Below are 55193 nucleotides of genomic sequence, written 5' to 3'. Positions count from 1 at the left end.
ACGCGATGTCTCGGACGAACCGGCATTGACAGCGAAATCCCGCGCATTTTTCAGATTGGGGATCTTCTTGCGCGCCGCCAGCGACTGCGCCGGGTCGATCTCGGCGACGATCACCGCCGGCTCATTGTGCGCCGCCTCCGCGATGACGCGGCCCCACGGATCGACGATCAGCGAATGGCCATAGGTTTCGCGGCCGTCCTCGTGAAGGCCGCCTTGCGCAGCGGCCACGACATAGGCGCCGTTCTCGATGGCGCGGGCCCTGAGCAGCACGTGCCAATGCGCCTCGCCGGTTTGGCGGGTGAAGGCGGCGGGCACGGAAAGCAGGTCGGCGCCGGCTAGCGCCTCGGCGCGGAACAGTTGCGGAAACCGCAGGTCATAACAGACGGCAAAGCCCAGCTTGGCGCCTTCGATGGTCGTGACGACCGCCTCCGTGCCGGGCTCGTAGGTCGCGGATTCGCGCCAGCTCTCGCCATTGTCGAGATCGACGTCGAACATATGGATCTTGTCATAGGAGGCGAGCGTGGCGCCGTCCGGACCGAACAGCAGCGCCCGGTTGGCGAGCTTGCCGTCGGCGCGCAGGATGGCGGTCGAGCCGATATGCAGGTGGACGCCAAGTTCGCGGGCCAGTCGGCGGGCGGTCCCGACGATGATGTCCTTGTCCTCTGAGGTGAAAGACGCGGCCTTCTTGTCACGCACCAGCGCTCCGGTCATTTCCGGTGTCTGGATGTAGGTGGCCCCCTGGCCGGCTGCTTCGCGCACCAGCCGCTCGAGATCAATTGCGTTGCGCTCTGGCCTCTCGCCCGAACGCATCTGGATCGCGGCCGCCTTGAAAACACCCATCATCATATCCTCAATTCGTCGAACCATTGGCGAGCAACTTGTCCAGCCGGCCTTGCGCCTCCAGCTCGTGGAGGTCGTCGCAGCCGCCGACATGCGTGTCGCCGACGAAAATCTGCGGAAAGGTCGTGCGGCCATGGGCGCGGGAAATCATCTCCTGGCGCAGTTCCGGCGAAAACGACGCGTCATGCTCCGTATAGGCGACGCCCTTGCGCTCGAGCAGCCGCTTGGCGGCCGTGCAGTAGCCGCACATCATGCGTGTATAGATGGTGACGTCGACCATGACGAATTTCCACTGTTTGTTGCCGACTTATATAGTCGTGGACTCGTCGGCCCGAAAGTCCCCCGGCAGCACGCGTGCGAAGGTCAGCACATCGACGGCGCCGGCCCCTGCTTTTTTCAGCGCCTTGCTGGCGGCGCGAACCGTGGCACCCGTGGTGTAGACGTCGTCGATCAAAAGCACGCGGCGGCCGGCGATCTCGATTTCCGCTTCGGCAGGCACGCGAAAGGCGGCCCGCACGTTGTCCTCGCGGTCCTTGCGCTCCAGCCCGACCTGCTGGCGCGTGAGCTTGACACGCCGCATGGCCGAGGGTGCGAAAGACAGGCCGCTGAGCTCGCAGACCGCCCTCGCCAATTCCGCTGACTGGTTGAACCGCCGCCTGAAGAAGCGACGCCAGTGCAGCGGGACCGGCACCACCACATCCGCCTCGGCAATGAGGTCGGCGCCGGCGCGCAGCATCCAACGCGCCATCCACGGCGCCAGGTCGGTGCGATCCTGGTATTTCAGCCCCTGCACCATCTGGCGGGCGACGCCGGAATAGGCGACGGCCGCCCGCGCCCGCTCGAAGGGCGGCGGATCGGCGATCGCCTCGGCCGACAGAAAGCCCTCACCCATATGGTGGGTGAACGGCGTGCCCATCACCGGGCACCAGGGCCGCTCCAGGAGGCGCAGTTTCGGCCAGCAGGCGCCGCACAGAACGCCGGGCTGCGAGACATGCCTGCGGCAGCCGGCGCAGACAGGCGGGAACAGGATGCGCGCCGGCCAGTTCGCCGCCGACCGTGCAAGGTTCCTGATGTCCAGAGGCTTGATCTTGGGCATGGGATCGGCCACGTGGTGGGTGCTGTGCGCCACTATATCAACTCCATCGGGGAATGGACAAACAAAGGATCTGCCCGTTTGCTGCCGATAATGGACACCTCACTGTGGCTGGCGCACAAGCAGCGCGCGCTCGATCATCCGGTCGGCGGCGCGGACTTCCTGATGCGGCGCAGTGCCGACGATCTTGCCGACCGGCTGGGTGCCGTGGAGCGCAGGTTTAGCAAGGCAGCGGTGCTGTTTTGCCAGACGTCGGCCGCAGCCGACATCCTCGCCGCGAGCGGCAAGGTGGCGGACATCGTCCGTGTCGAGGCGGATACGGCTTTCCTGGGCAATTCCGCCGGCATGGTAGCGCCGCTGGAAACCGTGCCCTTCGAGCCGCAAAGCCTCGACCTGGCGGTGTCGCTTCTTTCGTTGCAGGCCATGAACGACATTCCCGGCATGCTGGTGCAGATCCGCCGTGCGCTGCGTCCGGACGGGCTTTTCCTCGGCGCCTTCGCCGGCGCCGGCACGCTCGGCGAATTGCGTGAAAGCCTGCTGGCGGCCGAGACCGAGCTTCACGGCGGCGCCAGCCCGCGCGTCATTCCGTTCACCGACGTTCGCGACGCGGGAGCGCTGCTGCAGCGCGCCGGCCTCGCTCTGCCGGTCGCCGATGTCGAGACGGTGACGGTGCGCTATGACAGTCTTTTCAACCTGATGGCCGATTTGCGCGCCATGGGCGAAACCAGCGCGCTTGCCGATCGCAGCCGGCGGCCGGGCACACGCCAGCTGTTCGCCCGCGCCGCGCAAATCTACGCCGAGCGGTTTTCGGATCCCGACGGCCGCATCCGCGCAAGCTTTTCGATGGTCTGGATGTCCGGCTGGGCGCCCGATGCATCGCAGCAAAAGCCGCTCAAGCCGGGTTCGGCCAAGATCTCGCTGAAGACTGTGTTGGAGCAGCCCAAGGGGCAATGACAGTGTCCGCGGACGCGGACAGCCAGATCAGGGTGCGAAAGCGTTGGCAAGCCTGCTGCCATTGTCGCTGAACAGCCAGGTGATCGCGTTGAAGACCTGGCTGATGCCGCCGACGATCGTCAGCGACAGTACGGCGACGATCAAGCCGTATTCGACGGCCGTGGCGCCCTTTTCATCGTTCAGGAAACGCAGCAGCACTGTTTTCATCACGTCGATCCCTCTTGCCGGAACCATACCGCCGACCTGTTAAGAAAGGTTAACGGCACAGGCTTAATAGGCGATGAAACCGCCGCCTCTGAAAATGTCTTGGACCCGGTCAGCAGTCGCCGCTGGTCCGGCCGTCGGATCGGATGATGCAGACCGAATCGGGCTGCGGCTGAAGCACGCTGCGGCGCACCGTATAGGTATCGCGACGAGTGATCGAACCAGTGGCAGTCATGTCGAGACCGCTGGCAAAATTCCGAGCCGATTGCGAGCGCGTCTGGCTCTCGAGGAAGGGCGTTGCGATCAGGGCCAGCGCCACCGCGGCCGACCCGAACAGCAGCGTGACGCGCAGCACGCCCATGCCCGCATCCGCGGCGCGAAAACTGCGGTCGGGCCGGATCGAATCCCAATCCCTGTCTAGGCTCATGCTGTCGCTCCCCAGAAAATCGCCGGCACGGCCGCGACGAGGCAGCCTTGCATCAATTTTTCATGATGAGATAAATCTTCCATTAATGCTGGCTTATGCGCCCCGCAGCTCCGCTCAGCCACAGGCCGCTAGCGGTTCTGTTCGCCTACAGGAGGTCGATCAGGAACGGGATCAGCGGAGCGTCGGCCGGCGGCATCGGGTAGTCGCGCATCTGCCTGGGCCGCACCCATTTCAGCGCCTGCCCCTCCTTCGGCTGGGCGATGCCGCGAAAGCGGCGGCAGATGAAAAGCGGCATCAAAAGATGGAAATCGTCGTAGCTATGGCTGGCGAAGGTGAGCGGTGCCAGGCACGGGATGTCGGTCTCGATCCCGATCTCCTCATAGAGTTCGCGAATAAGGCATTGCTCCGGCGTCTCGCCGGGCTCGACCTTGCCGCCGGGAAACTCCCAGAGCCCGGCAAGCTGCTTGCCCTCGGGCCGCTGCGCCAGGAGCACGCGCCCGTCGGCGTCGACCAGGGCGCAGGCGGCGACCAGGAGCAGGCGCTTGCCGGCGATCGTCACATCATTCATGCCCGATTTCACCCATGAACAGGCGGCCGGCGGTAGTGGTAGCGATAGACCTCGTCGAAGCCGAGCGAATGATAGAGCGCCAGCGCCGGCACATTGCCGGCCTCGACCTGCAGCCAGGCTTCCCGCGCGCCGCGCAGCCGCGCCCATTTCAGCGCCGACAGGATCAGGTTGCGGCCGTGGCCCTTGTTGCGTGCCGACTTGTCGGTGGCGACCTCGAACAGGCCGGCGAGATCGCCGTCATGGACGCAGATCAGCGTCGCCAGTGGTTCCGCTCCAGCCTCGAGCGCGAACAGCCCGGCCTCGGGCTGGATGGCGCCGATGATCTCCGACAGGCCTGGCCGCAGCGACGCGTCCGAGCCGCTGACCTTGAGCGACGCGCCGATGAAGCGGCTGATGTCCTTCAACGGGATCTGGTCCATGGCGGCATCCAGCTGGGCATCGGCCAGCGGCAGCCGCATCACCAGCGATTCGTCGAACCGGCTCCAACCCTCGCGGTCGAGATGGCTGGCGAGATCCGGACCCGATAGCGGCGACATGCGGAAGGTCAGCGGCCTGCCATAGGCATCGAAACGGCGGCTGGCGCGGCCGATGCGGTCAGCGATGTGCTGGGTGTCGCCGGGATCGAGCGGATTGACCGAATTCAGCCGCTTGGCCGGATGTCCGGCCGTCAGCCGCACCACCCAGGTGCCGTCATAATGGACTGCCGCCGCGGGCCAGGCGCGGAACCCGGCCGCCTCATAGCGGCGCACTGTCGCCAGCATGCTGGCCGGATGTTTGGAAACCAAGTCCGTCAGCTCCGGTAGTCGCCATTGATGGCGACGTATTCCTTGGTGAGGTCACAGGTCCACACCGTCGCCTTGCCGCGGCCGATGCCGATATCGGCGCGGATGCGGATGTCGTCGCGCTTCATATACGCCGAGGTCGCTTCCTCCGAATAGGCCGGATCGCGCTCGCCCTCATGCGCCAGCCTGTTGTCGCCGAACCAGATCGACAGGCGGTCGCGGTCAGCCGGCTCGCCGGCCTTGCCGACGGCCATGACGACGCGGCCCCAATTGGCGTCCTCGCCGGCGACCGCCGTCTTGACCAGCGGCGAATTGGCGATCGAGAGCGCGATGCGCTTGGCCGAGCGCGCCGATTTCGCGCCGGTAACGGTGACTTCGACCTGCTTGCGGGCGCCCTCACCATCGCGCACCACTTGCAGCGCCAGCGACTTCAGCACTTTGCCGAGCGCACGGCGGAACGCCCCCAGACGGGCATCCTTGGGATCGGTTACCTCCGGCGCGCCGCGTTTGGCGGCCTTTCCGGTGGCGAAGAGCAGCAGCGTGTCGCTGGTGGAGGTGTCGCTGTCGACGGTCACCGCGTTGAAGGTCTTGGCCGTGCCGCGCGACAGCAGATCCTGCAGCACGGGGGCGGCGATCGGCGCATCGGTGGCGACGAAGGACAGCATCGTGGCCATGTCGGGTGCGATCATGCCGGCGCCCTTGGAAATGCCGTTGATGGTGACATCGGTCTCGCCGAGCTTGACGGTCTGCGTCGCCACCTTCGGATAAGTGTCCGTGGTCATGATGGCCTTGGCCGCCTCGGTCCACAGGTCGGGCTTGCCGTTGCTGACCAGACCAGCCAGCAGATGGCTGAACTTGGTTGTGTCAAGCGGCTCGCCGATGACGCCGGTCGAGGCCAGGAACACCTCGCCTGGCGTGCAGCCGGCAGCCTTGGCTGCCGCTTCGCCCGTCAGCGCGGTGGAGTCCCGGCCCTTCTTGCCGGTGAAGGCATTGGCGTTGCCGGAATTGACGACGAGCACCCGGGCCTTGCCCGCGGCGAGGTTCTGCCGGCAGAAATCGACTGGCGCCGAGGGGCATTTCGACTTTGTGAACACGCCGGCGACCGCCGTGCCGGGCTCGAAGACCATGGCCAGGAGATCGGTGCGGTTCTTGTATTTTATCCCCGCTTCGGCGGTGGCGATGCGCACCCCCTCGATCTCAGGCATCTTGGGGTATTTCTTCGGCGCGAGCGGCGAAATCGTCGTGGACATGGAACCTCGGACGGGAAAAATCGGCGGAGAAACGCCGGTTTGCCCGATACGGCGCGCCCGCGCAAGGCGTTTTGGTGGCGGCGTGAGAACCGGAATTGGCCTTGACCGGTTCGCAGCCGGCTCCGTTGCAGTTCGCTGGCACCGCCCTGCCCAGGTTGCGATCTCTCCCAAGGCAGCTTGTGACACTGACCTTGGTATTTCTGGACGCCGTTGTGACTCGGCGCCGGCGCGCGGGTGGAGTTGGTCAGCACCGATGACCGCCTGGGCATCGTGCGGGAGACATGGCAGGCAAATGTCTCCTGCTTCAGCCGCCAAGAACGGGCCGTTTCGTTCCATCGTCGGATCACTTATATTGCCGGCCTAACCGACGCGAGGGCGACAGGATGGCCGAAGAGGCGGATACGGCGCGTAAATCCATTGGTGCGCGGCGCAATCCCGACAGCGCGGAAGCCATTCTCGATGCCGCCGAGGCGGTGTTGGTCGAGGCCGGCTATGCCGGCTTCTCGATCGAGGCCGTGGCGCGGCGGGCGCGTGCCGGCAAGCCGACCATCTATCGCTGGTGGCCGAGCAAGGCCTCGCTGCTGCTGGAGGTCTACCAGCGCCAGAAACGCGTCGATGTTCCCGATACGGGAAGACTGGAAGAGGATCTCGTCGGCTTCCTCAAGAACCTGTTCGCGCACTGGCGCGAGACGTCGTCGGGCAGCGTGTTCAGGTCGCTGATCGCCGAGGCACAGTCGGACGAAACGGCGGCCACGGCCCTTGCTGGCTATACAGGCGGGCGCCGGGCCCACACCGGCCAGATCATCGAGCGCGCCAGGGCAAGGGGCGAGGTCGCGGCCGATGTCGATCCGGCTGTGGCGGCTGACCTGGTGGCTTCCTATGCGTGGCGGCAGCTCCTGACCAACCGGCTCGACGAAGACGAGGCGACGATACGCAAGGTGGTCCGCTATCTCCTGCGAGGCATAGAGGGGCCCGACGGCTGAACTGACGCAAAAAGGGCGCGGCGCCCTTTGGCCACCGCGCCCCTTTTTCGAAACCGTTCTGGTTTACTTGGCGCTTTCCAGCGTATCGACGGCCTTCTTCAAATTGGCGTCGGGAATTTCGACCTTGGCATCGGCGCGCAGCGACTTGACCAGCGCGAAATACTTGTCGCGGATGACCGCCTGCTTGGCCTGGTCCTTGACGTCGTCGAAGGCCGGCGGCTGCTTGGTGCGCTTGTCCTCGAGCTTGATCACATGCCAGCCGAACTGCGACTGCACCGGCTGCTCGGTGTATTTGCCGACCTCGAGCGCGAAAGCGGCCTTGTCGAATTCCGGCACCATCTGGCCAGGTCCGAACCAGCCGAGATCGCCTCCACTGGTCTTGCCGCTCGGATCCGAGGTGTGCTCGTTGGCGAGCTTCTGGAAATCGGCGCCGCCGTCGAGTTGCTTGATAATCGCCTCGGCCTCTTCCTTCGTCTTCACGAGGATGTGACGGGCATGCACCTCGTTGACCGGCGGCGTGTTGGCGATCTCCTGGTCGTAGCGGGCGCGGATCTCGGCGTCGGTGACCTTGTCAACGACGCCCTTCTCGACCATCTCGCCATGCAGCGCGCGCTGCTGCAGGAAGGCCATGCGGCGCTGGAAATCGGGATCCTTGTCGAGACCGGTCGAGACGGCCTGGGCGGCCATGACGCGGATCTCGATTGCGGCCGAAAGCGCCGCGGCGCGGCGTTGCTCGGCCGGGAGTTGCGCGAACTGCTGCGACAGCTCGCCTTCGGCAAGCACGAGATCTGCTTCGGTGAGGGGTTGGCCGTTGACGGTGGCAACCACTGTATTCGGATCGACCGGTGCCGCCGGTGCGGCCGGTGCCGGCTGGGCTGGTGCGGTTTCCTGCGCCATCAGCGGCGACAGGCAAAGAGCCGACAGGCCGACGGCCAGGCCGAGGCTGGCGAGCGACGCACGGCGGAACAACAAGGACATTAAGATGACTCCGATGAGGATGTGAAGGACGGGAGGCTTCCAGATCAGCCAGATTGTGGCCGAATTTGGCGCGACCGGCAGGGCCAGCGCGGCGTTGACATCAGTTGAGCCCCCTCTTATCTGTCCAACGACTTTGCGTCCAGAACCGTTTTCCGGGCGCTTTTTGCGTTGCCCGCATACAGGCGGCGCATTCACGTGGATTTGATGGGGCCGGCCGGCGCTCGTCTCAGTTTGAGAATTCTATCGAAAGGACCATTGGATGGTCAGTCTCGGCGGTCTCGCCCGTAAGGTTTTCGGCTCCTCCAACGACCGCAGGGTCAAGTCGACCCGGCCCCGTGTCGAGGCGATCAACGCCATGGAAAACGAGATGCGGGCGCTCTCCGATGCAGAGCTCGCCGGCCGCACGGAAAAGTTCCGCCAAGACATCGCCAACGGCGCCAGCCTCGAGGACCTGCTGATCCCGGCCTTCGCCACCGCCCGCGAGGCGGCGCGCCGCGTGCTCGGCATGCGCCCCTTCGACGTCCAGCTGATCGGCGGCATGGTGCTGCACAATGGCGGCATCGCCGAGATGCGCACCGGTGAGGGCAAGACGCTGGTCGCGACCTTGCCCGTTTATCTCAATGCACTGGCCGGCAATGGCGTCCACGTCGTCACCGTCAACGATTATCTTGCCACCCGCGACTCCGAATGGATGGGCCGTGTCTACAAGTTCCTCGGCCTCTCGGTCGGCGTCATCGTCCATGGCCTGTCCGACGAGGAGCGCCGCGTCGCCTACGCCGCCGACGTCACCTATGCTACCAACAACGAACTCGGCTTCGACTATCTGCGCGACAACATGAAGTACGAGCGCGCCCAGATGGTGCAGCGCGGTCACAACTACGCGATCGTCGACGAAGTCGATTCCATCCTGGTCGACGAGGCGCGCACCCCGCTGATCATTTCCGGTCCCCTCGAGGACCGTTCGGAAATGTACAACACCATCGACACTTTCATCATCCAGCTGCAGCCGCAGGATTATGAGATCGACGAGAAGCAGAAGACCTCCATCTTCACCGAGGAAGGCACCGAGAAGCTCGAGAACCTGCTGCGCGACGCCGGCCTCTTGAAGGGCGAGTCGCTCTATGACGTCGAGAACGTCGCCATCGTCCATCACGTCAACAATGCGCTGAAGGCGCACCGCCTGTTCCAGCGCGACAAGGACTATATCGTGCGCAATGGCGAGATCGTCATTATCGACGAGTTCACCGGCCGCATGATGCCCGGCCGCCGCTATTCGGAAGGCCTGCACCAGGCGCTTGAAGCCAAGGAGCATGTGGCGATCCAGCCGGAGAACCAGACGCTCGCCTCCGTTACCTTCCAGAACTATTTCCGCCTCTACAAGAAGCTTTCCGGCATGACCGGCACGGCGCTGACCGAGGCCGAGGAGTTCGGCAACATCTACGGCCTCGAAGTCACCGAGATCCCGACCAACCTGCCGGTCATCCGCAAGGACGAGGACGACGAGGTCTACCGGACGGTCGAGGAAAAATACAAGGCGATCGTCAAGGAGATCCGCGAAGCCAGCGCCAAGGGCCAGCCCACGCTGGTCGGCACCACCTCGATCGAGAAGTCCGAGCAACTGGCCGAGCGGCTGCGCAAGGAAGGTTTTAAGGATTTCGAGGTGCTGAACGCCCGCCATCACGAGCGCGAGGCTGCGATCGTCGCCCAGGCGGGCAAGCCCGGCGCCATCACCATCGCCACCAACATGGCCGGCCGCGGCACCGACATCAAGCTCGGCGGCAATGCCGAGATGCGCATCGCCGAGGAACTGGGCGACATGCCTGAAGGGCCCGAGCGCGAGGCGCGGGAAAAGGAAATCTATGCCGACGTCGAGCGCCTGAAGGAAAAGGCGCTGGCCGCCGGCGGCCTCTACGTGCTCGCCACCGAGCGCCATGAATCACGCCGCATCGACAACCAGCTTCGTGGCCGCTCCGGCCGCCAGGGCGACCCCGGCCGCTCGAAATTCTTCCTGTCGCTGCAGGACGATCTGATGCGCATCTTCGGCTCCGAGCGCATGGACGGCATGTTGCAGAAGCTCGGCCTCAAGGAAGACGAGGCCATCATCCATCCCTGGATCAACAAGGCGCTGGAAAAGGCGCAGAAGAAGGTCGAGGCGCGCAACTTCGACATCCGCAAGAATCTTCTGAAATATGACGATGTTTCCAACGACCAGCGCAAGGTCGTGTTCGAACAGCGCATCGAGCTGATGGACGGCGAAGGCCTGTCGGAGACCATTGCCGAGATGCGCGAAGGCGTTATCGACGAGATCGTCGCCAAGGCCATTCCCGAGAACGCCTATGCCGAGCAGTGGGATGTCGCCGGGTTGAAGGCCGAGGTCGCCGAGTTCCTCAATCTCGACCTGCCGATCGAGGAATGGGCCAAGGAAGAAGGCATCGCCGAGGACGACATTCGCGAGCGCATCACGCAAGCCGCCGACGCCGCCGCCAAGGAGCGCGCCGAGCGCTTCGGGCCCGAGGTGATGACCTATGTCGAGCGCTCCGTGGTGCTGCAGACGCTCGACCATCTGTGGCGCGAGCACATCGTCAACCTCGACCATCTGCGTTCGGTCGTCGGCTTCCGCGGCTACGCCCAGCGCGATCCTTTGCAGGAATACAAGAGCGAGGCATTCGAGCTGTTCCAGGCGATGCTGGGCAATCTGCGCCAGGCCGTCACCGCGCAGCTGATGCGCGTCGAACTGGTCCGCCAGGCTGCCGAGGCCCCGCCGCCGGAAGCCCCCGACATGTTCGGCACGCATATTGACGGTACCACCGGCGAGAACGATTTCGAAGGCGGCGAAACCGCCCTTCTGGTGCGCCAGGAAAGCAACGCCATCGTCGCCCCCGAAGACCGCGACCCCAACAACCCCGCTACCTGGGGCAAGGTAGGTCGCAACGAAGCTTGCCCCTGCGGCTCCGGCAAGAAATACAAGCACTGCCACGGCGCTTTCGCGTAAGGAAACCTGCAGGCTCGCGTTCCCGGATTTCTGATCCGGGGCGTTTCCTACGTGCTCAGATCAGCCCGGAATCGCGCGCGGCGGCGGTCGCCTCGCCACGCGAAATGGCGTCCAGCTTGCCCAGCACCGCCGAGACATGATGATCGACGGTTTTCGGTGAGATGGTCAGGTGCTCGGCTATTCTCTTGTTGGAAAAACCGCGTTCGATCAGTTGCAGGACCTGCATCTGGCGCAGCGTCAGGCCAGCTTGATTGGCGCGCGTGCTCTGCCGCGGTCCCCTTGCAATGTTATTGACGCCATTCTGCCGCATGACGGCGCGGACGTGCTGGGCGACCGGCCGGGCACCGAGACCCTCGAATATGTCCAGGGCCAGGCGCAGGGCCGGCTCGTCGCCGTGCAGCAGGGCGAGCGCCTGCTCGAACGGAGCGCCGAGCCGGGCCCACAGCGTCGCGGCACCATGCCAATCGCCGGCGAGCAGCAGGCGATAGGGCTCCGCCATGCCGGTCGTATCGCCAGGGTCGCTTTCAGGCGACAAGAGCAGCCGCCAGACGGCCAGTTCGGCGAACATCGCCCTCGTCGGCGACAGGCTTTCTGCCAGCTCGATCAGGCGAAGCGCCTCATTGGCGTCGCCTTGCCCAAGCCATGCCAGTTCGGCCATCGACGCCGTGTAAGGCACCAGCCGCTGCAGCTCCATTCCCCTGTCCAGGAACCGCTTCATTTCCTCCAGCACAGGCCCAGCCGGATCGCCTCGCCTTATGCGCAGTTTCGCCAGTGCGACCAAGGATGGGTAACGCACCAGGGCCGTCGTTGCAGCATCGTCGATGACGTCGAGAGCCATGGCGGCCGCATCGTCCCAAAGGCCGCGTCGCAAAAGCAGCTGCGCCTGCACGCCCCGCATATAGTCGCGCCAGGTCGCGAGGTCGTTCTCAACGCAATAGGCAATGCCGCGGTCGAGAAAGGATTGCGCGCGCATAAGATCGAGCTGGTTCATTTCGGCGCAGGCGCAATTGGTGAAGCCGCGTGCCGCGTGCTCCTGGAAATTCTGCACGAGCGCGATTTCAAGGCTGCGGGCGAGGTGCAGCCGGCCCTTGGCCAGGTCAAGCCACTGCTCGGCCGAACCAAGATTGTTGAGCGCGTGGCAGATTATCTCCGGCTTGTTCAACCGTTCGGCCAGAGCGACTGCCTTGCCGCCAAGCAGCAGCGTCTCATCGAGCTTCTCGGCCAGCATCGCCAGCTGCGAGAGATTGGAATAGGCCATGGCAAGCTCCGGACTGGCAGGCGCCTGTTCCAGCAGTTCCACTGCCTGGGCCCCGAACAGGTCCGCCTGTTCGCGGTCACCCACCAGATAGGCGAAGCGCGACAGGCATCTGAGGCTGTCGCCCTCCCTGAGCGTGTCGCCCAGCGCCTGCTGTAGCCGGCGCGCCTGGCTCTGCGCCTCGATGGCCGCATCGATGCGGCCGATCAGATGGCATTCAAACGCATATCCTTCGTAAAGCCTCGCCCGGTCGCTCATCGGCAGGCTGTCGGCATGCCGCAAGGCGACCTCGTAGTAGCCGGCGGCATCGCGATGCGCGCCGACGCGGGAAGCCTCGCGCGCTGCGAGCGGGGCAAGCTCGCGCACCGCCTCAAGATTCTGGGCCTCCACCGCATGGTGCACAAGCCTTGCGGTAGTCACCTCGGCGTTTTCCTGCAGTGCGGAAAGCGCGCGTTGGTTGAATTCGCGCCGACGGCTCGAGGTCAGCGCCATCTCGATGGCGCGACGGGCGATCTCGTGCCGGAAGGCGTAGCCATCGCCGAGATCGTCGAGCAAGCCATTCGAGACACATTCCGCCAGCTGGCCGGCGCTGGCGACGCCACAGAGGCCGCGCAGCGCCCAGGCATCGGCGCGGCGTGGAAACACAGACACCGCGTCGAGCATCGAGCGCGCTCCCGGCGACAGGCGCTCGGCACGCGCCAGCACGGCGTCGCGGACGCTGGCCGGCGGGATCATCTCGCTTTCGGCAGCCAGCAATTCGGTGACGAAGAAGGCGTTGCCCGCGGTGGCGCGATAGATTGCGCTGCCGTCGCGGTTGGCTGCTTCGGCAAGCGACAACACCGCCGCCTCGCTGAGCAGTGGCACTTCGATGCGCTGGACGTTGCCGGCTGGAATTTCGCCGAGCACCCGGCGCGCACGCATCTGCCCTTCGCTGCGGTCGGTGCGTGCCGTGAACAGCACCAGCATATGTGTGTTGGTGATGCGCCGGCCCAGGAAACGGACGAAATCCAGGGTCGCGTCGTCGGCCCAGTGCATATCCTCGATGACCAGCAAACCCGGCCGAGACCTCGCCTCGAAAACCTCGAGAGCGTCTGAAAACAGGGGCAGCCGCTGACCTTGGCGGTCGTCGATTGCCCGGGGCAGTGCCCACTGCGCGTCCCGGGCCAGATCATAGAGCGGTCCCAGCGGATCGGGAATCGACAGGTCTTCGCAAGCGCTGCGGAATATGGAAACGTGCTGCCCGGCACGGGTTACGAACGCCTCGACGAGTGCCGTCTTGCCGGCGCCGGCCTCGCCCAGCAATGCCGCCACGCGGCCGCGACCGCGCGCGGCCTCCGCGAGCAGTTCCTCCAACTGATCGAGTTGTGCCTGCCGTTCCAGAAGCATCGTCACTGGCCCATAAGTATCGTCGTCCCTCGACCCTTCTCCAAAATACCCCCGCTTCGGTATCCGCAGTGTGGCTCCCAGACCAAACGTCGAAAACATAGGGAATCGTCCCGCGCAATATGGGGAAAGGCTCCGATGTGCGCTTTCGACGATCGTGATTTTTCTCCAACCGCGCTCATTTCGAGCGTGAATCAGTCACAAAAGGAAGCCACTCCATGCCTCGCTATCTGATCGAACGGACATTCCCCGACGGGCTCAACGTGCCGACGAACGACGTCGGCGCGACGGCGCTCGGCGGCATCATCATGCGCAACGCCGAGAAGGGGGTCACCTGGCTGCACTCCTTCGTGTCGCCCGACAGGAACAAGAGTTTCTGCATCTACGACGCCCCCTCGCCGGAGGCGATCCGCAGCACGGCGCAGAAGAATTCGCTACCGGTGGACAAGATCACGGAGGTGAGGGTCCTGGACCCTTACTTTTATCGCTGACCCTATGGACCAAGGATGGAACAATGAGCGTGAGATCGTCCTGGGCAGCGATGGGTGTCGGCTTTCCGTGCTGTTTCCTCCCGAAACGGCAGCCGCCGTCGTGGCGTTCGACCATGCACCCTCCCGGCGTGGTCTCGCATCGCGGATTGTCTCCGCGCTGCTCGCGCCATTGCGAAGCCGGCGCAGGCGCCTGCCACCGCAAGACGATTATTTAAGGCGGGACGTCGGCCTGCCGGAGCACGAGATGCGGCGGGACTACTGGGAATACTGGGGGTGGCATCAATGAGACCGCCGCCCGGCTAGAGAGGAACGGATCGGACCCGTCCCGCAACTGACGATCCAACGCGCAGGCAGGGCAGCAGGGCCTTACAGGCCGGTCCTGCCGCCTGCGCGTCACCAACAACCAATGGAGAATAAAATGAACGTCAATTTCTGGCGCCTTGCCGCGCTGTCCATCATGGCGATCACCGCCACTGCCGCATCTGCGGAGAGTGGCAATCGGCTGGCCGCCGAGGTGCGGGCGGCCAACGGCCGCTTCGTGAATGTCGCGGCGGCCACCGCCGAGGGCTATGCGCCGATTCCCTGCGCCAGCGGCATCACCGGCGGCGCGATGGGCATTCACTACGTCAACGGCGCCTATCTTAAGGATGATGCCGTCGACCTCGCCAAGCCGGAGGCCGTGATGTACGAGCCGATGGCCGATGGCAAGCTGAAGCTGGTGGCCGTCGAATATATCACCGCGAAGGGTCCCGCGTCGCTCGAAGGCCAGCTGTTCAACTTCGACAGCGCTCCCAACCGCTACGGCCTCGGCCCCTTCTACGAACTTCATGTCTGGGCCTGGAAGCCGAACCCGACCGGCGCCTTCGCCGACATGAACCCGAATGTCTCATGCGACGCCATGAAAAAGGCCGACTGACGGCACCGCCTGCCGGAACAGTGCCGGCAGGCCTTTTACGCGTCGCGAGGAGAAACCATGCCCGAGATAGCTATCTTCCTGGCAAGGCTGCGCGCCCCACCATGGCGGCTGATGGCCATCCTCGCTTGGCTGGCGCGCGGACAGCGCCTCCGACATGAGCGGCGTCACCTGGAGGCGATGCCCGATTTCATGCTGAAAGACATCGGCATCAGCCGTTCCGAGATCGACTATGTCGCAACTCACGGCGAAGCGCGCCGCTCTTAGGCTTGGCTGGGAGTTGGAACGACAGAGCGCCTGTCTCCCACTTGCGGCATGGAACCCACACCGGTCGTCCTCGCTCGCCCCTCTGCCATTGTGCATGCCTCTCCCACCCACCCTTTCTTAAGGTGTCTCCGCTACACCAAAGCCTGAAAAGAAGCGGAAAACGGAGAACAATCGGGGTGCGCTTTTCCGCGGCCACGACAGCCGGGCGGTTCTTGCCGCAGCGTTTGGCGCTGCGCGTGGAGCCGTTGCTTGGCCGCGTCGACGCCGTGCTGTTCACCGCCGACGAGCGCGGCGAGGCCGGCCGCATGTCGGTCATTGCCTTTTCCATCCGCATCGTCAGCGCCGTCATCGCCTTCGTCAGCCAGGTGTTGATGGCACGCTGGATGGGCTCGTTCGAATACGGCATCTTCGTCCTTGTCTGGGTGACCATGGTCATCGTCGGCAATCTCGCCTGCCTCGGCTTCCACACCTCGGTTATCCGCTTCATTCCCGAATACCGCGAGCGCGGCCTCATCGACGAGTTGCGCGGTATCGTCGTGGCCAGCCGCCTGTTCGTCCTGATCGCTTCGACGGTCATCGCCGGGCTCGGCGCACTCGGCGTGTGGCTCGCTTCGTCATGGACTGAAAACTACTATGTCCTGCCGTTCATCCTCGGCGTCATCTGCCTGCCGATGATAGCGCTGTCGGACCTGCTGCAAGGCCAGGCCAGGGCGAACAGCTGGGCGCTGTTCGCCCTGGCGCCGACCTATCTGATACGGCCCGTGCTGATCCTGCTGTTCATGGCGCTGATGCTTTTCGCCGGCTACGCGCCCGACGCGAAGACCGCGATCTTCGCCTCGATCGCCGCCACTTACGTCACCACGCTCGCCCAGCTTATCGGCGTCACCCGGCGCATGGAAAAGCAGATTCCGGCCGGGCCGCTGAAGGTGCATTTCGCACAATGGTTCATTGTCTCGCTGCCGATCTTCCTGGTCGAAAGCTTCTTTTTCCTGCTCACCAATGCCGACGTGCTGATGGTCGGCGCCTATATGGACCCCAACGACGTCGCCGTCTATTTCGCCACGGTCAAGACACTGGCGCTGGTGCATTTCGTCTACTTCGCCGTCAAGGCAGGCGTCGCTCAGCGCTATGCCCAGTTCACCCATGGCGAGCCGGAAAAGCTCGCCGCCTTCGCCCGCGAGACGGTGTCGTGGACCTTCTGGCCATCGCTCGCCATGGCGCTGCTGGTGCTGGCGCTTGGCAAACCGATGCTGATGCTGTTCGGTCCCGAATTCACATCGGGTTATCCGCTTCTGTTCCTGCTCGTCTTCGGCGTCGTGGCGCGCGCCGCCGTGGGCCCGTGCGAAAGCCTGCTCACCATGAGCGGCAACCAGAATATCTGCGCCGCCGTCTATGCCATGACGCTGGCCTTCAACATTGGCCTGAACGTGGTGCTGATCCCGCTCTTCGGCCTGTGGGGCGCCGCAATGGCCACCGCCTTCGCCATGATCTTCGAGGCCGGCGCGCTGTCCTTCACGGTCTGGCGCAAGCTCGGCATCGTCATGGCGATCTTCGTGCCAGCCAAAGGAGCCGCGTGATGGCCGCCATCCCCTTGCTCGAGGAAACCAGCGGCGGCCCCGCCGGCGCCATGGTGTCCGGCCTTGCCGGACTGGGGCGCGACACCGACCCGGCCCATATCGAGATCCTCGCCAACAACCGGCCCGAGCGGAAACTGGCCATCTATACGGCGTCGGCCGGGTTCGACCTCGTCGAGGAGCTGGATTATCTGTGCGCCCGCACCATCGAGCCCAACGTCTTCTTCAACCCGCGTTTCCTCGCGCCCGCAATGCCCCGGCTGGAAGACCGCGAGGTGCGTCTGGCCGTCATCCGTGACGGCGATGAATACCGCAACCGGCTACGCCTTCTGGTGCCGTTCTCGGTGGAGCGGCCGGTGGTGCCGCTCGGGGTTCCGGTCATGCGCACATGGTCGAGCCCGTTCGGCCCGCTCGGCACCCCGCTGGTCGACCGCGACGATCCGGTCGGTGTCCTCGAGGATTTCTTCTCGATGCTGTCGCGCCCGCATCTGAAGCTGCCGAAAGTGTTCGTCCTGCCCGACATCAGGCTCGACGGCGCGGTGGCGAGCCTGGTTGCCACTGTGGCCGAAACGCGTGGCCTGATGTTGGTCACCACCGGTCACGCCCAGCGTCCGCTGCTCGAGAGCGAACGCGACGCCGAGGACTATCTGAAGGCTTCGCTGCGCGCGCACCATTACCGCGAGTTCCGCCGCCTCAAGCGGCGGCTGGGCGACCTCGGCAAGCTTGAACATGTCGTGGCGCGCGGCCCCGACGAGATCCGTCACGCCATCGAGAGCTTCCTGACGCTGGAGGCGGCCGGCTGGAAGGGCCGCGAGCGCACGGCCATGGCGATCGACCGCTACCGCGCCGCCTTCGCCCGCGAGGCCGTGCACAGGCTGGCCGAGCAGGACCTGTGCCGCATCCATTCGCTGACGCTCGACGGCCGCACCATTGCGTGCCTGATCGTCTTCGTCGAAGCCGGCGTTGCCTACACCTGGAAGACGGCCTACGACGAAACTCTGGCCGGCTATTCGCCAGGCACGCTGCTGATGATCGAGGTGACCAGGCAGCATCTCGACGACCCCAACATCATGATGACCGATTCCTGTGCCGTGCCCGACCATCCAGTGATGAGCAGGCTGTGGACCGAGCGCAAGCCGATGGGCACGCTGGTGATCGGCCTGACGCCGGACGCCGACCGTCTCGCCCGCCAGGCGGCCTCGCAACTGCATCTCTACCGGGAGACCCGCAACATGGCCCGCCTGCTGCGCAACCGGATGAAGAGCCTGCTCAAGAGACGATAGACGCGCTCGCATCTTCTGGATCGCGTGGATGCTTGCTTCAAGCCTGAGCATTTGGTTGCTTCATGGGATAAACAGTCACTGTATTGATAGCGTTTATTCGCCAGCGCCTGCTTGAGCAACAGTCACAATCTTTCAACAAAGCGCGACAAAGGTGATGCGATTTTGGGTATAATTCATGTCGCTTGCCGGCGGCGCATCCGTTTTTCTTCAGCGCTTTTCCTCGTGGCGGACATCAGAATTAGCTAATTCGTTCGAACATATAAAGGACATTCACGGAACTTAAGTGGTAACATAAGACCTTTGGGACCAGACCCTGGGACTTTGGTCCGCCTTCACGAAATCCGGCAGCGAGCATGAGGCTAATCTTCATTGCTCTTCAGGAACTTGAAACGGCCGACCAGATCTAACTTGAGCCACTCGTCCTCATTCTTCCCCGTCGCTTTCGGCGGTGGCGCGCGGATTGCGAGGAACAGGCGCTGAACGCGAGAAATCCACCTGCCGGAACCAGCGGGGGAGCCGCCAATGGGAAAGCTGCGGGCGCCAGAATCCTGGACGCGAAAAAGCCCGCCACGGAGCCCTACGGGGACGGTCTTGGGCGAGCGAGCGCCATGTCGAAAGTGTCCGGCAGATGAGGATGCGCGCCGGTCCGTCTCACCGAAGCCGTGGTCATCGCGTCGACCGGGAGAATAATCGACATGCGAGCATAGTGGTCCGGCCACAGCGGCTTTCCAAACAGGAAGAACACGATCGCGAGAAAACAAATCAGCAGCAGGACGGCGAAGGTGTTCGCGATGATCTCGCCAAGCTGCATGTCTTTCTCCCCGAAGTCGGACACCCGCCGCTCGCAGCAACGGCGGGCGTCCAGGGACCGTCGATGAAGGGACTTTACTCGACGGCTTCCACGCCAATGAGGAACGGCGGCTTATGTTCAGGGTTTAGGACCAATGCGTCGATGCTTCGGACTTCAGTCCCAATTGCGGGTCCGAGGAGAAGGAGACAGTCTGCCTTTCGCACCGGCTAAGCCCTCCACCAAGGTACCTGACAGCCGGGAGCACAGCCCGGCCTGCTCGCCAAGTGCCGAACCTACCGCCAAAAGCAGGCCGGGCTCCTTCTGTCGATAGTCAAGATCGTCGCCCAACGGGGAAAATGACCAGCTACAAGGTGGAGGAAATCCTGGGCGAGAGAATTATCGGCACGCACGAGGTGGCGGCTTCAAGTCCCGCAGGGGCTGCCAGACGGGCAACCGGTCATCCCGATGCAACCCCGCATTCCAGGCGCGCTGTTCGTTCGGGTCACCAGATCGGAGGACGGCACGGTCGCCGAATTCAGCTTCGCGGGATTTCCTTGTTGAACCCGGATGTCGTCGGATGGGACGGCACGAGTGGCGTTTCTTGCGACTATGGCCGGTGTCTACGCCGACCCATTGGCGCGGTTCGGCGTTGATGAAACCGCCGGCTCACCCTAACCGTTTGTTTTCACGTGGATTCCGAAGCTCGTCGATGAAACCGTTTTGACCCGACTTGCACCAGAATTGCGCTAGCGTCCCAGCGGCTGTCTGGATGCCGAAACCAATTCGTCTTCGTCCCTGATCCCGGCCATGTAATTCGCGATTATGCGGGATGAAATCGCTTCGCGTTGCTGGGCCGATCGGGCGTCGAGCTTCAGCCTGTCGAACACGCGGCCAAGCAGGGCCACTTCGGAGGAATCGAAGACGCCAGCCTCCTGAGCTTTCTGACGAATCGGCATGAGTTCCTCCCTTTCAGATAAATAAGCAACAACTGATGCAAGGGGCAATCTCAAGGCCTGATATATCCACACCGAGGAACGGTCAGGCGGCCAACATAGGTCCTGAAGCGTGAAAGCGGCTACCGCATTGGACAGGCCGTCCTGCACCCTGCCGAGCCGCTCCCGGATGTCGCTCTTGCGATATCGGCTTTAAACGGCGCACGACAAACTCGAACACCATATCCGCATTTGCCGAAACGCCGATCGGGAATTAGCGGCAGACGTATCGAAGCGGCGACTGAAATGGTGCCCCTAGCCGGGATCGAACCAGCACTCCTTGCGGAACTCGATTTTGAGTCGAGCGCGTCTACCAATTCCGCCATAGGGGCTCAGGCCGGGCGGCCTGGATGGCGCGGACTATACGGTTGGAGGCCTGTTCGTCAACTGGCCTGTTGCCGATAGCCTGCGGAGCCGCGACCAAACCGCCCCTTTCGGTTTCCTGCGGGCACTGCCATTGTGCGGCGCGGAAAATCTTTCTAGACAGGCGTCGTGTCGAAGCGCCTGGCGTCCGGAAGAAGGAACGCGGCGCGCTTCGGGTCTTGGTTTCACGCATGCACCTGTTTCATCCATGCCCCTGGTTTTCTGCCTGCCCTTATGCCGGCCACGCCGTGCATGTGGGCGCCGTGCGGTAGGCATTTACGACATTAGGAGAGCCGATGCTTCGCGGACTGTACGACTGGACCTTGTCGCTGGCGGCGCGCAAATCCGCTGAATGGTGGCTGGCCTTCATCGCCTTCGTCGAGAGTTCCGTGTTCCTGGTGCCGGCCGACGTGCTCTATCTGCCGATGGCAGTGTCGCGGCCTGATCGCGCCTATCGCTATGCGCTGATCGCCACCGTCGCCTCCGTGCTGGGCGGCATCGCCGGCTGGTTCATCGGCCACTACGCCTACGACGCGCTGGCGCGGCCCATCCTCGAATTCTACGGCAAGTATGACGAGTTCGAGGCGCTGCGCGTCTCTTCGGGCATCGGCTTCATCATCTTGATGCTGATCACCTCGGGCGCCGCCCATCTGCCGCCGATCAAGGTGGTGACGATCCTTTCGGGGGTCATCGGCGTCAATCTTTTGCTGTTCATCGCACTGGCAATCGTGGCGCGCGGCGGGCGCTTCCTGCTTCTGGCCTGGCTGCTGCGCCGCTATGGCGAGCCGATCCGCGAGTTCATCGAAAAGCGCCTCGGCCTGATCGCGGGTGCGGCGGCAGCCGCCCTGATTTTGCTCTATATCCTGGTCAAATACGCCTTCTGATTCATGTCGCCCAAACCGCGCGGCGGCGTGGCGACATGGACCACAAGACCGGGCGAGCGGCGAACATAACGGACGAAAGACCCCATGACTGCGACCATGACTGCCAACACCGGACGCCAGCGGACCATGACGGCCCTGTTCCTTGCCGTAGCCATGGCCGCCACTGTCGGCTCCGCGCTCGCCTTCCAGTACATTGGCGGCTACATCCCTTGCCATCTCTGCCTGGAACAGCGCACGCCCTACTATATCGGCGTGCCGCTGATGCTGCTGGCGCTGCTTGCATCGGCGCTGCACGCGCCGGCATGGGTGGTGCGCGGCTTGCTGGCCATCGGCGGCCTGCTGATGCTCTATGGGCTGTATCTCGGCATCTATCACGCCGGCGTGGAGTGGGCCTGGTGGCAGGGCCCGGCCGATTGCACCGCGGGCGGAGGCCCGGTCGACACCGGCGGCAAAGGCGTGCTCGACGCGCTCGACAAATTCGTGCCCCCGTCCTGCGACAAGGCCGCGCTTCGCATTCTCGGCCTGTCGCTCGCCGGCTGGAACGCCATCGCCAGCCTTGTCCTAGCGGCCATCGCCTTCCGCAGCGCGCTTTCGCGCGACTGAGTCCGTTCAACCGAACGGCACGACAAGAGTTCGAGCAGAAATCCGGCGGGCCGAGTCGGATAGCGCGGCTTTCGACGTCCGAGCCAAGTCGACCCCCACTCCGTCTCGGCTCCGCCGAGCCACCTCTCCCCCGATCGACGGGGGAGAGGAATGGCGCGAACCTATTGCCTCAGGCTCCTTTCCTCTCCCTCCGGAGGGGGGAGAGGTGGCGCTGCGAAGCAGCGACGGAGTGGAGGAAGCCGGTCCTCAAAACGCGAAGCCGCTGATAAGTGAGCGCGGCCGAGCTGGTCCGATATCAGGGTATGTCAGACTATCATGGAGACAATCGCTTCAGACGGCCGGCGTTCCGAATTGTCGGACGCTCTCAGGGTTCGAGTTCGACATCCCAGTACAGATAATCCATCCAGCTTTCATGCAGATGGTTGGGCGGGAACAGACGGCCATTATTGTGCAGGTCGTGCACCGTCGGCTGGTAGGGCTTCTGCAACGGCCACATCTTGGCATGCGCCGGCATCATGCCGCCTTTCCTGAGATTGCAGGGGGAACAGGCGGCGACGACATTCTCCCACGTCGTAGCACCCCCGCGGTGGCGGGGGATGACGTGATCGAAGGTCAGATCGTCGGGCGTGCCGCAATATTGGCACTGGAAGCGGTCACGCAGGAAGACATTGAAGCGTGTGAAGGCGGGATGCCGCGACGGCTTCACATAGGCCTTCAGGCTGACGACGCTCGGCAGCTTCATCGAGAAGGTCGGCGAGGACACCGCGTGCTCGTATTCGGCGACGATGTTCACCCGTTCGAGGAACACCGCCTTGATGGCGTCCTGCCACGACCAGAGCGACAGGGGGTAATAGCTGAGCGGACGGTAATCCGCATTCAGCACCAGCGCTGGAAGCCCATCCGGAGATACGGCAACCGTCACGTCGTTGGCCTCCTTGGTTCTCTAACCTGAATGGCGCGGATACTGTAAGCCCGACATGACAGGGATGTGAAGCGGATTGTCACGCGTCCGAAGGCACAAAAAAACGAGATTTTGATGCTTTTTCGCGTTTTCAGGCCGGGGGTGCGGCATCCCTGCCCTTCAATTCGCGATAATAGGACCAGAAAAGCCGCGATGCGACACCTCTCCATGGGCTCCATGATTCGGCGAGTTGGATCAGTGTTTTCTCCTGCGGACGCGGGTCGATGCCGAGCGCATGGCCGACGGCGGTCTGGAGCGCGACATCGCGCGCCGGGAAGATGTCGGGATGGCCTGCGGCGAACAGCAGATACACCTGTGCCGTCCACGGTCCGATACCGGGCACCGCCGTCATGGTCGTGATTGCCTCGCCGGCGTCAAGCGAACACAAATGATGAAGATCGAGGCCGTCCGCCACCGCCTGGGCGGCGGCGAGGAGGCCGCGTTGCTTGGGTCGCGACAGGCCCGCCTCGCGAAACATGTCCTCGCCGGCGGCAAGGATCGCCAGCGGCGTCAACGGGTCGACCAGTTTCGTCAGCCGGCCGAAGATCGCATCGGCGCTGGCGCGCGACACCTGCTGCGAGACGATAATCGAGGCAAGGCTCGAGAATCCTGGTTGGGACAGCCGTAGCGGCACCTCGCCCGCCATGCCGCGGATCTTTTCCAGCCTTGGGTCGATCGCGCAAAGCGCGTCGAGTCCCCGGGCGATGTCGTCCAATGTGGCGATACGTTGCATGCTTTCTTGTTCCTGAACCGGCCGCACGGTAGCAATTGGCAAAACCGCCGCACAACCCGATTGCCGCTCAAGAGATGACACTCCTGACATTCCGTTTCGCGCCCAGTCCCAATGGCGAACTGCATCTCGGCCATGCCTTTTCGGCGCTGCTCAACCAGAAACTGGCGCGAGCGGTCGGCGGCCGCCTGCTGCTGCGCATCGAGGATATCGATACCACGCGCTGCTCGCCGGAATTCGAGGCGGGCATCTTTGCCGACCTGAAATGGCTCGGTCTTGCCTGGGAACAGCCTGTACGACGGCAATCCGAGCACTTCGCCTGTTATGAGACGGTGCTTGACCGGCTGATCCGGGAGGACCTCGTCTATCCCGCCTTCATGAGCAGAAGCGAAATCCGGGCTTTCATCGCCGACAGCAAAAAGCGCGACTGGCCGCGCGATCCCGATGGCGTGCCGGTCTATCCCGCCGTCGACAAGGCGCGGCCGGCGAAGGAACGCCGGCGCCGCATTGCCGAGGGCGCTCCCTTCGCCTGGCGGCTGGATGTCGATGCGGCGATGGCACGCGTCGGCAAGGATTTGTCATGGAACGAATTTTCAGACGAATCGCTTTCCGCGACGCGCGTCGTCGAGGCCCGCCCGCGCGATTGGGGCGACGTGATCGTGGCGCGCCGCGAAATCCCGACCAGCTATCATCTCGCCGTCGTCGTCGACGATGCGCTGCAGGGCGTCAGCCATGTCGTGCGCGGCCAGGATCTTTATTCCGCCACCGGGGTACAGCGGCTGCTTCAGGAACTGCTTGGCCTGCCGCAGCCAGCCTATTTCCATCACCGGCTGATCCTGGGACCCGACGGGCGCAAGCTGTCGAAAAGCCGGAAGGACACCGGCCTTGCCGTCTTGCGCGAAGCGGGCGTGTCGACTCACGATGTCAGGCGGATGGTCGGTCTCTGACGCAGGCGAAGGCCGAAGAGGCAGTTTGCGGAAAAGGCGGCCGGTTGAATTCCGGTGATGCATGGATCAATCGTTTCGTTTTGCGCGCCGGCTTGAACCGGACTAGAGCTTCGCCACGGCTCAATTCTCATCAAGCGCGGTCCCCGGAAAATGCACAGCGTCAAGCGGCTCATCCCCGCCACTTTCGTCGTCCTGTGGGCGACCGGCTTCATCGGCGCCCGCTATGCCATGCCGTGGGCCGAACCGTTTACGTTCCTGGCTGCGCGCTTCGTCCTGGCGGCGGCGTTGTTCGCCGGCCTGGTGGTCGTGCTTGGCTCCAAGAGAGCCTCCCGCGAAGAGGCATTGCACGCCACCGGGGCCGGCATTCTGATGCATGGCGTCTATCTCGGCGCGGTCTTCTGGGCTATCCACAGGGGCATGCCCGCCGGGCTGTCGGCGCTGATTGTCGGCCTGCAGCCGCTGATCACGGCGGTGCTCGCCGGCAAGTTTCTCGGCGAGGCGATCCTGCCGCGCCATTGGGCCGGCCTCGCGGTCGGCCTGGCCGGCGTCGTCATCGTGCTCTGGCCAAAGCTCGGCGCGCTCGGCGGCGGCGTGACGTCAGCCACGCTGACCGCCTCGCTGGTCTCGGTGCTCGGCATGAGCGCCGGCACGATATGGCAGAAGCGTTTTGCTTCCGGCGGCGACCTCGTCGCCGCGACCATGTGGCAATATGTCGGCGGCGCTTCGGTGATGATCCTGGCTTCACTGGCCTTCGAGACCCACACGGTCGTCATCAACGGCGAATTGATCTTCGCCATGGTCTGGCTGGTGCTGGTGCTGTCGATCGGCGCCATCTTCCTTCTGATGGTGATGATCCGCGACGGCGAGATGTCGAAGGTCGCTTCGCTGTTCTATCTGGTGCCGGCGGTGACGGCCGTCATCGCCTGGGCCTTGTTCGACGAGCAGCTCAACGCGCTTCAGATTGCCGGCATGGCGATCACGACCTTCGGTGTCGGTCTGGCAACGGCGCGGCAGACCAAGGGAAGAATTGTAGAAATGAGGAATTGAGGAATTGAGGAAAATGGTGCCATCTGGCGCTGGGGGCTTCTTCTTCAATTCTCCAATTCTCCAATTCTCCAGTTCTTCAATTCAGCCGGTCATCCCACCCGCGCGCGTGCCTCGAGATAGCGGCTGATTGCTGCGTTGAGTTCGCCGCCGAGAATGAAGATCGCGGACACGATGTAGAGAAAGACCACCGCGATCATGATCGAGGCAAGCCCGGCATAGGTCGTCACATAGGACGAGAAATGGTCGAGATAGGTGGCGAAAATGGTCGAGCCTATCAGCCATGCGGCGAGCGTGAAGACGATGCCGGGGATCAGCGAGACGAAACGGCGCTTGCCGGCCGGCAGCCAGTAATGCACTGAAAACAGACCGCCGACGATGACGGTCGAGGCGATGACGTAGCGCCACAGCGTGATGGTGCCCGTATAGGGTTTTATCCACTCGAAATGCGCCTCGGCCAGCCGCGCCAGCAATGGCGCGAAGACCAGGAGCACGCTGATCGCCAGGAAGCCTGCCGTGGCGATCAGCACGAAGAAGATGCTCTGCACGCGGCGATAGATGATGCCGCGCGTCTCGGTGACGCGATAGGCCCGGTTGAGCGAGGTGCGCAGCGCCTCGATGCCGTTCGAGGCGAAATAGGCGGCCAGCAGCACGCCGTAGGTGAGCAGATCCGATCGTCGCACGGTGAGCACGTTCAGCACCTCTCGCGCGATCGGTTTGGCGATTTGTTCCGGCCAGGTGTCGAAGACCAGGTGCACGGCCGTGTCGGCGAAGGCTTGCGCGCCGAGGAAGCTCGCCAGCGTGGTGGCGAAGATCAGGAACGGAAACAACGCCATCAGCGAGGTGATTGCCAGATGGCTGGCCATCGCCCAGCCGTCATCGGTGTTGAAATGACCGATCGCGTCGTAGAGCACGCGGCGCAGGGCGACGATATTCCGCAACAAGAACCGCGCTCCCCTTCGATTGTCTCGACGCCGCGAATATGGGAAGGGAATGCGGCAAATGGCAACCCTTGGTCATAAGACGAATCCGTCGGCACGCGCGTTGCGCGTCATCATCGTCACCGGCGCGTCGTCCGGCATAGGCGCTTATTGCGCGCGGGCGCTCAAGGCGGAAGGCTGGCGGGTGTTCGCCACGGCGCGCAAGCCCGAAGACATCGCGGCCCTGGAAAAGGAGGGCATCGAGGCGTTCTATCTGGACTATCGCGAACCTGCCTCCATCGAAGCGCTTGCGGCTTCAGTGCTGGAGCGGACCGGCGGCAGAATCGATGCTCTGTTCAACAATGGCGCCTATGCACAAGCGGGCGCGGTCGAGGATCTGCCGGTGGCCGCCTTGCGCGAGCAGTTCGAGGCCAATTTCTTCGGCTGGCACGACCTGACCCGCCGGCTCGTGCCGGTGATGCGCCGCCAGGGCCGTGGCCGGATCGTTCATTGCTCGTCGATCCTTGGCTTGGTGCCGGTACGTTTTCGCGGCGCCTATTCGGCATCCAAACACGCTTTGGAGGCGCTGATGCTCTGTCAGCGCCAGGAACTGGCCGGCAGCGGCGTGCATGTCTCGCTGATCGAGCCGGGGCCGGTGAACTCGAAGATCGCCAGCAATGGCCTCGCCTGGTTTCTCAGGAATATCGACCATGAGAATTCCGTGCATCGCGCGGACTATGAGGCGCAGTTGGAACGGATGCGCACCGGCGGCAGCCAATCGGCGCTGAAGCCGGGGCCGGAAGTGGTCCACAAAGCGCTTCGCCATGCACTTCTGTCGCGGCGCCCGCGCCCGCACTATGTGGTAACAGTGCCGGCCAAGGTCGGCGCCACGCTCAAACGCATCCTTCCGGCATCGATGCTTCACCGCCTGCTCGCCAAACGCGCCTGAACAAGAAAGGGACTGGAAACGCAAAATGGCATCCGTCTTCAACATCCTTGCCATCCTGGTCATGGTCGCCGTGGTGATCGTGCTGGTCCGGGGCCTGATCAACATGATGCGCGGCGGTTCCGGCATGACCTCCAACAAGCTGATGCAGACGCGCGTCGTGCTGCAGGCCGTGGCGCTGGCGCTGATCCTGCTGGCGGTGTATTTCACCCGCAAATGAGGACACCGGCCGTTCGGGAGGCGACGTGGTCAAGCTCAACAAGATCTACACCCGCACCGGCGACAACGGCACCACCGGGCTCGGCACGGGTGAGCGGCGGCTGAAGTCCGATCTCAGGGTGGACGCCTACGGCACTGTCGACGAAGCCAATGCCTGCATTGGCATGGCTCGTGTTCACACCGCCCCAAGCCACCCCGCGATTGACGCCATGCTTGCCCGCATCCAGAACGATCTCTTCGACCTCGGCGCCGATCTGGCCGTGCCCGACGACGGCAAGCCGCTCGGCTACGAGCCGCTGCGCATCATTGCCGCGCAGACCGAGCGCGTCGAACACGACATCGATCTCCTCAACAACGACCTCCAGCCGCTCAAATCCTTCGTGCTGAACGGCGGCACGCCGGCCGCCGCTGCGCTCCATCTCGCCCGAACGGTGGCGCGGCGGGCCGAGCGGCTGATGGTGGCGCTCGCACAGCATCCTGGTGAGCACGTCAACCGCGACGGGCTGAAATACATCAACCGCGTCTCCGATTTCCTGTTCGTCGCCGCCAGGGCGGTCAATGACAATGGAAATGCCGACGTGTTATGGGTTCCTGGCAAGAACCGCTGAACTATGCCAAGGCGGGAGAGGCCAGGCACCTATGTTCGTCCCGCTCTACGACACCAACAGGCTGCGGCACATCAGGCTGCAATATGTGACGATCGCCCTGATCCTGGCCAACGCGCTGGTCTATTGCGCCACCGCGCTCGGGGGCGAGAATTTCACCAATGCCGCCGTGCTCGGCCTCGGCTTCATCCCCTCCGTGGTGCATGACACGGCAGAGCTCGACCCGCGCTTTATCGTCATTCCCGAAAGCCTGAGCTATCTCACCTACTCATTCCTGCATGCCGACATTTTCCACCTTGCCGGCAACATGCTGTTCCTGTGGGTGTTCGGCGACAATGTCGAGGACGCGCTCGGCCATATCCGCTATCTCATCTTCTACCTCCTGTGCGCCATCGCCGGAGCCGCCTTCCAGGGCCTCATCGCGTGGGACTCGCAGGTGCCGCTGATCGGCGCCTCCGGCGCCATCGCCGGCGTGGTCGTCGCCTACCTGATCCTCTATCCCAGGGTGAAGGTCTGGGTGCTGGCCTTTGCCCGCATTCCGCTGCGCATCCCGGCCTTCATCCCGCTCCTCCTGTGGGTGCTGTTCCAGATCGTCATGTTCGCCGCCGGTGGCGAGGACCAGATTTCCTGGGCCTGCCACATAGGCGGCATCATCGCCGGCGCCGTGCTGGTGCTCGTGCTGCGCAGCCGCGGCGTGCCGCTTTTTGCGGGCGCGGACGAAGAGGCCGCACCCGCCGACCAGCCCGCCATCGCCGTAGATCCGGCCGTAAACGAGCCGATTGCCGCGCAGCCCGTGCCACGCTGGGGTCGGGGAAGTGCCCCCGGCCCCGACTGAACCGATTGAGTGAATTGCCCGACGCCGTAGCATATTGACGTGCGGGTTCGCCGCAACTACGGAAGCGTTTCCGCCCGCCTTTGGCGGTTGAAGAGCAGAATTTCCATCCGGAATGTCGGCTTTCGACAACTCTGACAGGGTTCACGCTGGTATAGCGCGCCCCAACTATCTCAAGAGAGGTGACAGGAAAATGAAGATCCTTGTGCCCGTGAAGCGGGTTGTGGATGCGAATGTGAAGGTTCGCGTCAAGGCTGACGGTTCGGCGGTGGAATTGGCCAACGTCAAGATGGCGATGAACCCATTCGACGAGATCGCGGTGGAAGAGGCGATCCGGCTCAAGCAAGCCGGCAAGGCCGAAGAGATCATCGTCGTGTCGATCGGCCCACAGCAGGCGCAGGAGACGCTTCGCACCGCGCTCGCCATGGGCGCCGACCGCGCCATCCTGGTCAAGACCGACGAGCAGACAGAGCCACTGGGCGTCGCCAAGGTGCTGAAGGGCGTGGTCGAGGCCGAGCAGCCCGGCCTGGTCATCCTCGGCAAGCAGGCGATCGACGATGATTCCAACCAGACCGGCCAGATGCTCGCAGCCCTTCTCGGCTGGGCGCAGGGCACGTTTGCTTCCAAGGTGGTGCTCGACGGCGACAAGGCCAGGGTGACGCGCGAGGTCGACGGCGGCCTGCAGACGGTTGAGCTGAAGATGCCGGCGATCGTCACTGCCGACCTTCGCCTCAACCAGCCGCGCTATGCATCGCTGCCCAACATCATGAAGGCCAAGAAGAAGCCGCTCGACGAGAAGAGCCCGGCCGACTACGGCGCCGACGTCAAGCCGCGGCTGAAGGTCATCAAGACCGAAGAGCCGGGCGGCCGCAAGGCGGGCGTCAAGGTCAAGAGCGTCGCCGAGCTCATCGACAAGCTGAAGAACGAAGCCGGCGTGCTCTGAGATCGGAAGGAACAGATAAAATGACCATTCTCCTCATCGCCGAACACGACAACGCTACCCTTTCCGACCAGACCGCCAAGGCGCTGTCGGCCGCGCTGCAGATCGGCTCGGACGTGCATGTGCTGGTGGCCGGCAAGGGCGCCAAGGGCGCAGCCGACGCCGCCGCCAAGCTGAAGGGCGTGAGCAAGGTGCTGCTGGCCGAAGCCGACGAGCTTGCCGAGCGTCTCGCCGAGCCGACCGCGGCGCTCGTCGTGTCGCTGGCCGGCTCCTATGACACCATCGTCGCGCCGGCAACCTCGTCGGGCAAGAACGTCGCGCCGCGCGTGGCCGCTTTGCTCGACGTGGCGCAGGTCTCCGAGATCATCGAAGTGATCTCGCCGGATACCTTCAAGCGGCCGATCTATGCCGGCAACGCCATCCAGACGGTACAGTCGTCCGATGCCAAGAAGGTCATCACCGTGCGCACCGCCTCCTTCCAGGCGGCGCCCGAGGGCAGTTCGGCCGCTGTCGAAACCGTCAGCGCTGCGGCCAATCCGGGCCTCTCCTCCTTTGTCGAGAACAAGCTGTCGGAGACCGACCGTCCGGAACTGACCTCGGCCAAGATCATCATCTCGGGCGGCCGCGCGCTCGGCTCCTCGGAGAAGTTCCAGGAGGTCATCCTGCCGGTCGCCGACAAGCTCGGCGCTGCCGTCGGCGCATCCCGCGCCGCCGTCGATGCCGGTTATGCGCCGAATGACTGGCAGGTCGGCCAGACCGGCAAGGTCGTCGCCCCCGACCTCTACATCGCCGTCGGCATCTCCGGCGCCATCCAGCACCTCGCCGGCATGAAGGATTCGAAGGTCATCGTCGCCATCAACAAGGACGAGGAAGCGCCGATCTTCCAGGTTGCCGACTATGGCCTCGTCGGCGATCTGTTCGTTGTCCTGCCGGAGTTGCAGAAGGCGCTTTGACGCCCTGCCGCAAAGCGTATTAAATTGTGAGGGGTGGGGTAGACGAAGTCGCCCCACCCTTTTAGTTTGCACCGCACAAAAAGCAGGCCGCAAAGGCCTTTTTCGACGGGATCGGTGTAATGAGCAAGATCGAAACGATCGGCATCATCGGCGCGGGCCAGATGGGCGGCGGCATCGCCCATGTCTCCGCGCTTTCGGGCTACAAGGTGCTGATCTACGATATATCGCCCGACCGTATCGAGAAGGGCATCGCCACTGTCAGCGGCAACATGGCCCGCCAGGTGGGGTCCGGCAAGCTCGACGAGAAGCTCCGCAATCAGGCGATGGCGCGCATCGCGGCGGCGCCATCCATGGCCGATCTCGCCGGTGCCGACCTGGTCATCGAGGCGGCGACCGAGGACGAGACGGTCAAGCGCAAGATCTACGCCCAGCTTTGTCCGCAGCTCAATCCCGAGGCCATACTGGCGACCAATACCTCGTCGATCTCGATCACGCGGCTAGCCGCGCAGACTGACCGCCCCGAGCGCTTCATCGGCATCCACTTCATGAATCCGGTTCCCCTGATGAAGCTGGTCGAACTGGTGCGCGGCATCGCCACCGAGGACCAGACCTTCGAGGCGGCGAAGACCTATGTGAAGCAGCTCGACAAGACGATCACGGTCTCGGAGGATTTTCCGGCCTTCATCGTGAACCGCATCCTTTTGCCGATGATCAACGAAGCGATTTACACGCTTTATGAAGGCGTCGGCACGGTCGATGCGATCGACACCGCCATGCGGCTCGGCGCCAACCATCCGATGGGGCCGCTGCAGCTGGCCGATTTCATCGGCCTGGACACCTGCCTGTCAATCATGCAGGTGCTGCATGACGGCCTGTCGGATTCGAAGTACCGCCCCTGCCCGTTGCTGGTCAAATATGTCGAGGCCGGCTGGCTCGGCCGCAAGACCGGCCGCGGCTTCTACGATTATCGCGGCGAGCATCCGGTTCCGACACGCTGACCCGCCAGACTGATCACGGCCTGGCCGCGCGGGTTTACGACGCGGCGGCCAGGGGCGTGGGCGTCTCGATTTCGACCCTGTCGTCCTTCGCATCGGTCTCCGGCGCCATGGACACGCATCCGCGACCGGCAGCCTTGGCCACGTAGCAGGCGGCGTCTGCCCTGGCGATGATCTCGTCGACCGCGCCGCAATCTGCGTTGATAGGAGCCAGTCCGATGCTGGCGCCGATCGAATGAGGACGGCCTTCCCAGGTGAAGTCGAGGCCCTGTATCGCATCGATGATGGATCGCGCCGCGATTCTGGCCCCGGCAGCCGAGCCCGACTTCAGAATGACCGCGAATTCGTCGCCGCCCAGACGCGCGACCATGTCCTGCGGACCAAGCACGCCACGCACGGCCTCGGCAACGCGCTTGAGCAATGCGTCTCCCGCCGCGTGGCCGCCTGTGTCGTTGACCAGTTTGAAATGATCGAGGTCGATGAACATGAACTGATGTCCGATCCCCTCCTTGCGGGCCTGATCGACCAGTTCTTCCATGGCGCGGATGAAACTCGCGCGGTTGGCAAGGCCGGTCAGCGCATCATGCGCGGCGGCGTGGGCAAGCTGGCGCTGCAGCGCGCGCGCATCGGTGAAGTCCTGGAAGACGATGACCAGTCCGCAGAATTCGTTGCGTTCGTTCATGATCGGCGACACGACCTGCCGGATGCTGCAGCGCGTCTCGTCGCGCCGGATGAGGACGGCGCGGCTGTTCTGGTCATCGGCTCCCTGGCCGCCGATCGCAGGCCGCGCCACGCCGATCCTGTGGCCGGTCTCCTCGTCGACCGCCCAATAGACATGGCCGAGCGTCTTGCCGAGGGCATCATTGCAGGAGACACCGGTCAGCTTTTCGGCGACAGGATTCATGAAGGTGACGCGGTTGGCGGCATCGGTGCAGATGACGGCATCGCCGATCGACTGGAGCGTCACTTTGAGGCGCTCCTTTTCGTCCGCCAGCATGGCCGCCGACACGGCGAGGCGCTCCTCCGCCTGCTTGCGCCGGGTGATGTCGGTCAGGCTGCCTATCGCCCTGATCAGCCGCCCCTCTTCGTCGCGCTCGATCGCCTTGCCACGGTCGAGGAACCAGAGCCAGCGGCCATCCTTGTGGCGCATCCTGAATTCGGCCTCGAAGAACGGCGTGCGGCCTTCGAGATGGGCGCGGTCCGCCTCGGCCACTGCTTCGCGGTCGTCGGGATGTATCATCGCCAGCCAGTGATCGGGGTCACCGTCGAGTTCCCCGTCGGCGTAACCCAGCATCTTGACCCAGGTCGAGGAATAGTTAGTGCCGCCCCTGCGCTTGTCGAAGTCCCAGACGCCCTGGCCGGCGCCGGCCAATGCAAAGTTCCAGCGCGTTTCGGCCTCGGCGATCCGCGCCTCGGCCTGCTTGCGCGCATCGATGTCCTCTATCTGCGAGACGAGATACAGCGGCCGGCCGCTATTCCCGTCGCGAATGACGGAGCCGGCCAGCCTGGCCCAGACGGGCGTGCCGTCCTTCTTGAGATAGCGCTTCTCGAAATGAAAGGAATCGATCTTGCCGGCCTTCAGGTCTTCCATCGTCTCCCGCCCGATCTCCAGATCGTCGGCATGCGTGAGCTGGAAGAAGGTCAACGCCTCGATCTCGTCGCGGCGGTAGTCGAGCATGGCAGCGAAAGCCGGGTTGGCCTCGAGAATGCGCCCGTCGAGGCCGACGATGGCGACGCCGATGGAGGAATCCTCCATGGCACGGCGGAAGCGCTGCTCGCTCTCGGCGATCTGGCGGCGGTCCTTGCGGATGACGCGCGCGAACATGCAGGCCAGGAGAAGTGCGCCGGCTGCCACACCGACCGACGCCTGCACACATAATTCGAGCGTCTCGGCGCCGGGATCCAGCCGCGACAGCAGGATCGATGCCGTCATCGCCGCTGTCCCGCCCACGAGCAGAGCCAACCCCGCATGTCTGTGCGGCGCCGGCCCGATGATCCTTCGCATTGCCACGATTTGTACCACCCCGTGGGCAATCGCATTTCCCGTGAAAATCCTGACGGATCGATTTTAAGGAAAGGTTGCGTCGGGTATCGGCGATGCCGCCGGCCGGCAAACATTTGCCGGCATGATTAAGGATCGGTATGCGCGGGATGCAGCAGCGGGCGTCGCGCTACCAGCGCACGAAAAACCGGCCGCCGAGCGCGCCGAGCAGCGCCAGCGCGGCGATCGCGATCGTATACCAGGTGGCGACGAAAAGCGGCGAATCATCAAAGCAATGCGCGGCATAGAAGGTTGCCGCCAGCCCGCCGGCGAGCAGGCCCGCGGCCGTGCCGGCCAGCACCGGCCGTGTCGGCGCGCCATAGCGCAGCATCCACAGGAAGATGGCAAGCGGGCCGATGCCGATCAGCGGGATGAGCCCCATGCAGACCATCATGTTGGAACCGACGAGACGCCTGCCCCAGTCGGCCTCGGGCACGGCGTAAAGCTCCAGCACCACGGCCACTGCCACGAGCACGGGCGCAGCCGCCATCCAGGCCGCCGCCTTGCCTGTCGATGCTCCCGGTGTCGACAATGCCCTGACGAAGGCGAAGGCGCTGGCGGCGAGCACGATGGTGAACAGGAACTTCGAAAGAAAGCGCATCGTATGTGCGGCAGCCATGAAGTCGGGGCGCGGACCGATCGTCATCACGAAAACCGCGCCCGCGATCACGGCGGCCACGCCGGCAGCCAGCCACCAGGCCGAGCGCAGCGGCATCGCCTTGCTGCGGGCGTCGGCATCAAGCGCCTTGATGAGATCTTCGGTCCTCATGTCATTCCCGCCCAAACCGCCCCTGCCCGAACCGCTTGGCAATGGCTGCAAGTCCGCGATGCAAGGAAACCCGCACCGCTGTTTCGCTGATGCCGAACTTGGCTGCCGTGTCGCCGATCGAGCGCCCCTCCACCGACACGGACGACACCACGGAGCGCTGTGCCGGCGGCAGGCCGTCGAGCGCCCGGTTGATGTCGCGTTCGCTGACGGTTTCCGTTTCCGGCTCGGCGAAGGTTTCGGCAATATCGTCGACATCGATCTCGATGCGCCGTCCGCGCCGCCGGAACGCGTCGATTAACTTGAAGCGCGCGATGGCATAGACCCAGGGCAGCACAGGTGCGTCCTGGCGCCAGGTGTGCCGTTTCACATGAATGGCCAGCAAGGTTTCCTGCACGACATCCTCGGGATCGACCCCGCCTTTGACGATCTTGCGCCTGGCAAAACCGCGAACCAGAGCGGCCGTCCGGTGCAGAAAGTCGGCATAGGCCCTTTCATCTCCCGCGATCGCGGCTCGCATCAGCCGGGAAAGCTCGGCCTCGTCCTTGCCGCTCACAAGAGTTCACTCCCCGATCTTCGCGCCTCGGCGCTGATTTGTTACGTGGCCGGCGAAATAATGTCCAAGGCAAACTACCGGCAAGTCACGAAAGATTGCGGGCGAACGCGAACTTGGGCTCGTCGACGGCGACTGTGTCCTGGACCGTCGGTCGCGCGCGGCCATCACGCGGAATTGTCCGCCTGGCATGGGCCTGTGCCGCCAGCGGCCGATTGAAGCAGGCCAAAAATGTTGACTACACCTGTCATGTATCGATAGGTGCTGCGTGCCAGTTCAACGAGATCGAGGACGACGCCCATGAAATACGCTCTTTCCACCCTTGCCGGCGCCGCGGCGGTGGCGGTCAGCCTGATCGCTGGCCAGGCGATGGCTGAGGATACAGGCATCATCGTCTACAATGCCCAGCACGAGAGCCTCGCCAAGGAATGGGCCGACGGCTTCACCAAGGAAACCGGTATCAAGGTCACGCTGCGCAATGGCGGCGACAGCGATTTCTCCAACCAGATCGTCGCGGAGGGCACCGCCTCGCCCGCCGACGTGTTCCTGACCGAGAATTCGCCGGCCATGGTGCTGGTCGAGAATGCCGGCCTGTTCGCGCCGGTCGACGCCGACACACTGGCGCAGGTTCCGCAGGATTATCAGGCAGCGAGCGGCAAATGGGTCGGCGTTGCCGCCCGCAGCACCGTCTTTGCCTACAATACCACCAAGCTCAAGGCCGACCAGTTGCCCAAGTCGCTGCTCGACCTTGCCGATCCGAGCTGGAAAGGCCGGTGGGCCGCCTCGCCGTCGGGCGCCGATTTCCAGGCTATCGTCAGCGCGCTGCTGCAGCTCAAGGGCGAAGCCGCGACAGCGGACTGGCTGAAGGCGATGAAGCAGAATTTCACCGCCTATAAGGGCAACAGCACCGTGATGAAAGCGGTCAACGCCGGCGAGATCGAAGGCGGCGTGATCTATCACTACTACTACTTCGGCGATCAGGCCAAGACCGGCGAAAACAGCAAGAACGTAGCGCTGCATTATTTCAAGAACCAGGATCCGGGCGCCTTCGTCTCGACCTCCGGCGGTGGCGTGCTGGCTTCGAGCAAGCATCCCAAGGAAGCCCAGGCTTTCCTGAAGTGGGTGACCGGCAAGGGCGGCCAGGACGTGCTGAAGAACGGAACGTCCTTCGAATACGCGGTCGGCAAGGGCGCAGAGTCCAATCCGAAGCTGGTGCCGCTGGCCGACCTGCAGGCGCCGAAGATCGATGCCGCGACGCTGAACTCCAAGAAAGCCACCGACCTGATGACGGCGGCCGGCTTGCTTTAGTTGCCGTTCGTCCTAATAAGGACACCGGCCGTGCTCCCGCGGGAATTCCGCGGGAGCGTTTTGTTTTTTCGAGATGGCATTCGTCGATGACGACACGCTGTATTCCCGACCATGATCGTGGTCTTTCGATTGCCGCCGCCGGGCGGCAAGGGCGCGAAGTCTGAGCCGATGCAGTTCGCGGCCGACATTGCAAGCCCGGGCCTGCCGCCGAGGACGCGCCGCAGGGCGCGCCGGCGCGCTGCGTCATGGATCGTTGCCGCCGCTATCTTCGTTTCGCTGCTGGCCCTGCTGCCGCTTGCCTTCATCGTCTGGGTCGCCGTGCAGACCGGTTGGGAAACCGTCTCGGCGCTGGTTTTCCGGCCGCGTGTCGGCGAGCTTCTGGCCAACACCGTCCTGCTTGTCGCGCTCGCCGTGCCGATCGCCATCATCCTGTCGGTGGCGCTGGCCTGGCTGACCGAACGCAGCGACCTGCCCGGCGCCCGGCTGTGGGCCTGGCTATGCGTGGCGCCGCTCGCCATTCCCGCCTTCGTGCACAGCTATGCCTGGATCACCATGGTGCCCGGGCTGCATGGCTTGTGGGCCGGCGTGCTTGTCTCTGTCATAGCGTATTTCCCGTTCCTTTATCTGCCGGTATCGGCGGCCCTGCGCCGGCTCGATCCGGCGCTCGAAGACGCCGCGGCCGCACTCGGCCTTGGTCCCTGGCGTGTGTTCTGGCGCGTCGTGCTGCCGCAGCTCAGGCTTGCCATCTGTGGCGGCGCATTGCTGGTCGGCCTGCACCTGTTGGCCGAATACGGCCTTTACGTCTTCATCCGCTTCGACACCTTCACCACGGCGATCGTCGACCAGTTCCAATCGACCTTCAACGGGCCGGCCGCGAATATGCTGGCCGGCGTGCTGGTGAGCTGCTGCTTCGTGCTGCTCGGGCTGGAGGTGCTGGTGCGCGGGGAAGAGCGCTATGCCCGCGTCGGTTCGGGCGCCGCGCGCCACCAACAGCGCGCGCCGCTCGGCCGGGCGACCGTGCCTTGCCTGCTGCTGCTTGCCGCCACCACGCTTCTGGCGCTCGGCGTACCGTTCGTCACCATCGGACGCTGGCTTGCCGCCGGCGGCGCCGAGGTCTGGCGGCTCGACGAGATCGGCCTGGCGCTCGGCCAGACGTTGTTCCTGGCGCTCGCCGGCGCGCTGCTCGCCACCGTCGCCGCCATGCCGATGGCCTGGATCTCGATCCGCGCGCCGGGGCCTCTGCAGCGCTTGCTGGAGGGCTGCAACTACATCGTCGGATCGCTGCCCGGGGTCGTGATCGCACTGGCGCTGGTCACCATCACCGTGCGCATCGCCCTGCCGCTCTACCAGACCCTGTTCACCATCCTGGTTGCCTATGCCTTGATGTTCCTGCCCCGCGCCCTGATCAGCCTGCGGGCGTCGATCGCGCAGGCGCCGGTCGAGCTCGAGCGCGCCGCGTCCAGCCTCGGGCGGTCGCCGCTCCATGCATTGTGGTCGACGACGATCCGCCTGTCGGCGCCGGGTGCCGCCGCCGGCATGGCGCTGGTGGCGCTCGGCATCATGAACGAACTGACCGCGACCCAGATGCTGGCGCCGAACGGCACCCGCACGCTGGCGATGGCGTTCTGGTCCTACAGCGGCGAGATCGACTACGCTTCGGCAGCACCTTACGCCTTCATCATGGTGGCGATGTCGCTGCCCCTGACCTGGCTGCTCTATGTCCAGTCAAAACGGATGGCTGGACGATGAGCTTTCTCGAACTCAGGGGCTTGCACAAGCATTACGGCCCGGTCGCGGCGCTTGCCGGCATCGATCTCGACATCGCCAGCGGCAGCCGCACGGCCATCGTCGGGCCGTCCGGCTGCGGCAAGACCACCTTGCTGCGGCTGATCGCCGGTTTCGAGGCGCCCGACCAGGGCAGCATTGTGCTTGACGGAAAGATGCTGGCCGACAGCGGCGGCGCCGTTCCGGCGCACCGCCGCGGTATCGGCCTGGTTGCACAGGACGGCGCCCTGTTTCCGCACCTGACGATTGGCGACAATATCGGTTTCGGGATGGACCGCAGGCTGGACAAACGCTCCGAACGCATCGTCGAACTGGCCTATATAGTAGGGCTGGACAAGGCGATCCTGAAGCGCCGCCCGCACGAACTCTCCGGCGGTCAGCAGCAACGCGTGGCGCTCGCCCGCGCCATGGCGATGAAGCCGCGGCTGATGCTGCTCGACGAACCGTTCTCGGCGCTCGACACCGGCCTGCGCGCCTCCATGCGCAAGGCCGTGGCGGAACTGCTCGAAGCCGCCGGCATCACCACCATCCTGGTGACGCACGATCAGGCCGAGGCGCTGTCCTTCGCCAGCCAGGTCGCGGTGATGCGCGAGGGCCGGTTCTCGCAGATCGGCACGCCGCGCGAACTTTATCTCAAGCCGAAGGACAGGATGATTGCCGAGTTCCTTGGCGACGCCATCATCCTGCCGGCGAAGATAGCGGGCGGTTTCGCCACGTCGCCGCTTGGCCGCATCGCCGTCGATACGTCGGACAGCCGCGATGTCGCCCGTATCATGTTGCGGCCGGAGCAGATCGGACTGAAGCGGACATCGCGCGAGGGCATGTCCGGCACGCCGGACATGCTTTTTGGCGAGGTAACGGAATCCGCATTCGCCGGCTCGACCTGCACGGTCGCGGTGCGGTTGCTCAACAGCCCCGACCCGCCGGACGCCGCCGCCATCGGCAGTACGCCGCTGATCCTGCGCAAGTCCGGCATGGACGCGCCGGCGGTCGGTGAGATCGTCCGGCTCACCGTGTCGGGACAGGCGCATGTATTCGCCTGACCGGCCGACGGTTCGCGGCTCGCTGATCAGCATGCAAGATTGGCGTCAGTCGACCCTCTTTGCAGCCTGATCGAACCAGTGAAGTTTCTCGGCCTTGGCCACGACGCGCAACTGGTCGCCGGGCTTGGCTGTTGCGCGCGCGGCCACACGCACGACGATGCGGTCGCCTCCTGCCGCACAGTGAAGAAAGCTGTCCGCTCCCACCGGCTCGACCGCCTCCACCATTGTCGGCAGCACGAGCGCGCCGGACGGTGCCTCGGCCGCGAAAGTGACATCGGCATCCTCGGGGCGGAAGCCAAGCGTGACGGCATTCGCAGGCGCAAAGTCGCTCGTCTTGCTGCCGGTCAGCGCCGGACCCGAAAGGGACAGAAGATTCATCGGCGGTGCGCCGATGAAAGAGGCGACGAACGTCGAGGCCGGCTTTTCGTAAATGTCGAGTGGCGCGCCCGCCTGCTCGACCAATCCGCCATTCATGACGACAAGGATGTCGGCCAACGTCATCGCTTCCAACTGGTCATGGGTGACGTAGACCGAGGTGACACCGAGCGAGCGCTGCAAGTTCTTGATTTCGACCCGCATCTGGCCGCGCAGCTTGGCATCGAGATTGGAGAGTGGCTCGTCGAACAGGAAGACTTTCGGATTGCGCACGATGGCGCGGCCCATGGCGACGCGCTGGCGTTGACCGCCTGAAAGCTCGCGCGGGCGCCGGTCAAGCAGCGCTGAAAGCTCCAGCACCTTGGCGGTCGAACGAACCCTGCTGTCGATCTCGTCCTTGGGCGTACCGCGATTGCGTAGCCCGTAAGCCATGTTGTCGTAGACTTTCATATGCGGATAGAGCGCATAGTTTTGGAACACCATGGCGATGTCGCGCTCGGTCGGGCCGATCGTGTTGACGATCTTGCCGTCGATAGCGACCGTGCCGGAAGAAATGGTCTCCAGCCCGGCGATCATCCTCAAAAGCGTGGACTTGCCGCAGCCGGACGGCCCGACCAGCACACAGAGTTCCTTGTCGGGAATGGCAATGGAGACGCCCTTCACGGCTTCGACGCCGCCGGCATATACTTTCTTCACGTCCCTCAGATCGACCGTCGCCATCGGCTTCTCACTTTTCGGTGTCGACCAGTCCGCGCACGAACCAGCGCTGCATCAGCACCACAACCAGGATTGGCGGCAAGATTGCCAGGATCGCCGTGACCATGACCAAATGCCATTGGGTGTCGGCATCGGCGAAGGAGACCATCTTCTTCAGTGCGATGACGATGGTGTTCATATCGTTGCTGTTGGTGACCAGCAGCGGCCACAGATACTGCGTCCAGCCGTAGATGAAAAGAATGACGAACAGCGCCGCGATATTGGTGCGCGACAATGGCAACAGGATATCGAAAAAGAACCGCCATGGACCGGCGCCGTCGACGCGCGCCGCCTCGACCAACTCGCCCGGGATGGTCATGAAGGACTGGCGGAACAACAACGTTGCGGTGGCCGAGGCGATCAGCGGGATGATCAGTCCGGCATAAGTGTCGATCATACCGAGGTCGACCATTACCTTGTAGGTCGGCAGGATGCGCACCTCGACGGGAAGCATCAGGGTGATGAAGATCAGCCAGAAGAAAGTCATGCGCAGCGGAAAACGGAAGAAGACGATCGCATAGGCCGACAGGATCGAGATGAATATCTTTCCGACCGCAACGCCGAGCGCCATGATCGTGGAGTTGAGGAGCAGCCTGCCGACGCCGAGCCCGCCGATGCGGCCGACGCCGCCGAACAGCGCCTCGCCGTAATTGTTCCAGAACTCGCTGCCCGGCCGGAAAGGCAGTGGCGGCCTAAGGATGGTTTGCAGCGTCTGCGTCGAGGCAACGAAAGTGTAGTAGATCGGAAAGGCCACGATCAGTATGCCGAGGATGAGCACGGCATGTGCAAGGAAAATGCGAAACGGGGATTGACCGATCATCGCGCTCCTCAGCCGTAATGAACCTTCCGTTCCACGTAGCGGAACTGGATGGCGGTGAGCGCGATGACGATGACCATCAGGATGACCGACTGCGCCGCCGAATCGCCGAGGATCAGATTGACGAAGCCGTCATTGTAGACCTTGTAGACCAGTGTCTCGGTGGCCTTGCCCGGCCCGCCGCCGGTGACGGCGTGGACGATGCCGAACGTGTCGAACAGCGCATAGACGGTATTGACGACCAAAAGGAAAAACGTCGTCGGCGCCAAAAGCGGGAAGACGATGGTCCAGAAGCGCTTGGTTTCGCCGGCGCCGTCGATCGCCGCCGCCTCGATCAGCGTTTTCGGCACCGCCTGCAGCCCGGCGACGAAGAACAGGAAATTATAGCTGATCTGCTTCCAGGCGGCCGCCGCCACCAGAAGGATCATGGCGTCGGTGCCGTTGAGCAGCGGATCCCAGGCGACGCCCAAACGTCTCAGCAGATAAGACAGCGAGCCGATCGATGGATTGAACAGGAACAGCCACAGCATGCCTGCAATCGCCGGCGCCACCGCGTAGGGCCAGATCATCAGCGTGCGGTAGAGGCCTTTGCCGCGCACCACCTTTTCCGCCATCACGGCAAGGAGCAGCGCCACGCCCATGGCAACGATCACGGTCGCGAGCGAAAACACCACTGTGACCTTGATCGAGTTGAGATAGGCCGGGTCGGCAAGCACCTTGCGGAAATTGGCAAACCAGACGAACCTGCTCCTCAGCCCGAACGGGTCCTGCCTCAGCATCGACTGGTAGAGCGCCTGCCCGGCCGGCCAGTAGAAGAACACCAGCGTGATGGCAAGTTGCGGCGCCACCAGGAGGTATGGCAAGACTTTGTTGGGAAAGACGACGCGCGGGGTCAATGCGCCGCTCCGGCGTGGAAAGCCGAGCGGCACTCTACGGCGCTCACCGCTGCCCTGCCGGGCATCTCCCCTTCTTGGAGGAAGATTGGCAGTTCCTGCGGCAGCTGCCATTCTCCAGCTTTGACAATCGCCGAAAACGGTCGCGACAGCCAGTCTCCCCCCTTCAGGGGGAGATGCCCGGCAGGGCAGAGGGGGGCCTCGTAGAGCAAGGACTATAACTCGATAGGTTCGGACGCGCCCTAATTCCCCAGCGCTTCCTTGATTGCCGCGTTGCCACGCGTGACCGCATTGTCGAGCGCCTGCTGGGCGGTTTCCTGGCCGGCAAGCATCTTTTCGAACTCCTCGTTCTGGATGTCGCGCACCTGCGGCAAGTTCGGCAACCGCACGCCCTTCGAATTGTCGGTCGGCGCCTTGCCCGTCATCTGCAGGATCGGCGTCTCGCGACCGGGATTCTTGTCGTAGAAGCCGGACTTTTTCGTCGCCTCATAGGCGGCGAGCGTCACCGGCAGGTATCCCGATTTCTGGTGCAGATATTCCTGCACATCGGTCTTGGACAGATAGGCGAAGAAAGCCGCGACGCCTTTGTACTCCTCGTCGGACTTGCCGCCGAAGACCCAAAGGCTGGCACCGCCCGGCGTCGTGTTCTGCGGCGCGCCCTTGGCGTCGCTGTCATAGGGCAACTGGCCAATGCCGTAGTTCATGCCCGACTTGACGATGTCGCCTAGGCCGCCCGAGGATTCGGTGAAGATGCCGCATTCGCCGGCGAGGAATATCTGCTTGGCTTCGGAGGTGCGCCCGCCATATTTGAAGGTGCCGTCCTTGGCCAGATCGGCGAGCGCCTGGAAATGTTTGACGAAGATCGGCGAGTTGATCTTGAGTTCGACATCACCGCCGGCCAGGCCATTCTGCTGCGTGGCCCACGGCACATCGTTCCACGCCGCGAAGTTTTCCAGGTGTATCCAGGTCAGCCAGGTCGAGGTGTAGCCGCAAGCGGCGGCGCCGCTCGCCTTGATCTTTTTGGCATCCTCCCACACCTCGTTCCAGGTCTTGGGTGGGTTGTTCACATCGAGCCCCGCCTTCTGGAAGATGTCCTTGTTGTAGTAGAGGATCGGCGAGGAGGAGTTGTAGGGGAAGGACAGCATGGTGCCGTCCGGCGTCGAATAATAACCGACGATGCCTGGCAGATACTGGCTCTTGTCAAAGTTCATCCCGGCGCCGGTCAGCACCTCGGCCACTGGCTTGATCGCGTCCCGGGCCGCCATCATCACGCCGGTGCCGACATCGAACACCTGGATGATGTCAGGCGACTGGCCGGCGCGATAGGCGGCGATGCCGGCATTCAGCGTTTCGGGATAGGTGCCCTTGAAAACCGGAACAATCTGGTAGTCGCCCTGGCTGGCGTTGAAATCCTTGGAAATCTTGTCGACGACCTCTGCGTTGGCGCCGGTCATGGCGTGCCACCAGCTGATCTGCGTAACGGCGAAGGCGGAGGTTGTGGAAAGCAGGGTCACGGCGACACCGGCCGCGAAGCCAAAGAACTTCATGTTTCGTCTCCCGTTCTCATTGCTTGTCATTGGCGAAAGGGGCACTCCCGCAATGGCACTATGTGTCGTTCGCGCGCAGCGGACAACGGTTTTGTTGCGGACAGGCGCACTTCATATCCGGCTAAAGTAGCGTTCACTTCCGGATGAAAGTGACCCGGAAAAGGATTGCATAGCGGCTTGCTGCTTGAATTGATGTACCAGGGACCTGTCTCGAGACGGTCAGCGACCTCACCGACGGACGGCGTCTAACAGCACATGACAACACTGACATGACAACGCTGAAAAAGGCGTCGGTTTAATGCTCGGTCGATGCGTGGAAATTCCCGTCCCGCGCTCAGCCTGACGGATTTGACATCGGCCAATCAGTCTGCTGGCCGGGAATGGGTCTGCCGCCGCTCAGTTCTGCTGCCGCTCGGTTCCAGAAGCGCGCGGCAAGTAGAGATGCAGGCTTGTTCCCTGACCGATTTCGCTATCGATTCGGACATGCCCACCGGATTGCTTGATGAAGCCGTAAACTTGGCTTAGCCCGAGTCCCGTACCCTGCCCTTCCGATTTTGTTGTGAAGAATGGTTCGAAAACGCGCGCCAGGGTGTCCTTGCTCATTCCACAGCCGGTATCGCGTACAGTCACGCGAACAAATGAAGCCGCCGCTGAACGCAAATCCTCCAGATCATTTGGAAAATTGCTGGTCTCAATCGTGAGAGTGCCATTGCCTTTCATTGCATCTCTGGCGTTCACGGCAAGGTTAAGAACGGCGATGTCGAGCTGGTTGGCATCGATAAGGATAGGGTCCAAGGCTGGATCCAGATTGCATTGTACCCGGATGCCGCTCCCCAACGTCCGTTCCAGCAGCGTCGTCAGCCCCTTGATACGTTCATTGAGATCAATCTGTTCCGGGACCAGGGATTGGCGTCGCGAAAAGGCAAGCAGTTGCTGTGTTAGCGCTCCTCCATTTTCGATCCGCCTGAACATCTCCTCGACCAGCAGAGCGACTTTCTCATCCGCAGGATCTTTAGCGATCTGTTTCTCCAGAAGCCGAAGGCCAGACCCGAAAACGGCGAGTAGGTTGTTGAAGTCATGGACAATGCCAGCTGCGAGGCGTCCAATGGCCTCGAGCTTTTGTGACTGGCGTGCGTTTTCTTCTCTTGATCGCTGGGCCGAGACATCGCGCAGGCTGGCAAGCAATGCGGGCCTGCTGTCCCAGGTAACCTCGACCGTACGCATTTCCACTTCTGCCGGCTTGCGGCCGGAACGGTGAACGGTGATCTCGGCGATCTCTCCGGAGACGACCGGACGGCCGAGCGGAACGTGGAGGAGTTCGTCAAGCGGCTGTCCAAAAATTACGGCTGCCGCAGGATTGGCATAGAGCACTGTTCCGTCCAAATCGACCACCAGCATCCCGTCGGCGGTATTTTCGATCAACTGGCGAAAGCTGAGCTGGCTGATGCCAGCCGGAGATGTATCTCCGGGCGATTCCAGCATTTCGGCGGCGTTTTGCGCCGTATTCAAGGCGCTCTTCATGTCGACGTGTTGTCCACGGCGGAGTCGCCGAACACATCAGGCGCGCTGTCAAAGGGCTTTCCAAGATGCATACCGCCACTGTCGATGGTGAAGCGCCGTATCTGTTTGTCGTGTTCGCTGCCGCGCATTTTCAGCACCATCATGCCGCGATGCATGAATTCTTCCTGCTGAATGTAGCGCAACAGAATGATCGAATCGGTGAGTGTGGAAATATGCTGCTCGCTAGCGCTCTGGCCTCCGACAAGCGATTTGTTGGTAGCGGTGCAAAGGCCGGCAATTTCGCGCTTCTTTATGAAGGAGGTGACGCTGATCAAGAACTCACGAAACCCGGTTTCTGGCGCGATGCGCTCCAATGCCGACAAGCTGTCGATTGCCATGCGATCGGGTTTGAACTCCGCCACCAGTTCGCGGATCATCAGAAGGTGATCCGGCAAACTCTGCGCTTCCGGATAAAGGCAGACTACCTTCAGGCGACCATCCGCCTCCATCGCTTCGAAATCGACGCCCCAGCTACGCGCGTTGCGGAAAAGCTGGCCGCGGCTCTCCTCATAGCCGACGAGCAAGGCGCGTTCGCCCGCAGCCACTCCGCCCGCCAGAAAGTTGGTGACAAGTAGAGTCTTTCCGGTGCCTGTGGCTCCACTGACAAGGGTTACGCTGTCGCGAAAGAACCCGCCGCTGCACATTTTGTCGAGTTCGGAATTACCACTGGTGACCCGTTTCGTGCTTGATTGCTGCTCCAGGCGCAACGATGACAGAGGCACAGCTACGATGCCCTGTTCGGCGACCAGCGTTATGGGCACTTCGCCCTCAACGTGACGGCTGCCGCGCATTTTCAGGACTTCTATGGTCCGCCGACGGCGCTCGCGATCAAGGGCATTGCGAAGGATCACGACATTGTCTGCGACGAACTCCTCTATTCGGTGACGGGAGATTTCACCATATTCACTGTTGCGTTCCGCGGTCATAAGGACCGTCAGCCCTTCTTTCTTCAGCGCGGTCGCAATACGTAGAAGTTCGCGGCGCACTGCCGTCTGCTCGGCTACGAAATGATCGAAAAGTTGGGTAACCGAATCGAGCACGATGCGCTTTGCCCCGGCGCTTCGGCTCGCGTGCAGAATGCGGGTCAGAAGACCGGCGAGGTCGAAATCGCCCACAACCACCTGGTCCTGATCGCGCGGGCTCGCATCGACGAAAACAAGCTTGTCCGCCGCTCGCCAGCCGCGGATGTCCCAGCCGAAGCTCGCCATGTTTACCTCGATCTCGGTTGGCGACTCCTCGAAAGTGACGAAGACACCGGCCTCATTGAGACCGGTGATGCCATGCGCCAGGAACTGCGTGGCGAATACGGTCTTGCCGCTACCGGGCGTGCCGCCCACGATGGTGGTGCGTCCGCGCGGCAAGCCACCCATCACCAAGTCGTCAAAAGCCTCGATCCCTGTATTGACGCGTTCAAGAACCGGGTCGATAGAGATCTCATCCGTCGCGGTCATGAATATCATCCTTCTTGCGAAAACCGAAATAGTCCAGAACCTGAGCGATATTGCTGATGTCGCCCACCAGACGGCGCGGGGGATCAGCGGATTCGTCGGAGAGCGTCGGCGTTGCTAGTATCCCTGCTCGCTCCGCCTCATGAGGATGTTCCAGGATATCGAAGATCTGGATTTCAATGGATGCGCTCATCTCCTCGATTATCTTCAGGCGGCTTTCCAGTGCCCGACGAGCACCGGGCGTGTCTCCGGCGATGTAGAGCCGGAGAAGGGGATGGGCCCCTGAAGCGGGCGGTTGTTCCGGGTTCATATCTCACGCTGGTTGCACGGGTTCAGTATCGACGTGCTCTACGCGACACGCCAGCAATTCAACCGCAGGGCTTTGTTGTCCGCCTTGGGCGATCTTCTAGCATTTCGCCTGGAGCCGACGCGCCACAGCTCGCGCTCGATGGGGCCTGGATCAGCACCCCTGTCACTTCTTAGACATTCGCGCTTTGCGCGTCTGCGCACTAGTGGACATTTCTCCGGTTATTGGGATATGGGCCGCAAGCGATCGTTCGGAGGAGTGTAAATGGAAGCCCGCGCCCACATAGACTCCGGCATGATCGGCAACAATCTTCTGCGGGCACTCACCGCGGCAGATTGGGCAATCCTCGAGCCTTGGCTGGATGAGTGGTCGGCCCCCACCGGAACACTGCTTTATGAACCTGGTGACACGGTTCGCCATGCATACTTCCCGAGAGGTCCCAGCCTGATTTCCTATCTCGTCGTGCTGAGCGACGGGCGTGCGATCGAGACGGCTCTGGTCGGACGAGAAGGGGCAATTGGCGGAGTTGTCAGCCAAGGCAGGCTCCCAGCTTACGCTCGCGCTGAAGTACAATTGGGAGGTTCGTTCTTCCGCATCGACCTGCTTAACCTTGAAGAGGCGAAGTCCAGGTCGTCGACGCTACGGAATCTGTTCGCGCGGTACGCGGACTGCCTGATGGCGCAGATGTTCCAGTCCGTGGCCTGCAATGCCGCGCATTCGATCGAGCAACGGACAGCGAAATGGCTGCTGGCCGCCATTGATCGGACGGGCACTCCCGATCTGGCGCTGACACAAGAACAGCTCGCCGTAATGCTCGGAGTCGGCCGGAGCTATTTGAGCCGCGTCATACGCGATCTGAAAGAACACGGTCTCATTGAGACCCATCGTGCCCGGATCGTCGTTCGCAAGGTCGACGGCCTGCGGTGGCTTGCTTGCGAGTGCAATGCGGCGGTCAGTCATCACTTCGACGAAGTATTGAAGGGCGTCTATCCCCTGCCGACCAACGGCTCGTCTGGCCGATAGCACAAACGGCTCGCCATATATGTCCTTAAGGTGAGTCCCTGGACGCCGAGGCTTGGACTACTATCTCGGCAAGCCGGCACCGATCCAGGCATTCGACGAATTGACCGGGTCGGCTCAGGCCGCCGCGGATGGGCTGGGCGGAACCGTTGCGTGGTCAAGCCGCGCTTGCGCCCAGCCTTGTCCCAGCCTCTTCAAGACCCGAGCGCGGCCTCGACAAGCCGCTTGGCGTCCGGCCCCGACCACTCGGCCGGGCCGTTCATATGGGCGATCAGGCAGCCTTCGCCGTCGATCAGCATGGTGACGGGCAGGCCGAGCGCCAGGCCGCGCGTCTTGAGTTCGTTGAACAGCGCCATCGTCGAATCCCTGTAATAGCCGAGCGCCTCGACGCCGGTGTCCTTGAGGAACTTCTTCGGCTTCACGTCGTCGCCGGCATCGACGTTGACGGCGACGACCTGGAACGCATCGCTGCCTTTCTCCTTCTGCAAGGCGTCCAGCGCCGGCATTTCGGCGCGGCATGGCGCGCACCATGTCGCCCACAGATTGAGCAGCACCGTCTTGCCGGCATGGTCGGCGATGGTCATCGGCTTGCCGTCCGGGCCGTTGAAGGCGAGGCTCTTCATCGATTGCGGCGGATCGGCTGGCAAGAGCGCCGCGACCTCGCCGGTGGCGGCTGCGGCGATCTTCTTGGCGCGTTCGCTCTTGGCGGCGCAGGCGACATCGTCCTTGCTGTCGCCGACGGCGACTTGCGACGCGGCGTTGTTGCCAGACTGGCTCTCGCTGACATATACCGCGACCGCGCCGGCCAGCGCTCCCGCCACCAGGGCGGCGAGGATCAGGCGCGGGGCCGGGAAAAATCTGTTTCCGTCTGCCATGTTCTCAAAACTGCTCCGAGCACGGGTTTTATAGCCATGAGCGACAAGAAGACCAGCAACCAGATGTGGGGCGGACGATTTGCCTCGGGTCCGGCCGCGATCATGGAAGCAATCAACGCATCGATCTCGTTCGACCGCAAACTCTATGCGCAGGACATCAGAGGTTCGATCGCCCATAGCGCGATGCTGGCGCAAACGGGCATTATTTCGGCGGCCGATCAAGAGAAAATCGCTCACGGCCTGAACACGATCCTGAAAGAGATCGAGGCGGGCACGTTTGAATTCTCGACCAGGCTGGAAGACATCCACATGAACGTCGAGGCCCGCCTCGCCGAGCTGATCGGTCCGGCCGCCGGCCGGCTGCACACGGCCCGCTCTCGCAACGACCAGGTTGCAGTGGACCTCCGGCTCTGGGTCAAAGACGAGTGCTTTCGCGTCGCCGAGGCCTTGAAGGGTCTCATCAGTGCGTTGCTGGAGCGGGCCGAGCAGCACGCCGCGACGGTGATGCCGGGCTTCACCCATATGCAGGCGGCGCAGCCGGTGACATTCGGCCACCACTGCATGGCCTATGTCGAGATGTTTTCGCGCGACCTGTCGCGGGTGCGCGACGCCATCGAACGCATGGACGAGAGCCCGCTGGGTGCGGCCGCCCTTGCCGGCACCAGCTTTCCGATCGACCGCCACCGGACCGCCACGGCGCTCGGCTTCCGCGAGCCGATGCGCAATTCGCTGGACAGCGTCTCGGACCGCGATTTCGCGCTGGAATTCCTGGGACTGGCGGCCATATGCGCCACGCATCTGTCGCGGCTGGCGGAAGAAATCATCATCTGGTCAACGCCGCAATTCGGCTTCATCAGGCTGTCGGACAGCTTCTCCACCGGCTCCTCGATCATGCCGCAGAAGAAGAACCCCGACGCCGCCGAACTGGTGCGCGGCAAGACCGGGCGCGTCACCGGCCATCTGGTCGGCCTGCTGACGGTGATGAAGGGCATGCCTTTGACCTATGGCAAGGACATGCAGGAAGACAAGGAATCGGTGTTCGATGCCGCCGAGACGCTCGACCTGATGCTGGCGGCGATGACCGGCATGGTCTCCGATATGACGGTGAACGCGGCGGCGATGAAGAAGGCTGCCGGCTCCGGCCACGCAACCGCGACCGACCTTGCCGACTGGCTGGTGCGCACGCTCGGCCTGCCGTTCCGGGAAGCGCATCATGTCACGGGACGGGCGGTGGCGCTGGCCGAAGAGAAGAAGCTGAGCCTGGAGAAGCTTGCGCTGGAAGACTTGCAGTCGATCCACCCCGGCATCACGAAGGACATTTTTTCGGTGCTGGCCGTGCAGAACTCTGTGAAGAGCCGCACCTCCTTCGGCGGCACCGCACCGTCGGAAGTCAGGAAGCAGATCCGCTACTGGAAAAAGCGGCTGGCCAAGGCGTGATGCCGGACATTGCGGCCAGCCATATCCCGGATATTGCAACCGCCAATATCCACGATATTGCAACGGCAATATCCAGGGTGCAATGCGCCGAGAACTCGGCTAAAAGCAGCGGCGGAAAAAAGTTTCGGACGGATGGATCGATGACCGGAAGCAGGATTTTGGTGACACTGACGCTGCTTGCGGCGGTTGCCGCCGTTACGGCTTGCGGCAGAAGGTCCGGTCTCGACACGCCTTACGAGGCGGCCGTGCAGGCGCGCAAGGACGCCGAGAAGGCACACCAACCCGTGCCGCCGGAACCGGAAAAACCGGTCGCGGACAAGAAGTTCATTCTCGACCCGCTGCTCTAGAGCCGGTCAGAGCGGTTTAGAGTGCTAAACCCGCTCCTACCCTGCTCCAATTTTTCGGAACCACTCTCGTGAACCATTTCGACTACCGCGACGGCGTGCTTCATGCCGAGGACGTGGCGATATCGGACATCGCCGCAACCGTCGGCACGCCATTCTACTGCTATTCGACGGCCACGCTGACCAGGCACTACCACGTCTTCGTCCAGGCATTTGCCGGGCTCGATGCACTGGTCTGCTACGCCATGAAGGCGAATTCCAATCAGGCGGTGCTCAAGACCTTGGCCAGGCTCGGCGCCGGAGCCGACGTGGTGTCGGAAGGCGAGTTGCGGCGCGCGCTGGCAGCCGGCATCCCGGCCAGCAAGATCCTGTTCTCCGGCGTCGGCAAGACCGCGCGTGAGATGGACTTTGCGCTGGCAGCCGGCATCCTGTGCTTCAACGTCGAATCCGAGCCCGAACTCGAACTGCTCTCGTCGCGCGCCGTTGCCCTGGGCAAGGTGGCGCCGGTCTCGCTGCGCATCAATCCGGATGTCGACGCCAGGACGCACAAGAAGATCTCGACAGGCAAAGCCGAGAACAAGTTCGGCATCCCATGGCAGAAGGCGCGTCAGGTCTATGCGCGCGCGGCTGAATTGCCGGGCATCAAGGTCACCGGCATCGACACCCATATCGGCAGCCAGATCACCGAGCTGCAACCCTTCGACGATGCCTTCGCGCTTTTGGTGGAACTGGTCGGCGCGCTGCGCGCCGACGGCCATGCCATCGAGCATGTCGATCTCGGCGGCGGTCTCGGCATTCCCTACCGCGTCGACAACAACCCGCCACCGCTCCCCGACGCCTACGCGCAGATCGTCCGCAAGCACGTCACCAAGCTTGGCTTGAAGGTGATGTTCGAGCCGGGCCGGCTGATCGTTGGCAATGCCGGTATCCTCGTCTCGCAAGTGATCTTCGCCAAAGAAGGCGATGCCAAGAATTTCCTCGTCGTCGACGCCGCCATGAACGACCTGATCCGGCCGACGCTCTACGACGCTTTCCACGACATAAGACCGGTGGTGCTGCCCCCCGCCGACGCGCCGCGCATGACGGTCGATATCGTCGGCCCGGTCTGCGAGACCGGCGACTATCTCGGCCTCGACCGCGACCTGCCAAGGCTCAAGTCCGGCGACCTGATCGCCATCGCCACCGCCGGCGCCTATGGCGCGGTACAGGCGGGCACCTACAACACCCGCCTGCTGGTGCCGGAAGTGCTGGTCGACGGCGATCGTTTCCACGTCGTGCGCCCGCGCCAGACCTATGACGAACTGATCGGGCTGGATTCGATCCCCGACTGGCTTGCATAGAAGCCGCCGAAGGCGGTCCTAGCTATAGCCGGTTCTGGATGAGCGCTCTTGTCTCGGCGATCCTGTCCTCGTCGCGGCGATAGAATGTCCATTGCTTGATGCGCTTGGCCCGTAACAGCCCTGCCTGCGTGAGCACACGCATGTGCTCGCTGAGCGTCGCCTGGGTAATGCCGAGCTTTTCGGCGATCAGCAGCGCACAGACGCCGTCCTCGACCAGATCGCCATCCGCCTGGGCCGGGAAATGCGCGCGCGGATCCTTCAGCCAGTCGAGGATCCGCAGCCTTCGTTCGTTGGCGATCGCCTTGAACACATCAACCTCTTGCATTTAGCTATTTTGCCAAGTTACTAATTGCTGTCAATCCCAAGGAGATAGCCATGACCAACGGCAGCACCATAACGCGCGAACGCATCGCCGCGATGGAACCGCGCATCCGTCGCTATGTGCGCCACACGCCGGTGCTGCGCGTCGACATGGCCGACTTCGACCGGCCGCCGCTGGCGGTCGATCTCAAACTCGAATGCCTGCAGCATTCCGGTTCGTTCAAGGCGCGCGGCGCGTTCACCAATCTTCTCGAGCGGCAGGTCCCCGGGGCCGGTGTCGTCGCCGCCTCGGGCGGCAATCATGGCGCGGCGGTGGCGTATGCCGCCATGCGCCTCGGCCACAGGGCGACCATCTTCGTTCCGGAGGTGAGCCCGCCGGCCAAGCTGGAGCGCATTCGCAGCTACGGCGCCGAGCTGGTCGTCGGCGGCGCCCGCTATGCCGAGGCGCTGGCCGCCAGCGAACGTTTCGCCGAGCAAACCGGCGCCTTACAGGTCCACGCTTTCAACCAGGAGGAAACGCTTATCGGGCAAGGCACGCTCGGGCTGGAAATCGAGAACGACCTGCCTGGGATCGACACTTTGCTGGTCGCCGTCGGCGGCGGCGGCCTGATCGGCGGCATCGCCGCCTGGTTCGCCGGCCGCATCCGCATCGTCGCCGTAGAACCCGAGGGCGCGCCGACACTCTATCGCGCCCTCGAGGCCGGCCATCCGGTCGATGCGCCGGCCGAGGGCATCGCCGTCGATTCCCTGGCGCCCAAACGTGTCGGCGAGATGATGTTCCCGATCGCCGAGGCCTTCGTAGAACGCTCCATCCTGGTCAGCGACGACGACATCGTCGCCGCCCAGAAGGCGTTGTGGGACCGGGTGCGGATCATCTCGGAACCCGGTGGCGCCGCGGCTTTCGGCGCCATCCTGTCCGGCCGCTATGCGCCGGCACCCGGCGAACGGGTCGCCGTCCTGGTCTGCGGCGCGAACGCAAATCCGGCGAAATTCTGATCGCTGCGCCTTTCTCTCCTTCACGTTTTTCAGGAACTGCCTCGCCTTCGCCGCGTTTGCTGGGTATTCTTCGAGTCGTGAGGTTCGGGCCATCCCGCCCGCTCCCGTGGAAGGGCCGATGACGGAACGACTGATCTTCAGCAGCGATCGCGGTCTCGCCGGGCGCCTGGCGCTCAGCCGGCTGGCGACGCGGGTGTCGATGATGGTCGAACGGGGCTGGCCGCTCCTGCTGCCGCTTCTCGTCGTCGCCAGCCTGTTTCTCAGCATTTCCTGGCTAGGGCTTTTCCCGCGCCTGCCCGATGCCGCGCGCATCGGGCTGGTCGCCGCCTTCGGCGTCGCGACACTGGCCGCGCTCTACCCGCTACGCTTTTTCCGCATGCCGGGCGGCGCCGAGATCGACCGCCGCATCGAGGCGGCCAACCATTTGCTGCACCACCCCGTCCAGACCCAGACGGACCGGCCGAGTGGTCGCGAAAGCAGCTTCTCGCAGGCGCTGTGGCGCGAGCACCAGAAGCGCATGGCCGACAGGCTCGACAGCCTCGGCGCCGACGTGCCGCGCACGCGCGTGCCGGAACGCGATCCCTGGGGGTTGCGTGCCGTGGCGGCGCTTCTGCTCGTCACCGCCTTCGCTTTTTCCTTCGGACCGACCGGTGGCCGGATAGCCGACGCGTTCCGCGCCCAGGACGCGCATGACGCCGTGCCGCCGCGCATCGATGCATGGGTGACGCCGCCCGCCTATACCGGCAAGCCGCCGATCTTCCTGACCGCAGATGCCAACCAGGCGGCGCCGGCTTTCCACGTTCCCGAAGGCAGTGATGTTTCGCTGCGCGTCACCGGCGGCTCGGGCGAGGAGACGCTTGCCTATGCCGACAAGAATGGCAATGCCCGCGCCATCGATCCCGCCGACCCGCAGACGGCCGCGGCCAAGCCGGCGGCAAGCCCGGCAGCGCAGTCCAAAGTACGCCAGTTCATCGGCAAGCTGACGAGCGATGGCACGCTGACGCTGAAGTCGGGCGAGGACCAACTCGGCCGTTGGGCCTTCGCGGTGATCCCGGACAAGCCGCCGCAGATCCGTTTCGTCGGCGAGCCGAAGCGCGCTGTCAACGGCGCTTTCGAGCTCAACTACCAGATCGACGACGATTATGGCGCCGCCAGCGCCAAGGCCGTGTTCGCGCTCGCCGATCCGCAGGCTCCCGATGCGCGTCCGCTCTACGGTCCGCCTGACATGCCGCTGACGCTACCGCGCCGCGGCGGCAAGGCGAATGCCGCCAGGACCTCGAAGGACCTGACCGAACACGTCTGGGCTGGCGCCGAGATCAAGCTGACGCTGGTCGCCACCGACGATGCCGGGCATACGGCGAGCAGCGAAACCAAGACGTTGGTGATGCCGGAGCGGCCGTTCTCCAATCCGCTGGCGCGAGCCGTTATCGAGCAGCGCCGCCTGCTGGCGCTCGACGCCAACGCCAAGCCGCGCGTGCTCGACCTGATGGATGCGATCACGCTGCGGCCCGAGGACACGTTCGACAACATGTCCCACTACCTCGCCATCATGAGCGCGCGCAGCCGGTTGAAGATGGCCGACAGCGACGACCAGTTGCGCAACGAGGTCTCCTATCTCTGGGAAATCGCGCTCGGCATCGAGGAGGGCAATCTCTCGGCTGCCGAGAAGCGGCTGCGCCAGGCGCAGCAGGCTTTGCAGG

Annotated in this window: 55 protein-coding genes and 1 tRNA gene (2 of these 56 only partly in view); 28 read left to right on the top strand and 28 right to left on the bottom strand. The window is 63.7% G+C overall.

Annotation, left to right across the window (positions count from 1 at the left end):
- The 3 genes in view from FJ942_RS22920 to FJ942_RS22910 are tightly spaced (at most 27 nt apart) and all read right to left on the bottom strand, a layout consistent with a single transcriptional unit that may run on beyond the window.
- Positions 1 to 840 carry the 5' portion of a carbon-nitrogen hydrolase family protein gene (locus tag FJ942_RS22920; RefSeq protein ID WP_140633239.1) on the bottom strand. Its footprint begins 21 nt before the window's first position, so the window shows 840 of its 861 coding nt (coding positions 1–840); its start codon is at positions 838 to 840; its stop codon lies off the left edge, out of view.
- 10 nt (positions 841 to 850) lie between these two features.
- A complete protein-coding gene (grxC, locus tag FJ942_RS22915) occupies positions 851 to 1120 on the bottom strand; it encodes a glutaredoxin 3 (RefSeq protein ID WP_140513844.1) in 270 nt (89 codons plus the stop codon).
- Between the two features lie 27 nt (positions 1121 to 1147).
- Positions 1148 to 1948, bottom strand: coding sequence for a ComF family protein (locus FJ942_RS22910; RefSeq protein WP_140513940.1), 801 nt, complete (start codon positions 1946 to 1948; stop codon positions 1148 to 1150).
- 66 nt (positions 1949 to 2014) lie between these two features.
- Here FJ942_RS22910 and FJ942_RS22905 point away from each other — a divergent pair, with 66 nt between their 5' ends.
- A complete protein-coding gene (locus tag FJ942_RS22905) occupies positions 2015 to 2887 on the top strand; it encodes a methyltransferase domain-containing protein (protein WP_140513845.1) in 873 nt (290 codons plus the stop codon).
- Positions 2888 to 2914: 27 nt separating this feature from the next.
- On the opposite strand, the gene FJ942_RS22900 is transcribed toward FJ942_RS22905, so the two are convergent.
- The 5 genes from FJ942_RS22900 to argJ form a co-directional block, all read right to left on the bottom strand.
- Positions 2915 to 3094: a Flp family type IVb pilin gene (locus FJ942_RS22900; protein ID WP_140500916.1), complete on the bottom strand. Its 180-nt coding sequence runs from the start codon at positions 3092 to 3094 to the stop codon at positions 2915 to 2917.
- Positions 3095 to 3203: 109 nt separating this feature from the next.
- On the bottom strand, positions 3204 to 3518 hold the full coding sequence (locus FJ942_RS22895; protein ID WP_140500915.1) for a hypothetical protein: 315 nt from the start codon (positions 3516 to 3518) through the stop codon (positions 3204 to 3206).
- Between the two features lie 145 nt (positions 3519 to 3663).
- Positions 3664 to 4086, bottom strand: a complete 423-nt coding sequence (locus FJ942_RS22890; protein ID WP_140525450.1) for a (deoxy)nucleoside triphosphate pyrophosphohydrolase — start codon at positions 4084 to 4086, stop codon at positions 3664 to 3666.
- An 8-nt stretch (positions 4087 to 4094) separates the two neighbouring features.
- A complete protein-coding gene (locus FJ942_RS22885; RefSeq protein WP_140500961.1) occupies positions 4095 to 4847 on the bottom strand; it encodes a GNAT family N-acetyltransferase in 753 nt (250 codons plus the stop codon).
- A gap of 29 nt (positions 4848 to 4876) precedes the next feature.
- The gene (gene argJ, locus FJ942_RS22880) at positions 4877 to 6118 is read right to left on the bottom strand and encodes a bifunctional glutamate N-acetyltransferase/amino-acid acetyltransferase ArgJ (protein WP_140584060.1); all 1242 of its coding nucleotides are present in this window, start codon (positions 6116 to 6118) and stop codon (positions 4877 to 4879) included.
- Between the two features lie 383 nt (positions 6119 to 6501).
- On the opposite strand from argJ, the gene FJ942_RS22875 reads away from it, so the two are divergent.
- Entirely contained in the window at positions 6502 to 7101 is a 600-nt protein-coding gene (locus FJ942_RS22875) for a TetR/AcrR family transcriptional regulator (protein ID WP_140899017.1), read from the top strand.
- A gap of 63 nt (positions 7102 to 7164) precedes the next feature.
- Here the strand turns inward: FJ942_RS22875 and FJ942_RS22870 are convergent, their stop codons facing one another.
- Positions 7165 to 8079, bottom strand: a complete 915-nt coding sequence (locus tag FJ942_RS22870; RefSeq protein WP_140899015.1) for a peptidylprolyl isomerase — start codon at positions 8077 to 8079, stop codon at positions 7165 to 7167.
- 259 nt (positions 8080 to 8338) lie between these two features.
- Here FJ942_RS22870 and secA point away from each other — a divergent pair, with 259 nt between their 5' ends.
- The gene (gene secA / locus FJ942_RS22865) at positions 8339 to 11071 is read left to right on the top strand and encodes a preprotein translocase subunit SecA (protein WP_140525448.1); all 2733 of its coding nucleotides are present in this window, start codon (positions 8339 to 8341) and stop codon (positions 11069 to 11071) included.
- Positions 11072 to 11126: 55 nt separating this feature from the next.
- Here secA and FJ942_RS22860 read toward each other — a convergent pair whose 3' ends face one another.
- Positions 11127 to 13712 (bottom strand): AAA family ATPase, encoded by a 2586-nt coding sequence (locus FJ942_RS22860; RefSeq protein ID WP_140899049.1) that lies wholly within the window; start codon positions 13710 to 13712, stop codon positions 11127 to 11129.
- 215 nt (positions 13713 to 13927) lie between these two features.
- Between FJ942_RS22860 and FJ942_RS22855 the strand changes: the two genes are divergently transcribed.
- The 5 genes from FJ942_RS22855 to FJ942_RS22830 all read left to right on the top strand — a co-directional run bounded on the left by FJ942_RS22855 (position 13928) and on the right by FJ942_RS22830 (position 18237).
- A complete protein-coding gene (locus FJ942_RS22855; RefSeq protein ID WP_140500909.1) occupies positions 13928 to 14200 on the top strand; it encodes a DUF4242 domain-containing protein in 273 nt (90 codons plus the stop codon).
- A gap of 418 nt (positions 14201 to 14618) precedes the next feature.
- Positions 14619 to 15116 (top strand): hypothetical protein, encoded by a 498-nt coding sequence (locus FJ942_RS22845; protein ID WP_140525447.1) that lies wholly within the window; start codon positions 14619 to 14621, stop codon positions 15114 to 15116.
- Between the two features lie 57 nt (positions 15117 to 15173).
- Positions 15174 to 15380 (top strand): DUF1127 domain-containing protein, encoded by a 207-nt coding sequence (locus FJ942_RS22840; RefSeq protein WP_140633254.1) that lies wholly within the window; start codon positions 15174 to 15176, stop codon positions 15378 to 15380.
- Positions 15381 to 15556: 176 nt separating this feature from the next.
- A complete protein-coding gene (locus FJ942_RS22835) occupies positions 15557 to 16957 on the top strand; it encodes a lipopolysaccharide biosynthesis protein (RefSeq protein WP_140899013.1) in 1401 nt (466 codons plus the stop codon).
- Positions 16957 to 18237 (top strand): GNAT family N-acetyltransferase, encoded by a 1281-nt coding sequence (locus FJ942_RS22830; protein WP_140664859.1) that lies wholly within the window; start codon positions 16957 to 16959, stop codon positions 18235 to 18237. Before FJ942_RS22835 ends, FJ942_RS22830 begins: the two co-directional genes overlap by 1 nt.
- A gap of 577 nt (positions 18238 to 18814) precedes the next feature.
- On the opposite strand, the gene FJ942_RS22825 is transcribed toward FJ942_RS22830, so the two are convergent.
- The 3 genes from FJ942_RS22825 to FJ942_RS22815 form a co-directional block, all read right to left on the bottom strand.
- Positions 18815 to 19048, bottom strand: coding sequence for a polymerase (locus tag FJ942_RS22825; protein ID WP_140500900.1), 234 nt, complete (start codon positions 19046 to 19048; stop codon positions 18815 to 18817).
- A 725-nt stretch (positions 19049 to 19773) separates the two neighbouring features.
- Positions 19774 to 19983: a hypothetical protein gene (locus tag FJ942_RS22820; RefSeq protein ID WP_140500898.1), complete on the bottom strand. Its 210-nt coding sequence runs from the start codon at positions 19981 to 19983 to the stop codon at positions 19774 to 19776.
- Between the two features lie 283 nt (positions 19984 to 20266).
- Positions 20267 to 20351, bottom strand: a tRNA-Leu gene (locus tag FJ942_RS22815).
- A gap of 327 nt (positions 20352 to 20678) precedes the next feature.
- Between FJ942_RS22815 and FJ942_RS22810 the strand changes: the two genes are divergently transcribed.
- Together FJ942_RS22810 and FJ942_RS22805 are read left to right on the top strand one after the other, a co-directional pair.
- Positions 20679 to 21266 (top strand): YqaA family protein, encoded by a 588-nt coding sequence (locus FJ942_RS22810; protein WP_140899011.1) that lies wholly within the window; start codon positions 20679 to 20681, stop codon positions 21264 to 21266.
- Positions 21267 to 21350: 84 nt separating this feature from the next.
- A complete protein-coding gene (locus tag FJ942_RS22805; RefSeq protein WP_140500880.1) occupies positions 21351 to 21869 on the top strand; it encodes a disulfide bond formation protein B in 519 nt (172 codons plus the stop codon).
- A gap of 364 nt (positions 21870 to 22233) precedes the next feature.
- Here the strand turns inward: FJ942_RS22805 and FJ942_RS22795 are convergent, their stop codons facing one another.
- Complete coding sequence (locus FJ942_RS22795) at positions 22234 to 22791, bottom strand: HNH endonuclease (protein ID WP_023677956.1); 558 nt, start codon at positions 22789 to 22791, stop codon at positions 22234 to 22236.
- Between the two features lie 130 nt (positions 22792 to 22921).
- Positions 22922 to 23563 (bottom strand): DNA-3-methyladenine glycosylase, encoded by a 642-nt coding sequence (locus tag FJ942_RS22790; protein WP_140513859.1) that lies wholly within the window; start codon positions 23561 to 23563, stop codon positions 22922 to 22924.
- A gap of 74 nt (positions 23564 to 23637) precedes the next feature.
- On the opposite strand from FJ942_RS22790, the gene gluQRS reads away from it, so the two are divergent.
- Together gluQRS and FJ942_RS22780 are read left to right on the top strand one after the other, a co-directional pair.
- Positions 23638 to 24507 carry a tRNA glutamyl-Q(34) synthetase GluQRS gene (gluQRS, locus tag FJ942_RS22785; RefSeq protein WP_140899009.1) on the top strand — a complete coding sequence of 290 codons (870 nt, stop codon included), beginning with the start codon at positions 23638 to 23640 and terminating at the stop codon, positions 24505 to 24507.
- A 150-nt stretch (positions 24508 to 24657) separates the two neighbouring features.
- Positions 24658 to 25554: a DMT family transporter gene (locus FJ942_RS22780; protein ID WP_140560188.1), complete on the top strand. Its 897-nt coding sequence runs from the start codon at positions 24658 to 24660 to the stop codon at positions 25552 to 25554.
- Positions 25555 to 25643: 89 nt separating this feature from the next.
- On the opposite strand, the gene FJ942_RS22775 is transcribed toward FJ942_RS22780, so the two are convergent.
- The gene (locus tag FJ942_RS22775) at positions 25644 to 26495 is read right to left on the bottom strand and encodes a YihY/virulence factor BrkB family protein (protein ID WP_140500876.1); all 852 of its coding nucleotides are present in this window, start codon (positions 26493 to 26495) and stop codon (positions 25644 to 25646) included.
- A 58-nt stretch (positions 26496 to 26553) separates the two neighbouring features.
- Between FJ942_RS22775 and FJ942_RS22770 the strand changes: the two genes are divergently transcribed.
- The 7 genes from FJ942_RS22770 to FJ942_RS22740 all read left to right on the top strand — a co-directional run bounded on the left by FJ942_RS22770 (position 26554) and on the right by FJ942_RS22740 (position 31964).
- Entirely contained in the window at positions 26554 to 27420 is an 867-nt protein-coding gene (locus FJ942_RS22770) for an SDR family oxidoreductase (protein ID WP_140565909.1), read from the top strand.
- Positions 27421 to 27445: 25 nt separating this feature from the next.
- On the top strand, positions 27446 to 27637 hold the full coding sequence (locus FJ942_RS22765; RefSeq protein ID WP_140500874.1) for a twin transmembrane helix small protein: 192 nt from the start codon (positions 27446 to 27448) through the stop codon (positions 27635 to 27637).
- Between the two features lie 25 nt (positions 27638 to 27662).
- Complete coding sequence (locus FJ942_RS22760) at positions 27663 to 28244, top strand: cob(I)yrinic acid a,c-diamide adenosyltransferase (RefSeq protein WP_140500873.1); 582 nt, start codon at positions 27663 to 27665, stop codon at positions 28242 to 28244.
- 31 nt (positions 28245 to 28275) lie between these two features.
- Positions 28276 to 29076 carry a rhomboid family intramembrane serine protease gene (locus tag FJ942_RS22755; RefSeq protein WP_140565907.1) on the top strand — a complete coding sequence of 267 codons (801 nt, stop codon included), beginning with the start codon at positions 28276 to 28278 and terminating at the stop codon, positions 29074 to 29076.
- A 190-nt stretch (positions 29077 to 29266) separates the two neighbouring features.
- On the top strand, positions 29267 to 30016 hold the full coding sequence (locus FJ942_RS22750) for an electron transfer flavoprotein subunit beta/FixA family protein (protein WP_140899007.1): 750 nt from the start codon (positions 29267 to 29269) through the stop codon (positions 30014 to 30016).
- 20 nt (positions 30017 to 30036) lie between these two features.
- Positions 30037 to 30966: an electron transfer flavoprotein subunit alpha/FixB family protein gene (locus tag FJ942_RS22745; protein WP_140565904.1), complete on the top strand. Its 930-nt coding sequence runs from the start codon at positions 30037 to 30039 to the stop codon at positions 30964 to 30966.
- A 119-nt stretch (positions 30967 to 31085) separates the two neighbouring features.
- The gene (locus FJ942_RS22740) at positions 31086 to 31964 is read left to right on the top strand and encodes a 3-hydroxybutyryl-CoA dehydrogenase (protein WP_140500869.1); all 879 of its coding nucleotides are present in this window, start codon (positions 31086 to 31088) and stop codon (positions 31962 to 31964) included.
- Between the two features lie 34 nt (positions 31965 to 31998).
- Here the strand turns inward: FJ942_RS22740 and FJ942_RS22735 are convergent, their stop codons facing one another.
- From FJ942_RS22735 to FJ942_RS22725, 3 genes are all read right to left on the bottom strand, one after another.
- Positions 31999 to 33894, bottom strand: coding sequence for a PAS domain S-box protein (locus FJ942_RS22735; protein WP_224655978.1), 1896 nt, complete (start codon positions 33892 to 33894; stop codon positions 31999 to 32001).
- A gap of 238 nt (positions 33895 to 34132) precedes the next feature.
- The gene (locus tag FJ942_RS22730) at positions 34133 to 34771 is read right to left on the bottom strand and encodes an NrsF family protein (protein ID WP_140899005.1); all 639 of its coding nucleotides are present in this window, start codon (positions 34769 to 34771) and stop codon (positions 34133 to 34135) included.
- 1 nt (position 34772) lies between these two features.
- On the bottom strand, positions 34773 to 35324 hold the full coding sequence (locus FJ942_RS22725; RefSeq protein ID WP_140513867.1) for a sigma-70 family RNA polymerase sigma factor: 552 nt from the start codon (positions 35322 to 35324) through the stop codon (positions 34773 to 34775).
- A 297-nt stretch (positions 35325 to 35621) separates the two neighbouring features.
- On the opposite strand from FJ942_RS22725, the gene FJ942_RS22720 reads away from it, so the two are divergent.
- The 3 genes from FJ942_RS22720 to FJ942_RS22710 all read left to right on the top strand — a co-directional run bounded on the left by FJ942_RS22720 (position 35622) and on the right by FJ942_RS22710 (position 39457).
- A complete protein-coding gene (locus FJ942_RS22720) occupies positions 35622 to 36629 on the top strand; it encodes an iron ABC transporter substrate-binding protein (protein WP_140525437.1) in 1008 nt (335 codons plus the stop codon).
- Between the two features lie 168 nt (positions 36630 to 36797).
- Positions 36798 to 38378 carry an iron ABC transporter permease gene (locus FJ942_RS22715; RefSeq protein WP_181165391.1) on the top strand — a complete coding sequence of 527 codons (1581 nt, stop codon included), beginning with the start codon at positions 36798 to 36800 and terminating at the stop codon, positions 38376 to 38378.
- Positions 38375 to 39457 carry an ABC transporter ATP-binding protein gene (locus FJ942_RS22710; protein ID WP_140650944.1) on the top strand — a complete coding sequence of 361 codons (1083 nt, stop codon included), beginning with the start codon at positions 38375 to 38377 and terminating at the stop codon, positions 39455 to 39457. The genes FJ942_RS22715 and FJ942_RS22710 overlap by 4 nt, the downstream gene beginning before the upstream one ends.
- A gap of 45 nt (positions 39458 to 39502) precedes the next feature.
- On the opposite strand, the gene FJ942_RS22705 is transcribed toward FJ942_RS22710, so the two are convergent.
- The 7 genes from FJ942_RS22705 to FJ942_RS22670 form a co-directional block, all read right to left on the bottom strand.
- The gene (locus FJ942_RS22705) at positions 39503 to 40552 is read right to left on the bottom strand and encodes a sn-glycerol-3-phosphate import ATP-binding protein UgpC (RefSeq protein WP_140500808.1); all 1050 of its coding nucleotides are present in this window, start codon (positions 40550 to 40552) and stop codon (positions 39503 to 39505) included.
- A gap of 7 nt (positions 40553 to 40559) precedes the next feature.
- Positions 40560 to 41408 (bottom strand): sn-glycerol-3-phosphate ABC transporter permease UgpE, encoded by an 849-nt coding sequence (gene ugpE / locus FJ942_RS22700; RefSeq protein ID WP_140664846.1) that lies wholly within the window; start codon positions 41406 to 41408, stop codon positions 40560 to 40562.
- Positions 41409 to 41416: 8 nt separating this feature from the next.
- Positions 41417 to 42301, bottom strand: a complete 885-nt coding sequence (gene ugpA / locus FJ942_RS22695) for a sn-glycerol-3-phosphate ABC transporter permease UgpA (protein ID WP_140513871.1) — start codon at positions 42299 to 42301, stop codon at positions 41417 to 41419.
- 239 nt (positions 42302 to 42540) lie between these two features.
- Positions 42541 to 43845 (bottom strand): sn-glycerol-3-phosphate ABC transporter substrate-binding protein UgpB, encoded by a 1305-nt coding sequence (ugpB, locus tag FJ942_RS22685; RefSeq protein WP_140500805.1) that lies wholly within the window; start codon positions 43843 to 43845, stop codon positions 42541 to 42543.
- Between the two features lie 396 nt (positions 43846 to 44241).
- The gene (locus FJ942_RS22680) at positions 44242 to 45366 is read right to left on the bottom strand and encodes an ATP-binding protein (protein WP_140525435.1); all 1125 of its coding nucleotides are present in this window, start codon (positions 45364 to 45366) and stop codon (positions 44242 to 44244) included.
- On the bottom strand, positions 45363 to 46856 hold the full coding sequence (gene kaiC / locus FJ942_RS22675; protein ID WP_140500803.1) for a circadian clock protein KaiC: 1494 nt from the start codon (positions 46854 to 46856) through the stop codon (positions 45363 to 45365). The genes FJ942_RS22680 and kaiC overlap by 4 nt, the downstream gene beginning before the upstream one ends.
- Positions 46840 to 47163, bottom strand: coding sequence for a circadian clock KaiB family protein (locus tag FJ942_RS22670; RefSeq protein WP_140500802.1), 324 nt, complete (start codon positions 47161 to 47163; stop codon positions 46840 to 46842). The genes kaiC and FJ942_RS22670 overlap by 17 nt, the downstream gene beginning before the upstream one ends.
- Before the next feature lie 261 nt (positions 47164 to 47424).
- Here FJ942_RS22670 and FJ942_RS22665 point away from each other — a divergent pair, with 261 nt between their 5' ends.
- A complete protein-coding gene (locus tag FJ942_RS22665; RefSeq protein ID WP_140513873.1) occupies positions 47425 to 48183 on the top strand; it encodes a Crp/Fnr family transcriptional regulator in 759 nt (252 codons plus the stop codon).
- A gap of 191 nt (positions 48184 to 48374) precedes the next feature.
- Here FJ942_RS22665 and FJ942_RS22660 read toward each other — a convergent pair whose 3' ends face one another.
- Complete coding sequence (locus FJ942_RS22660) at positions 48375 to 49055, bottom strand: TlpA disulfide reductase family protein (protein WP_140558128.1); 681 nt, start codon at positions 49053 to 49055, stop codon at positions 48375 to 48377.
- 36 nt (positions 49056 to 49091) lie between these two features.
- Here FJ942_RS22660 and argH point away from each other — a divergent pair, with 36 nt between their 5' ends.
- The 3 genes from argH (at position 49092) to lysA (ending at position 52176) form a co-directional block, all read left to right on the top strand.
- Positions 49092 to 50492 carry an argininosuccinate lyase gene (gene argH / locus FJ942_RS22655; protein WP_140899003.1) on the top strand — a complete coding sequence of 467 codons (1401 nt, stop codon included), beginning with the start codon at positions 49092 to 49094 and terminating at the stop codon, positions 50490 to 50492.
- 140 nt (positions 50493 to 50632) lie between these two features.
- A complete protein-coding gene (locus tag FJ942_RS22650; protein ID WP_140500798.1) occupies positions 50633 to 50839 on the top strand; it encodes a lipoprotein in 207 nt (68 codons plus the stop codon).
- A gap of 68 nt (positions 50840 to 50907) precedes the next feature.
- A complete protein-coding gene (gene lysA, locus FJ942_RS22645; RefSeq protein WP_140650947.1) occupies positions 50908 to 52176 on the top strand; it encodes a diaminopimelate decarboxylase in 1269 nt (422 codons plus the stop codon).
- Positions 52177 to 52198: 22 nt separating this feature from the next.
- Here lysA and FJ942_RS22640 read toward each other — a convergent pair whose 3' ends face one another.
- Positions 52199 to 52501 (bottom strand): metalloregulator ArsR/SmtB family transcription factor, encoded by a 303-nt coding sequence (locus FJ942_RS22640; RefSeq protein WP_140513877.1) that lies wholly within the window; start codon positions 52499 to 52501, stop codon positions 52199 to 52201.
- A 50-nt stretch (positions 52502 to 52551) separates the two neighbouring features.
- Here FJ942_RS22640 and FJ942_RS22635 point away from each other — a divergent pair, with 50 nt between their 5' ends.
- Together FJ942_RS22635 and FJ942_RS22630 are read left to right on the top strand one after the other, a co-directional pair.
- Positions 52552 to 53493 carry a threonine/serine dehydratase gene (locus FJ942_RS22635; protein WP_140899001.1) on the top strand — a complete coding sequence of 314 codons (942 nt, stop codon included), beginning with the start codon at positions 52552 to 52554 and terminating at the stop codon, positions 53491 to 53493.
- A 118-nt stretch (positions 53494 to 53611) separates the two neighbouring features.
- On the top strand, positions 53612 to 55193 hold the 5' portion of the coding sequence (locus FJ942_RS22630; RefSeq protein ID WP_140898999.1) for a TIGR02302 family protein. The gene runs 1013 nt beyond the window's last position; only the first 1582 of its 2595 coding nucleotides appear in the window; its start codon is at positions 53612 to 53614; the stop codon falls past the right edge of the window.

The sequence above is a fragment of the Mesorhizobium sp. B2-4-2 genome (assembly GCF_006442845.1).
Taxonomy (GTDB): Bacteria; Pseudomonadota; Alphaproteobacteria; order Rhizobiales; family Rhizobiaceae; genus Mesorhizobium.
The sequence above is the reverse complement of the archived record's forward strand: the minus strand, read 5'-3'. Positions and strand labels throughout refer to the sequence as shown.

Bases quoted from the DNA above. Each gene is read 5' to 3' on its own strand.
- FJ942_RS22665 (WP_140513873.1), top strand. From the start codon at position 47,425: ATGGAAGCCCGCGCCCACATAGACTCCGGCATGATCGGCAACAATCTT.
- FJ942_RS22895 (WP_140500915.1), bottom strand. From the start codon at position 3,518: ATGAGCCTAGACAGGGATTGGGATTCGATCCGGCCCGACCGCAGTTTT.
- FJ942_RS22870 (WP_140899015.1), bottom strand. From the start codon at position 8,079: ATGTCCTTGTTGTTCCGCCGTGCGTCGCTCGCCAGCCTCGGCCTGGCC.
- FJ942_RS22885 (WP_140500961.1), bottom strand. From the start codon at position 4,847: ATGCTGGCGACAGTGCGCCGCTATGAGGCGGCCGGGTTCCGCGCCTGG.
- FJ942_RS22830 (WP_140664859.1), top strand. From the start codon at position 16,957: ATGGCCGCCATCCCCTTGCTCGAGGAAACCAGCGGCGGCCCCGCCGGC.
- FJ942_RS22635 (WP_140899001.1), top strand. From the start codon at position 52,552: ATGACCAACGGCAGCACCATAACGCGCGAACGCATCGCCGCGATGGAA.
- FJ942_RS22735 (WP_224655978.1), bottom strand. From the start codon at position 33,894: ATGACGGCATCGATCCTGCTGTCGCGGCTGGATCCCGGCGCCGAGACG.
- FJ942_RS22805 (WP_140500880.1), top strand. From the start codon at position 21,351: ATGACTGCGACCATGACTGCCAACACCGGACGCCAGCGGACCATGACG.
- FJ942_RS22720 (WP_140525437.1), top strand. From the start codon at position 35,622: ATGAAATACGCTCTTTCCACCCTTGCCGGCGCCGCGGCGGTGGCGGTC.
- FJ942_RS22745 (WP_140565904.1), top strand. From the start codon at position 30,037: ATGACCATTCTCCTCATCGCCGAACACGACAACGCTACCCTTTCCGAC.
- FJ942_RS22650 (WP_140500798.1), top strand. From the start codon at position 50,633: ATGACCGGAAGCAGGATTTTGGTGACACTGACGCTGCTTGCGGCGGTT.
- argH (WP_140899003.1), top strand. From the start codon at position 49,092: ATGAGCGACAAGAAGACCAGCAACCAGATGTGGGGCGGACGATTTGCC.
- FJ942_RS22840 (WP_140633254.1), top strand. From the start codon at position 15,174: ATGCCCGAGATAGCTATCTTCCTGGCAAGGCTGCGCGCCCCACCATGG.
- grxC (WP_140513844.1), bottom strand. From the start codon at position 1,120: ATGGTCGACGTCACCATCTATACACGCATGATGTGCGGCTACTGCACG.
- ugpE (WP_140664846.1), bottom strand. From the start codon at position 41,408: ATGATCGGTCAATCCCCGTTTCGCATTTTCCTTGCACATGCCGTGCTC.
- FJ942_RS22780 (WP_140560188.1), top strand. From the start codon at position 24,658: ATGCACAGCGTCAAGCGGCTCATCCCCGCCACTTTCGTCGTCCTGTGG.
- FJ942_RS22640 (WP_140513877.1), bottom strand. From the start codon at position 52,501: ATGCAAGAGGTTGATGTGTTCAAGGCGATCGCCAACGAACGAAGGCTG.
- FJ942_RS22660 (WP_140558128.1), bottom strand. From the start codon at position 49,055: ATGGCAGACGGAAACAGATTTTTCCCGGCCCCGCGCCTGATCCTCGCC.
- FJ942_RS22750 (WP_140899007.1), top strand. From the start codon at position 29,267: ATGAAGATCCTTGTGCCCGTGAAGCGGGTTGTGGATGCGAATGTGAAG.
- FJ942_RS22810 (WP_140899011.1), top strand. From the start codon at position 20,679: ATGCTTCGCGGACTGTACGACTGGACCTTGTCGCTGGCGGCGCGCAAA.
- FJ942_RS22680 (WP_140525435.1), bottom strand. From the start codon at position 45,366: ATGAAGAGCGCCTTGAATACGGCGCAAAACGCCGCCGAAATGCTGGAA.
- FJ942_RS22790 (WP_140513859.1), bottom strand. From the start codon at position 23,563: ATGCAACGTATCGCCACATTGGACGACATCGCCCGGGGACTCGACGCG.
- FJ942_RS22900 (WP_140500916.1), bottom strand. From the start codon at position 3,094: ATGAAAACAGTGCTGCTGCGTTTCCTGAACGATGAAAAGGGCGCCACG.
- FJ942_RS22670 (WP_140500802.1), bottom strand. From the start codon at position 47,163: ATGAACCCGGAACAACCGCCCGCTTCAGGGGCCCATCCCCTTCTCCGG.
- FJ942_RS22705 (WP_140500808.1), bottom strand. From the start codon at position 40,552: ATGGCGACGGTCGATCTGAGGGACGTGAAGAAAGTATATGCCGGCGGC.
- FJ942_RS22845 (WP_140525447.1), top strand. From the start codon at position 14,619: ATGAACGTCAATTTCTGGCGCCTTGCCGCGCTGTCCATCATGGCGATC.
- FJ942_RS22770 (WP_140565909.1), top strand. From the start codon at position 26,554: ATGGCAACCCTTGGTCATAAGACGAATCCGTCGGCACGCGCGTTGCGC.
- FJ942_RS22715 (WP_181165391.1), top strand. From the start codon at position 36,798: ATGCAGTTCGCGGCCGACATTGCAAGCCCGGGCCTGCCGCCGAGGACG.
- FJ942_RS22825 (WP_140500900.1), bottom strand. From the start codon at position 19,048: ATGCAGCTTGGCGAGATCATCGCGAACACCTTCGCCGTCCTGCTGCTG.
- FJ942_RS22860 (WP_140899049.1), bottom strand. From the start codon at position 13,712: ATGCTTCTGGAACGGCAGGCACAACTCGATCAGTTGGAGGAACTGCTC.
- kaiC (WP_140500803.1), bottom strand. From the start codon at position 46,856: ATGACCGCGACGGATGAGATCTCTATCGACCCGGTTCTTGAACGCGTC.
- FJ942_RS22875 (WP_140899017.1), top strand. From the start codon at position 6,502: ATGGCCGAAGAGGCGGATACGGCGCGTAAATCCATTGGTGCGCGGCGC.
- FJ942_RS22855 (WP_140500909.1), top strand. From the start codon at position 13,928: ATGCCTCGCTATCTGATCGAACGGACATTCCCCGACGGGCTCAACGTG.
- FJ942_RS22820 (WP_140500898.1), bottom strand. From the start codon at position 19,983: ATGCCGATTCGTCAGAAAGCTCAGGAGGCTGGCGTCTTCGATTCCTCC.
- FJ942_RS22740 (WP_140500869.1), top strand. From the start codon at position 31,086: ATGAGCAAGATCGAAACGATCGGCATCATCGGCGCGGGCCAGATGGGC.
- ugpB (WP_140500805.1), bottom strand. From the start codon at position 43,845: ATGAAGTTCTTTGGCTTCGCGGCCGGTGTCGCCGTGACCCTGCTTTCC.
- FJ942_RS22890 (WP_140525450.1), bottom strand. From the start codon at position 4,086: ATGAATGATGTGACGATCGCCGGCAAGCGCCTGCTCCTGGTCGCCGCC.
- FJ942_RS22765 (WP_140500874.1), top strand. From the start codon at position 27,446: ATGGCATCCGTCTTCAACATCCTTGCCATCCTGGTCATGGTCGCCGTG.
- gluQRS (WP_140899009.1), top strand. From the start codon at position 23,638: ATGACACTCCTGACATTCCGTTTCGCGCCCAGTCCCAATGGCGAACTG.
- FJ942_RS22710 (WP_140650944.1), top strand. From the start codon at position 38,375: ATGAGCTTTCTCGAACTCAGGGGCTTGCACAAGCATTACGGCCCGGTC.
- secA (WP_140525448.1), top strand. From the start codon at position 8,339: ATGGTCAGTCTCGGCGGTCTCGCCCGTAAGGTTTTCGGCTCCTCCAAC.
- FJ942_RS22755 (WP_140565907.1), top strand. From the start codon at position 28,276: ATGTTCGTCCCGCTCTACGACACCAACAGGCTGCGGCACATCAGGCTG.
- FJ942_RS22730 (WP_140899005.1), bottom strand. From the start codon at position 34,771: ATGAGGACCGAAGATCTCATCAAGGCGCTTGATGCCGACGCCCGCAGC.
- argJ (WP_140584060.1), bottom strand. From the start codon at position 6,118: ATGTCCACGACGATTTCGCCGCTCGCGCCGAAGAAATACCCCAAGATG.